Source organism: Novosphingobium sp. 11B (assembly GCF_054589055.1).
This window is the reverse complement of the sequence record NZ_BAAILP010000332.1, coordinates 84527-131784: the sequence shown is the minus strand read 5'-3', so window position 1 is coordinate 131784 and position 47258 is coordinate 84527. Positions and strand designations below refer to the sequence as shown.

Sequence of the window (47258 nt, the reverse complement as noted above, 5' to 3'; positions counted from 1 at the left end):
GGGGGGATAGGCTGGTCGCCGTGCGGAGGAAGCGGGTGACCGGCGCCATTTCCCCGGCGCCGATCACCCGCGACACTTCAGGTTCAGGCGCTCAGGCGACCGAACGCGCTCAGGCCCGCATAGCGCGCGGCCTTGCCCAGTTCTTCCTCGATGCGGATGAGCTGGTTGTACTTGGCAAGCCGGTCCGAACGGGCCAGCGAGCCGGTCTTGATCTGGCCGCAGTTGGTGGCGACGGCGAGGTCGGCGATGGTCGCGTCCTCGGTCTCGCCCGAACGGTGCGACATGACGGCGGTGTAGCCGTTGCGGTTGGCGATCGAGACGGCTTCGAGCGTCTCGGTCAGGGTGCCGATCTGGTTGACCTTGACGAGCAGCGAGTTCGCCAGGCCCTTCTCGATGCCCATGGTCAGGCGCGCCGGGTTGGTGACGAACAGGTCATCGCCCACCAGCTGCACCTTGTGGCCGATCTTGTCGGTCAGCGCCTTCCAGCCCTCGAAATCGTCCTCGCTCATGCCGTCCTCGATCGAGATGATCGGATAGGCTTCGGTGAGATCGGCGAGGTAGTCGGCGAAGGCCACCGGCGACAGGCTCAGGCCCTCGCCGCTGATCTCGTACTTGCCGTTCTTGAAGAACTCGGTCGAGGCGCAGTCGAGCGCGAGCTTGATGTCGGTGCCCGGCTTGAAGCCTGCCTTCTCGATCGAGGCCATGATGAAGTCCAGCGCATCGCGGGTGCTGGCAAGGTTCGGCGCGAAGCCGCCCTCGTCGCCCACGGCGGTGGCGAGGCCCTTCTCGTGCAGGCCCTTCTTGAGCGTGTGGAAGATTTCCGCTCCCCAGCGCGCGGCTTCCGCCAGCGACGAGGCGCCGACCGGCATGACCATGAATTCCTGGAAGTCGATCGGGTTGTCGGCATGCTCGCCGCCGTTGATGATGTTCATCATCGGCACCGGCAGGACATGCGCCGAAACGCCGCCGACGTAGGAGTAGAGCGGCAGGCCGCGCGCATTGGCGGCGGCCTTCGCGGCGGCCATGCTGACGCCGAGGATGGCGTTGGCACCGAGGCGCGCCTTGTTCGGCGTGCCGTCGAGTTCGATCATGGCAAGGTCGAGGTCTCGCTGGTCTTCGGCGTCGAGACCGACGAGCGCCTCGGCGATCTCACCGTTGACCGAATCCACGGCCTTGAGCACGCCCTTGCCGAGATAGCGGCTCTTGTCGCCGTCACGCAGTTCCACCGCTTCGTGCGCGCCGGTCGATGCGCCCGAGGGCACTGCCGCGCGGCCGAAGCTGCCGTCTTCCAGCAGGACGTCCACCTCCACGGTGGGGTTGCCGCGGCTGTCCAGGATTTCCCGTCCGTGAATGTCGATGATCGCGGTCATGTCTGCGGTTCTCCTCAAGCGGGCGCATTACGCGCCATCCGTCCGGAGGCGGTCTTAGCAGGGGAACTTCGCGTGACAAGTTGCGTTGCAGCAAGGAACGACAAGTTGTGTTACTCTGTCCGCACATGGCTTATGATGCCAATTCGCGCCAAGGATAGACAAGGAAGGATAATCGCATGGTCGAACCCACCATCTCCGCCGGAAACGGCACCGAAAGCGCCAAGAATCACTTCTCCAAGGCGGTCGAGGAAGCCAAGGCCGGTGCACAGGCTTTCGCCGGTGAAGTGTCGAGCGAATGCAAGACCCGCAGCGGTGAAGCCAAGGACAAGGCCAGCGCCTTCGCGGCCGATGCCAAGGTCAAGGCCGCCGGCTATGCCGAGGAAGGCAAGGCCAAGGCCAGTCAGGCGATCGTCGGCGTCTCCAAGCTGATCGACGACAATGCCGCCCTGATCGACGAGAAGGTCGGCGTGAAGTACGGCGATTACGCCCGCAGCGCATCGAAGTCGCTGGCCGACGCCGGAGCCAAGCTGGACGAGAAGTCGATCGAGGACATTGGCGAGGATGCCAAGACGTTCGTGCGCAACAGCCCGTGGCAGGCACTCGGCATCGCGGCCGCGACCGGCTTCGTGCTTTCCCGCCTGTTCAGGGGCAAGTGAAGGCGCTTCGGCGCCTGAGCTGACTTCCTGAGAGAATGCAGGACACCACACCCACCCTCACCCCTGCGGCCGAGGATTACGAGAATCTGTCGCTGGCGCAGGATCTGCGCCAGCTGGCAGATGAAGCGAAGGTTTTTGCGCAGGCTGAACTCGCGTTTCAAAAGTCGCGCGCTGCATATGTCGGGTCGGAAACACGCACTATCGTCATGCTGCTCGTGGTGGCAGCGGTGCTGGTTTTCTTCGCTGTCATGGCCTTCGTGGTCGGTACGGTGATTGCCCTGGGTCCGCTGCTCGGATTGTGGGGCGCGATGGCGGTTGTCACGCTGGTATTGCTTGCGCTTGCCGCATTCGGGGCCTGGAGTGCGCGCGCACGGCTGCGCCGGATGCTGCGTATCGCGGGCGGTTCTCAGGACGATTAATCTATTACGGGGGCTCGAATGGGCAAGCAGGCAGCGCAGGTTCTGGTGGACCGGGCCGCGCGCGACGCCGCGAAGGCGAAGTTCGACGGACATTACCAGGCTTTCAAGGCCGACATGGACGAGCGCGGGATCAGCGGCCGGATCGCTGACGAGGCGCTCGATCAGGCCAAGCTGATGTTCGACGAGGCCGTTGCCGTTGTCGAGGAGCATCCCGCCGCAATCGGCGGAACTTTGGCCGCGCTGGTGCTTTGGTTTTTGCGTAATCCCATTATCGACTTGGCGCAGCGCCTGTTGGACAGCGTGCGCGACCGGGTCTCTTGACCAAGGAAGGAACGCCAGGTGAGCAAGACCGAGTCGTCCACCCCGATCGATGTCAGCAAGGGTGCGAACGTCGTCGCCCTGCCCGCGCAGATCGCCGAGCCCAAGCCGTCTGACAAAGTCATCGCCTTCGTCAAGAAGCACCCGGTACTGACCGTCGCAGGCGGTGTCGCCGTTGGCGTCGCAGTGAGCGCCCTCCTGCCGCGCCGCGTCAGCAGGCGGATCGTCGCGCGCACGCTGGACCTCGCGGAGGCTGCCGGCACCGCCAGCGTCGTACTCGGCCGCAAGGCGGGCGACAAGGCGCACGACATCGGCATCGATGCGCGCAAGCAGGCCTCGAAGTTCGCGGACAGCGCCGAAAAGGCCAGCGATCTGGCCATTCTCAATCTCGAAAAGTACGGCCTGGCTGCAGTAGGCGCCGCAAGTGCCCTCGGCCGTGCGACTGCCCGCCGAGCCAGCAGGCTTGGCGATGCGGCTGCCGACACCGCCAACCGCCTTGGAGACGCGGCGGCTGTCCGCTCGACCAAGGTGCTGCACATGGCCGAAGACCTCAAGAAGCGTGTCAGATCGTAAACGGCTCGTGAATTTCAGCTAAAGACGCACCTTTTCGCTTACTGCGCGATCAAGGTGCGTCTTGTGCACTTGCTCCTTGACCTCTCCAAAATTATAGGCCGCTTATCTCCCAACCAGCAGGAAAGCGGCACTCTCCCATGCAGAAGCTTCACCTTGTAATGGGCGGCCGGGTCAAGGATCCGCGCAGCCTCGAATTCACCGACCTCAAGGCTCTCGACCTTGTCGGTGTCTATCCCGATTTCGCCGAGGCCCAGAATGCCTGGAAATCGGCAGCGCAGCGCACCGTCGACGATGCCGAGATGAAGTACGTGATCGTGCATCTTCATCGCCTGCTCGAGCCGGAACTGCCGGCAGCCTGAGCAGCGGAAACGAAAAAGGCCGGCGGAAACGCCGGCCTTTTTCTTTATCCTGAAGCGGAGAGGATCAGATGAATTCGATCTTCTGCACCAGGTAGAACTTGTCGCCCGAGGGGACGGTCACTTCGATCTCTTCCTCGACCTTGCGGCCGATCAGCGCCTTGCCGAGCGGCGAGTTGTAGCTGATGCGGCCGACCTTCGCGTCCGCTTCGTAAGGGCCGACGATCTGGTACTTCACCGGCTTCTCGTCATCGTCGAGAAGAGTGATGGTGGCGCCGAAGATGATCTTGTCGCCCGACAGCGTCGCGGGATCGATGATCTGCGCACGCGTGATTTTATCCTCGAGGTCGGCGATGGTCGCCTCGACCTGGCCTTGGCGCTCCTTGGCGGCGTGGTACTCGGCGTTTTCCGAAAGATCGCCGTGGGCACGCGCTTCCTCGATGGCGTCGACGATGAGCGGACGCTCATCGCGCAGCGCCTTGAGGTCCGCGGTCATCCGCTCGTAACCTTCCGCGAGCATCGGCAGCTTTTCGACACTTGCCATTCTAATTCATTTCCTCCTGCGGCCTTCCCCCAAAGGTCTTGCGACTAGTTTCCTGTCCCCGCCCTAGGCGGGCGGGGCCGATCTGCTGCGATGTGGGGGGAGGCGAGATCGATTTCAGCTATAGTAGTCCTGCAACGATCGCACTTCAAGTTTGCTCCCGCGAATTGTCGCGATCGCCTCCGCCGCAGCGACACTGGCCGCCGCCGTGGTGAAGATCGAAACCTTGCCGGTCAGCGCCGAGGCGCGGATCGACTGGGAGTCCACCAGGCTCTGCCAGCCTTCGGTGGTATTGAAGATCAGCGCGATCTCGCCATCGACGATCTTGTCGACGATGTGCGGACGGCCTTCGGCCACCTTATTGACCAAATCGACCTGCAGGCCCGCTTCGGCCAGATACTTCTGCGTGCCGCTGGTGGCTACAATGCGGAAACCCTGCTCGATCAGCGTCTTCACCGCAGGCAGGATCACCGGCTTGTCGCTGTCCTTGACCGAAACGAACACGGTGCCCTCGACCGGGAGCTTCATGCCGGCGCCAAGCTGCGCCTTGCCGAAGGCGCGAGCGAAATCGCTATCGATTCCCATCACTTCACCGGTGGACTTCATCTCGGGGCTGAGCACCGGATCGACGCCGGGGAAGCGGTTGAAGGGGAACACGGCTTCCTTGACCGCCATGTACGGCAGGTCGCGCTTGAACGGCGGGAAGGTGTCCAGCTTCTCACCCGCCATGACGCGCGCAGCGATCTTGGCGACCGGCTGGCCCAGCGCCTTGGCGACGAAGGGCACCGTGCGCGAGGCGCGCGGGTTGACCTCAATGAGGTAGACCTCGCCGTCCTTCACCGCGAACTGGATGTTCATCAGGCCCTTGACGTTAAGGCCGAACGCCAGCTTCTCGGCCTGACGCTCCATTTCGGCGATGATCTCGGGCGGCAGGCTGTAAGGCGGCAGGGTACAGGCGCTGTCGCCGGAGTGGATGCCCGCTTCCTCGATGTGCTGCATGACGCCTGCCACGACCACGCGCTCGCCGTCGCACAGGGCATCGACGTCGCACTCGATGGCGTCGCGCAGGTACTGGTCGATGAGGACCGGGCTGTCGCCCGAGACCTGCACGGCGGTGGTGATGTAGTCGTCGAGCTGCTGTTCGCTGTCGACGATCTCCATCGCGCGGCCGCCCAGCACGTAGCTTGGGCGCATCAGCACCGGGTAGCCGATGCGATTGGCGACGTTCACCGCCTCGTCGCGGCTGCGGGCAATGCCGTTGGCGGGCTGCTTGAGGCCGAGCTTGTCGACCAGAGCCGAGAACCGCTCGCGGTCTTCGGCAAGGTCGATCGCGTCGGGCGAGGTGCCGAGGATCGGAATGCCCTCGTCTTCCAGCGCCTGCGCCAGCTTGAGCGGAGTCTGGCCGCCGAACTGCACCAGCACGCCGACGAGTTCGCCGCTCTGCTGCTCGACGCGCAGGATTTCCAGCACGTCCTCGGCAGTCAGCGGCTCGAAGTAGAGACGGTCCGAGGTGTCGTAGTCGGTCGAAACCGTCTCGGGGTTGCAGTTGACCATGATGGTCTCGTAGCCGGCCTCGGACAGGGCGAAGCAGGCGTGGACGCAGCAGTAGTCGAACTCGATGCCCTGCCCGATGCGGTTCGGACCGCCGCCGAGGATCACGATCTTCTTGCGGTCGGACGGCATGGCCTCGTCCTCGGGCTCGCCGAAGATCGGGGCCTCGTAGGTCGAGTACATGTAGGGCGTCACCGCCTCGAACTCGGCGGCGCAGCTGTCGATGCGCTTGAAAACGGGGACGACGCCCAGCTTGCGGCGAAGCTGGCGCACTTCCTTCTCGCTGGTGGCACCGGCCATGGCGCGCAGCGCGTCATGCAGCAGGCCCGAGCGCTTGGCCTGGGTCTCGCCCAGACCGCCCGCGACGCCGACCGAACGCACCGCCAGCGTGGCGAGGCGCTTGTCGGAGAAGCCCATCGCCTTCAGCTTGCGCATGCCCGCCGCATCGTTGGGCAGACCTTCGGCGAGGATCTTGGTTTCCTCGGCGATGATTTCCTCGATGTGGCGCAGGAACCACTTGTCGTAGTGGGCGATCGCGTGGATCTCGTCCACGGTGAAGCCTTCGCGGAAGGCCTGCGCGGCGTGCAGCAGACGCTCCGGCGTGGCGCGCGAAAGAGCGGCGGTGATGACGTCACGGCCGGCGCCTTCCAGCGCGGGCACGCGGTTGAAGCCATCAAGGCCGGTTTCGAGGCCGCGCAGGGCCTTCTGCATCGATTCCTTGATGTTGCGGCCGATCGCCATGACTTCGCCGACCGACTTCATCGCGGTGGTGAGGTCGTTCTTGGCGCCCTTGAACTTCTCGAAGGCGAAGCGCGGGATCTTGGTGACGACGTAGTCGATGGTCGGCTCGAACGCGGCGGGCGTCGCGCCGGTGATCTCGTTCATGATCTCGTCGAGCGTGTAGCCGACCGCCAGCTTGGCGGCGACGCGCGCGATCGGGAAGCCGGTGGCCTTCGAGGCCAGCGCCGAGGAACGCGACACGCGCGGGTTCATCTCGATGACGATCAGGCGGCCGTCCTTGGGGTTCACCGCGAACTGGACGTTGGAACCGCCGGTCTCGACGCCGATCTCGCGCAGCACCTCGATCGAGGCGTTGCGCATGATCTGGTATTCCTTGTCGGTCAGCGTCAGCGCCGGGGCGACGGTGATCGAGTCGCCCGTGTGGACGCCCATCGGATCGACGTTCTCGATCGAGCAGATGATGATGCAGTTGTCATGGCGGTCGCGCACGACCTCCATCTCGTACTCTTTCCAGCCGAGCAGCGATTCCTCGATCAGCACTTCGGTGGTCGGCGAGGCATCGAGGCCCGAACGCACGATCGCCTCGAACTCGGCCTTGTTGTAGGCGATGCCGCCGCCGGTGCCGCCCATCGTGAAGCTGGGGCGGATGATCGAGGGCAGACCGGTGCGCTCAAGCACCGCGAAAGCCTCGTCCAAGGTATGCGCCACGCCCGAACGCGCCGAGTTGAGGCCGATCTTGTCCATCGCGTCGCGGAAGCGCTGGCGATCCTCGGCCTTGTCGATCGCGTCGGCATCGGCGCCGATCATCTGGACACCGTACTTCTCCAGCGTGCCGTCGTTGAACAGTGCCAGCGCGCAGTTGAGCGCGGTCTGGCCGCCCATCGTCGGGAGCACCGCATCGGGGCGCTCCTTCTCGATGATGCGCGCGACGACCTCGGGGGTGATCGGCTCCACGTAAGTGGCGTCGGCCATGTCCGGGTCGGTCATGATCGTGGCGGGGTTCGAGTTCACCAGGATCACCCGGTAACCGTCCTCCTTGAGCGCCTTGATCGCCTGGGTGCCCGAATAGTCGAACTCGCAGGCCTGACCAATGATGATGGGCCCCGCGCCGATTACGAGGATCGAGGAGATGTCGGTGCGCTTTGGCATGGGCTTTCCTGGGTGTCCTGTGTGTCTTGTAATGCGACCCGGTGGCTTATGCCACCAGATCACCGAAAGCCTTGTCCCAGTAGTCGGGATCGGCTTTCGCGTTCTGGATGATGGGGTTGGCGTCCTGCTCAGCGCGAATGACTTCGCGAAAGCGGTCGGCCTGGAACTGGTGCATCGAGCCGCCGTACTCGCCCTGGTTGGTGGACCAGGCGCCCGTCTCGATCATGCGATCGATGAAGGCCTTGCCGGCTTCCTTGGAGTGCTTGCGCACTTTCGGGCCGAACTTGCGGACGGCGACGGAGACCTTGTCCTCGAAGATGAGCTGAAGCTCGCCGTAAGGATAGAAGCGCGGCGCGACCGAGAGTTCGGCCGCCGGCCCGGCGACGTAGTAGGCGATCATGTGGTCGATCAGAGCGGACATTGCGCTAGTCATTTCAGGCACCTTCTTTGTTATGAGGTGCCTGGATGCATAGGCAATCCGCCGGGCCGGGTCGAAAGCTCCCTTGGCCGCACCGGCAATCATCGCCGATGCGTGGGACGGCGCGAACGCCGCCAAGGGAGCCTGACCCGCTGCGACCATCAGCCGAGCATACCCACGAACTTCTCGAACAGGTAGAAGCTGTCCTGCGGGCCGGGGCTCGCCTCGGGGTGGTACTGCACGCCGAAAGCGCGCTTGCCCTTGATCGCGATGCCGCAGTTGGTGCCGTCGAACAGCGAGACGTGGGTTTCCTCGACATTGTCCGGCAGGCAGGTGTTGTCCACCGCAAAGCCGTGGTTCATCGAGGTGATCTCGACCACGCCGTCGGCATGGCGCTTGACCGGATGGTTGGCGCCGCGATGGCCCTGGAACATCTTGGCTGTCTTCGCGCCCGCTGCGATGCCGAGCATCTGGTGACCGAGGCAGATGCCGAAGACCGGCATGTCACGCTCCAGCAGCGCCGCGATCACGGGCACGGCATAAGCGCCGGTCGCCGCCGGGTCGCCGGGGCCGTTCGAGAGGAACACGCCAGCGGGTTCGAGCGACAGGATGGTTTCCAGCGAAGCCTCGGCCGGAACCACGGTGACGCGCGCGCCAGCCTTCACGAGATTGCGGAAAATGTTGTCCTTGGCGCCGTAGTCGATCGCGACGACGTGCGGGCGGGTCTCGCCGTCGGCAGTGCCGTAGCCCTCACCGAGTGTCCAAGTCGAGCCTTCCCAGCCCTGCTGGATTTCGCGGCTGACCAGCTTGGCAAGGTCCATGCCTTCGAGGCCCGGCCATTCCTGCGCCCGCTTGATGAGCGCGGGAATGTCGAAGTTGCCTTCGGGGTCATGGGCGATGACGGCGTTGGGCGCACCGGCGCTGCGGATGCGGCGGGTGAGCGCGCGGGTGTCGACGCCCGAAAGGCCGACCTTGCCCTTGCTCGCCAGCCACTCGGCGTAGCCGCCTGCGGAACGGAAGTTCGAAGGCAGCGTCACGTCCTCACGGACGACGCAGCCGACGGCGCCATCGACCAGCGATTCGAGGTCTTCCTCGTTCACGCCGACATTGCCGATGTGGGGGAAAGTGAAAGTGACGATCTGGCCCGCATAGGACGGGTCGGTCATGACTTCCTGGTAGCCGGTCATCGCGGTGTTGAAGCAGACTTCACCCACGGACTCTCCGACATGACCGAAACCACGTCCCCAGACGACGTGTCCGTCGCTGAGAACCAGAACGCCCGTTGCCCCTTCGGGTTTGGGCGCAAGCGAAGATGCGGCGTCGGCCATGGTGGGTCGCTCCGTTGACGGCGTTTCTAACGTTGTGTGCTAAGACGCGGCCGCTAGAGAGGGTTGTGCACCGCGTCAAGGTGTGGGGGTGCAATTTGGGCGCACACGTGCAAATCGGCGCGCAGGTTGCTAGCTTTGCCACACGCACCACCCCGTTCACTCAGTTCATTTGCAGGAAAACCCATGCTTCGTGATTCGATCAAGGCCGCGCAGATCACCGCCATGAAGGCCGGTGAGAAGCAGCGCCTCGCCACTGTCCGCCTCATCCTTGCAAAGATCAAGGACCGCGACATCGAACTGCGCACCGCCGACACGCTTCCCGACGACGACGCGCTGGTGATCGACGTGCTGCAGAAGATGGTGAAGCAGCGCCGCGAATCGATCACCCTGTTCGAGCAGGGCGGCCGCCCCGAAAAGGCTGCCGACGAACAGGCCGAGTTGGAAGTGATCGAAACCTTCCTCCCCGCCCAGCTGTCCGAGGAAGAGACCATGGCCGCCATCGAGGCGATCAAGGCCGAAACCGGCGCCAGCGGCATGAAGGACATGGGCAAGGTCATGGGCGAACTGAAGGCCCGCCACGGCACGGTGCTCGACATGACCAAGGCGAGCGGCTGGGTAAAGGCGGCGCTGGCCTGATTTGCTGACAGGCGGCAGGTCTCGTGCTCACCCCCCAATGGCTCGACCAACTCCGGTCCCGCACCGCGCTTTCCGCGCTGATCGGCCGCTCCGTGCGGCTGCAGAAGGCGGGGCGCGAGCATCGGGCCTGCTGCCCTTTCCATAACGAGAACTCGCCCAGCTTCTACGTCAACGACGAGAAGGGGTTCTACCACTGCTTCGGCTGCGGCGCCCATGGCGACGCCATCCGCTGGATGACCGACCACCAGGGCCTCGCCTTCATGGACGCGGTCAAGGAACTGGCCGCAGAAGCCGGGATGGACGTCCCCGCGCCCGATCCCAAGATGGCGCGGGCGGCGGAAAAGCGCGACAGTCTCCACGATGTGATGGCCGCCGCACAGGAGTGGTTCAAGGCCAGCCTGTCCGGCGCCGAGGGCAGCGCGGCGCGCGCCTATCTCGCCACGCGCGGATTCGATGCGCATACCGTGCAGCGCTTCGGCTTCGGCTATGCGCCCGAGGGGCGGCAGGCGCTGAAGGAAGCCCTCTCCCGCTTCCCCGAAGCCATGCTGATCGAGGCAGGCCTGCGCATCGCCGTCGAGGAACGCGATCCCTACGACCGCTTCCGCGGCCGCCTGATGCTCCCCATTGAAGATGCGCGCGGCCGGGTCATCGCCTTCGGCGGGCGGATCCTCACCAAGGGCAAGACCGATGCGCCCAAGTACCTCAACTCTCCCGACACCCCGCTGTTCGACAAGGGCCGCACGCTCTACAACCTGCACCGCGCCGCGCCCGCCGCGCGCCAGTCGGGGCGGATCGTGGTGGTCGAGGGCTACATGGACGTCATCGCGCTGGCCGCCGCCGGTATCGCCAATGCCGTCGCGCCGCTGGGCACTGCGCTGACCGAGTACCAGATCGAGATGCTCTGGCGCCATGTCGAGACGCCGACCCTGTGCTTCGACGGCGACGCCGCCGGCCAGCGCGCGGCGATGCGCGCGATCACCCGCGCCCTGCCGCTGCTGCGCCCTGCCCACTCCCTGCGAATCGTCCGCCTGCCCGAGGGGCTGGACCCCGACGATCTCATCAAGCAGCGCGGCTCCCGCGCGATGGAGGACATTCTCGGCGAGGCGAAGTCCCTCGTCGAAGTGCTGTGGGAGGCCGAGCGCGATGCCGTCCCGCTCAATACGCCCGAGGACAAGGCCGGTCTCAAGGCCCGCCTGATGGCCCACGTCGAGACGATCCAGCACCCCGACATCGCCGGGCTTTACCGCCGCGAACTGCAGGACCGCTATTCCGAATTCGCCTTCCCGCGCCGGGAGAATCGCTGGCAACAGGGTGGAGGGCAAGGTGGCGGCGGAAATTTCCAGCCTCGCCAGAACCAGCGCGGAAGCGGCAAGTGGAACGGCAAGCCGAGCCCTGCCCCGTCCTCACCCGAATCGATCGAGCGCCTGAACACCCGATTCGCAGGCGCAGGCACCCGCGATGCGCTCTCCGCCGCGATCATCGCCGGGCTCATTCGCTGGCCCGCGCAACTTGCGCGCCACGCGGAAGCGCTCGCCCGCACCCCCGGTCTCGATCCGCGCTTCGAGACACTGGTGGACTGCTGCGGCGCCGCAGACGCGCTTGAAACCGAGGTTCTCGCCACCATATTGCGAGACAACGGCCTGGTGCAACCCAAGGCCGCCGAGTACGCAGGGCTTAGATTCGGCTTCCTGATTCCCGAAACGAGCGAGGAACAGGCGGCAGCCGAACTGGCCCAGGCGATCGACCTCCTCGTCGAGCGACCAGTACTCGAAGCGGCACTGGCAAAAGCAACGGCGCGGTTCGAATCAGAGCTTTCCGACTCGGCATTCGCCGAACAGCAGCGACTGCTGAAGAGAAAGCTGGAATTCGATAGCCGTCTCAGGCAAATGGCAACCAGACATGCGTCGTGATTGTATAATTATACAAGGTTTACGGACCCCAGGTTTATGCACTCACGACGGCACGGGATAACGGCGAACTGATGAGCAAGAACGACACCAACGGCGCGGACAACGAGGGTACGGACGCACCGCTGATCGACCTCAACGAAGGTTCGATCAAGAAGCTGATCGCGCGCGCCAAGCGCCGCGGTGTCATCACTTATGACGAACTGAACGAGGCGCTGCCTCAGGACATGTCCTCGGACCAGATCGAGGACATCACCTCGGCTCTGAACGAGATGGGCGTCAACATCGTCGACAACGACGAAGACGCCGATAATCAGGAAAACGACGACCGCGATTCGGAAGACGATAACGACGACAGCGAAGGCGATGAAGTCTCGCCGCGCGTCAACGTCGATCCCGCGAAGAAGAAGGAAACGGTCGAGCGCACCGACGACCCGGTGCGCATGTACCTGCGCGAGATGGGCGCGGTCGAGCTGCTCAGCCGCGAGGGCGAAATCGCCATCGCCAAGCGCATCGAAGCCGGTCGCGACATGATGATCCTGGGCCTGTGCGAGAGCCCGATCACTTTCCACGCCATTATCCAGTGGTCCGAAGCGCTCAACAACGGCGAGATGCAGTTGCGCGAGATCCTCGATCTCGACGCGATGCTTTCGAAGGAGCCCGCGCCCGAAGCCCTGAGCGAGGACGGCGAGAGCGAGGACGACGGCGAGATCAGCGAAAAGACCGCCGGTCCCTCGTTCAAGGACGACGATTCCGACGACGAGGACAACTCCGAGGAACTCGACGAGGACGGCAACCCGATTCCCAAGCGTCAGGCCGAGGAAGAGGAAGAGGACAACACCCTCTCGCTCGCGCAGATGGAAGCGGCCCTCAAGCCGGAAGCGCTTGAGAAGTTCCTGCTGATCACCGAACTGTTCCAGACTTTCGAGCGCCTGCAGCGCGATCGTCTGGAAGCGCTGGCGCTGGGCATCGATTTCCCGGCCGCCAAGGAAGACCAGTACCAGCAGCTTCGTGAAGACCTCACCGCGCAGGTGGAATCGGTCAAGTTCCACGCGACCAAGATCGAATATCTGGTCGACAACCTCTACGCCTTCAACCGTCGCCTGACGACGCTGGGCGGCCAGATGCTGCGTCTGGCTGAGCGTCACAAGGTGAAGCGCACCGACTTCCTCGAATCGTACGTCGGCCGCGAACTGGACGATACGTGGATCACGGACGTCGCCAAGAAGGACAAGAAGTGGGCTGCCTTCGCCGAGAACGAAGCCGACCCCGTCGAGCGTATCCGTCTGGAAGTCTCGGACATCGCCGCCGCCACCGGCATGGCGCTTCCCGAGTTCCGGCGCATCGTTAACATGGTCCAGAAGGCGGAGCGCGAAGCACGCATCGCCAAGAAAGAAATGGTCGAGGCGAACCTGCGCCTGGTGATCTCGATCGCCAAGAAGTACACCAACCGCGGCCTGCAGTTCCTGGATCTTATCCAGGAAGGCAACATCGGGTTGATGAAGGCGGTCGACAAGTTCGAATACCGCCGCGGCTACAAGTTCTCGACTTATGCGACCTGGTGGATCAGGCAGGCGATCACGCGCTCGATCGCGGATCAGGCCCGCACGATCCGCATCCCGGTCCACATGATCGAGACGATCAACAAGCTGGTGCGCACCAGCCGTCAGTTCCTCCACGAGCAGGGCCGTGAGCCTACGCCCGAGGAAATGGCCGAGCGTCTGTCGATGCCGCTCGAGAAGGTGCGCAAGGTGATGAAGATCGCCAAGGAGCCGATCTCCCTCGAAACGCCGATCGGCGACGAGGAGGATTCGCACCTCGGCGACTTCATCGAGGACAAGAACGCGATCATTCCGGTGGACGCGGCGATCCAGGCGAACCTCAAGGAGACGGTCACCCGGGTCCTTGCGAGCCTTACCCCGCGTGAGGAGCGCGTGCTGCGCATGCGCTTCGGCATCGGCATGAACACCGATCACACGCTGGAAGAAGTCGGCCAGCAGTTCTCGGTGACGCGCGAACGCATCCGCCAGATCGAGGCCAAGGCGCTGCGCAAGCTCAAGCACCCGAGCCGGTCGCGCAAGATGCGCTCGTTCCTGGACCAGTAAGAGAAAAGCCCCGCTTCGGCGGGGCTTTTTTCATGGGCGCTTCAAACTTGAGCGATGCGGTGACCACGCTCGTTCTCGCGTAAAACCTTGTCATCCCCGCGAAGGCGGGGACCCAACTGGTCCCCTTACAACAGGCACCGTCAGAAGATCGGCTCCCCCCTTCGCCGGAAGGACCGACTTTGTGACCATGTCAATCGCCTTGCCCGCGCAGTTGCTCGCGAAACTCCCGCGCCGCTGCCTCGAGCCTTTCCGCGCCGACGTCGAACACCCAGCGTTCCAGAACCGGCGCCGGAGCAAGGCCCATGGGGACCAGCCTGTGCCGGGTGGCAAGCGCGGCGGCAAGCCCAGCGATCATGTGCGCGGGCGCTCCGGCCGTCCCGTCCGCCGAGAGGCCGCTGTCGCGCATGCCCGGTGCGAAGGCGGCGCTGCGCACGCCGAGCGCCAGCGCGAAAGTGGCCGCCGAGCGCACCGCTTCGCGCAAGTGAAGCGGCGTCCACCCTTGCGGATGGCCCAGCCCGACCACCAGCAGCGCCTTGGCCGCAACCGTTTCGGGCGGCTGGGAAATCAGCAGGCATTCGCCCGGAGCACCGGTGAAATGGCCTTCGCGGCGCAGTTCGAGCAGCCGCCCGCCCAGCGCTGCGTCGAGGTGAGCCAGCCCGCCCGTGGGCGCGCCGGCCGGTTCCTCGCTGAACATCGCCGCGCACGAAAGGTCCACTTGCGCGCCCGCGCCGTCCCACGCCGCCACATCCACCGTCACGTCGAATGCCGAGCCGACGTTGTGTACGACGCCCCCGCTCCCGCTCATGCCGCCTCTCCCGCAGGACGGGCGGGGCGGAGAGGAAATGCGGGCCAGAGGTGCCAGTTGAGGATCATCGCGGTCTGCCTTGGTGAAGTTGCATCCCGGTGCTAGCCCGCCACCGAGGTCCGCATCAGACCGATAAGATCGTCGCAACTATTCGAAGAACCCGAAAACCCCGCTTCTGCCTCCGCGTCCGGCCTCCTATTGCCCGCCGCGCTCGCAGGCGCCTGAGCTGACAACCCGGAAACCTTCGGCGCGCGCCATGCAGGCATTGCTGAAAGTCTGGCGATGGCGACGCTTTTGCGCACAGACCGGCGCATATTCGCGCGTACAGATCGCGGGCTTTTCCGGGCGCGGGCGATGGGGGCGATCCGGTCCCGGCATCGTCTCCAGACACCCTGTGAGAACCAGCACCCCGGCGAGGCTCAATGCGCGCATGACGGTCAGCTTCATGGCAATCCCCTTTCTTCTGTCGGCCCTGCGTCCGGCCTTTTCGGGCCAGCCTATCGGGAGCCGGAACTTGCGCCCCTGAACAAACCCTTGCAAGCATCATGCGGCTGAAACATCCATATGCGCTGCACAATTGCCCGCATGGCTCCATTGGCGATCCGAACGCGGTGCCCACAAGACTCGCAATATTGCCAAGCCGCGACTAAGGGAGCCGCAAACGAATCCCTCGCAGGCAGGAAGCACCTCTCCCATGCGTATCGCGATCGCATCCGACCACGCCGCCGTCGACCTCAAGGCGACCTTGCGCGAATACCTCATCGAGGCCGGCCACGAAGTCGCCGACCTCGGCCCCGAAACCGCCGACCGGGTGGATTACCCCGATTACGGATACAAGCTGGCCTCGGTCGTCGCCGACGGCACCGTGCAGTTCGGCGTCGCGCTTTGCGGCTCGGGCATCGGCATCTCGATCGCCGTCAACCGCGATCCCGCCTGCCGCTGCGCGCTGGTGGGCGAGCCGCTTTCGGCCGCCCTCGCCCGCGAGCACAACGACGCCAACGTCATCGCCATGGGCGCACGCCTGACCGGCGAGGACATGGCCAAGGCCTGCCTCGACGCTTTCCTCTCCACCGAGTTCGGCGGCGGCCGCCATGCAGGCCGCGTCGAAAAGCTCTCCAATCCGTCCTTCTGAAGGAGCCAAGAACCATGACCGTAGAAACCGCCATCCGTTCACCCGGCTTCTTCACCGACACGATCGCCCAGAGCGACCCCGCCGTCGCCGCCGCGATCGGCCATGAACTGAAGCGCGAGCGCAAGCAGATCGAGCTGATCGCCTCGGAGAACATCGTCTCCAAGGCCGTGCTCGAGGCGCAGGGCTCGGTGCTGACCAACAAGTACGCCGAGGGTTATCCCGGCAAGCGCTACTACCAGGGCTGCGAGCCTTCGGACGAAGTCGAGACCCTCGCCATAGAGCGCGCCAAGCAGTTGTTCGACTGCGGCTTCGCCAACGTCCAGCCCCACTCGGGCGCGCAGGCCAACGGCGCAGTGCTGCTCGCGACCGTCAAGCCCGGCGACACCATCATGGGCATGAGCCTCGACGCCGGTGGCCACCTCACCCACGGCGCCCGCGCAGCGCTTTCGGGCAAGTGGTTCAAGGCCGTGCAGTATGGCGTGACCAAGGACACCCACCTCATTGACTACGATGAGGTCGAGGCCCTTGCCAAGGAACACCAGCCCAAGCTCATTATCGCGGGCGGCTCGGCCTATCCGCGCGTTATCGACTTCAAGCGCATGCGCGAGATCGCCGACAGCGTCGGCGCGCTGTTCCAGGTCGACATGGCGCACTTCGCCGGCCTCGTCGCGGCTGGTCTGCACCCCTCACCGTTCCCGCATGCGCACATCGCCACCACCACCACGCACAAGACGCTTCGCGGTCCGCGCGGCGGCATGATCCTGACCAACGACGAGGCGCTGGCCAAGAAGATCAACTCGGCGGTGTTCCCCGGCCTGCAGGGCGGCCCGCTGATGCACGTCGTCGCCGCCAAGGCGGTCGCCTTCGGTGAAGCGCTGCGTCCCGAGTTCAAGGACTACGCCGCGCGCGTGATCGAGAACGCGCAGGTTCTGGCAGCCACCCTCAAGGCGCGCGGTGCCGCGATCGTCTCGGGCGGCACCGACACCCACCTCGCGCTGATCGACCTCTCGCCGCTGGGCGTCACCGGCAAGGACGCCGACGAGGCGCTGGAGCGCGCAGGGATCACCTGCAACAAGAACGGCATCCCGTTCGACCCGCTGCCGCCAATGAAGACCAGCGGCATCCGCGTCGGTTCGCCCGCCGGCACGACCCGCGGTTTCGGCCCGGAGGAATTCCGCGAGATCGGCAACATGGTCGCCGACGTTCTCGACGGTCTTGCCAAGTGCGGCGAAGCAGGTGACGCTCAGGTGGAGCAGAACGTTCGCACGCGCGTTGAAGCGCTGTGTGATCGTTTCCCCATCTACGAGGACTAAGTCTATGACCGACCCGCAGCGCCCCCAGAACTCCGGCCACTTCGTCAGCGATGCCCGCGAGGAACTCGCCGGAATGCTCAAGGATGGCATGGCCCATCCCTCGACCAAGCCGGTTCTGATCTGGGGCGCTGCGGGCGCGGTTGCTGGCGCGTTCCTGCCCTTCGTCTCCATCGGCCTCGGGCTGGCGGCGGGCGCAGGCTACAAGTTCTACAAGCGCGTCCGTCCTGAATGAAAGTAACCCGCTGAATGCGCTGTCCTTTTTGCGCCCACGACGATTCCCAGGTCAAGGACAGCCGCCCGACCGAGGATGCCACCGCGATCCGTCGCCGCCGCCAGTGTTCCAGCTGTGGCGCCCGCTTCACAACGTTCGAGCGCGTGCAACTGCGCGAGATCGTGGTGGTCAAGAGCAACGATGCGGCCGGGCTCGAACGCCGCGAGCCGTTCGACCGCGCCAAGATCGAGCAGTCTGTCACCCTCGCCTGTCGCAAGCGCGGCATCGACCGGGAGAAGATCGAGCGGCTCGTCTCGGGCGTGCAGCGCCAGGTCGAGACGATCGGCGAGAACGAGGTGCCTTCGCGCGTCATCGGCGAACTCGTGATGGAAGGGCTGCGACAGCTCGACTCGGTCGCCTACATCCGCTTCGCCAGCGTCTACCGTGCCTTCAACGAGGCGAGGGATTTCGAGGAATTTGCAGGGACCGTGCGCGATGTCGGCGTCAATTGAAGTGAAGCAGCCGGTAATCGTACTGGTCCGCCCACAATTGGGCGAGAACATCGGCAAGGCCGCGCGCGCGATGCTCAACTTCGGGCTGACCGAGATGCGCCTCGTCTCCCCGCGCGACGGCTGGCCCAATCCGTCGGCAGGCCCGGCGGCGGCAGGTGCGGACGACGTGCTGGAGAAGGCGGAAGTCTTCGAGACGCTCGCCGAAGCCGTGCACGACTGCGCCAACGTCTACGCCACCACCGTGCGCAAGCGCGGCGTCACCAAGCCGGTCGTCACGCCCGAGGAAGCCGCGCGCGAAGTCTACGCGGCGACGGGCCGCTCGGCCTACGTGTTCGGGCCGGAGCGTTCGGGGCTGGAGACGGACGACGTTGCCCTCGCCCGCGCGATCCTGACGGTGCCGATCAACCCCGAGTTCGCCTCGCTCAACCTGGCGCAGGCAGTGATCCTGTGCGCCTACGAATGGTCGAAGGGCGCCGCATTGGCGCAGCCGACGGTTGAGGAACTGCTCCCCCCTGCCCCGCAGGACGAACTGGAAGGCATGATCCAGCAGTTCGAGAAAGTGCTGGAGCCGACCAAGTACTTCTACCCGGAAAGCCGCTCCGCCGCCACGCGCCGGACCTTGCGCAACATGCTTACCAAGCCGGGCTGGAACAGCCTCGAAGTGCGCACCATGCGCGGCGTGCTGAGCGCGCTGGGCGGCAACCGGCGGCCTAGGAATCCGGAAGAATAGCCTGGATTTCATTTGCGGGTTTATTGCTCCTGCGTAAAACGGCGGCTGCCTACAGTTTCGGGAATTTCTCAAACATGATCCGCATCATTACTGTCACCGCCCTGGCGCTTGCCACGCTGTCGCCCGCGATGGCCAAGGACAAGCAAGGCGAGCCGCTCAATCCCGACAAGAAAATATGCCGGTTCGAAGCACCCACGGGGACCATCATGCGCAAGCGCGTGTGCCATACCGCTGCGGAATGGAGTGCCATTGATTCGGCAGGTGCAAAACAGGCAGGGCAGATGATGGGGCGGGCCAACACCATGGGCAGCCCGCTCGGCACCGGTCAATAATCGCCCCAGACTTGGCTTGACTCCTGCGCCCGACCCTATAAGGGCGGCCCCTCACATGGCGCCTGCGTCTTCGCAGCACGTCCACTCGGCCCCGCACTCCCGGTGAAGCGGCGGCCGCATCCGGCATAATAGGCCTGATGGTGCGCCCCGGGGGAACCATGGATCGTGCAGCCACGATGGCCGCACGGCAAGCAGATTGAAGGACGACATTATGTCGAAGCGTCAAAGCTCGAAGTACAAACTCGACCGCCGCATGGGCGAGAACATCTGGGGCCGTCCCAAGAGCTCGGTCAACCGCCGCAGCTACGGCCCGGGCCAGCACGGCCAGCGCCGCAAGAGCAAGGTTTCGGACTACGGTCTGCAGCTGCGCGCCAAGCAGAAGCTCAAGGGCTACTACGGCGACGTGACCGAGAAGCAGTTCAAGCGCACCTACCAGGAAGCGTCCTCGATGAAGGGCGACACCAGCCAGAACCTGATCGGCCTGCTGGAGCAGCGCCTGGACATGGTCGTGTACCGCGCCAAGTTCGCGCCGACCATCTTCTCGGCCCGCCAGATCGTTTCGCACGGCCACATCCGCGTCAACGGCGTGAAGTGCAACATCGCCTCGCGTCGCGTGAAGGTCGGTGACATCATCACCCTGGGCAACAAGGCCAAGGAAATGGCTCTCGTTCTCGAAGCGCAGAACCTGCCCGAGCGCGAAGTGCCCGACTACGTCGCCCAGGACGGCACCGACAAGGTGACCTTCGTTCGCGTTCCGACGCTCGACGAAGTGCCCTATCCGGTGAAGATGGAACCGAATCTGGTCGTCGAGTTCTACTCGCGCTGATCCGGTTCTCCGGCAACGGAAACAAGAAAAGGCGGTCCTTCGGGGCCGCCTTTTTCTTATGTGTTTCGAACTGTTCAAACGACACGAAAAATTACACGATTTGCAGCACTTGTAAGGGAACTGCCGTCGAGATCGGGCATTAGCCTAGCATCATGACTCGCTACCGTTTCATCACTCCGCACCGCACCGGTAAATGGTACAATGATCTCAGGACAGCGCAGCGCCATGCCTGCGAGATCGGCGCCGGATTTCTCGACGAAATGACCGGCCGCTTCGTCGCCTATGTCGAGACGGTGCTGGAAACCATGCACGGCGAAGACGCACCGGGCATACCCGTCACTGCGTGACCGGGCTTCAGCTTAGCGGACGCTGATCCCCAGTTCGCCGAGAATCTGGCTTGCCTGCATGCGCGAGATGATCGCGCCACGGAACAGGGTAGCATCGACCAGACGCAGGCCACCCAAGTCAGCCCCACGCAGATCGGCGCCGTCGAACCGCGCCCCGGTCAAATCCGCATCGCGCAGGCTGCAGTCCAGCAATGCCGCTTGCCGGAAATCGCAGCGGCTCAGATCAGCCTGCGAAAAATCAACCTGCTGCAGCGTCGCGCCCCGGAACGAATGGCGAGGCAGGCGCGCGCTGACCAGCAGGGTCTCCTCGAAGACGGTGTCGAGAGACGCAGCATCCGACAAATCGGCACCCGTCAACTTGCACCGAGTTATCCTCGCCGAAGCCAGCGAAGCGCGTCGGAACGAAACGTTGTTGAAATCGCTGGCATGAAAACTGGCGCCGTCGAGGTCGCTCCCGGAAAAGTCGACGAAAGCGGCCCTGCAGGACTTCCAGGTCGTGCCGTCGAGCTTGGCCCTGCTCAAATCGGTCCGGCGCAGGCTGCAGGCCTCGAACGTCCAGCCCCACAGGTCAAGCCCGCTGAGTTGCGCCTCATCCAGATCGCAACCGACCAGATGGCGCACGGAATCGGGCAGCCGCTCGAAGTCGGCGCGCGTCAGTGTCCGGTCGCGAACGATGGTGCCGGTACTGTCGTCCATGCTCCGCTCCGACCGATCATTCCTTGCGGAAATAGTCCCGCCGGAAGTCGGCCGCGAACGCCGCAAAGCGTTGCTCTGCGATCGCGTCGCGCATGCCCTGCATCAGTTGCTGGTAGAACGAGAGATTGTGCTCGGTCAGCAGCATCGCGCCCAACATCTCGCCGGACTTGATGAGGTGGTGGATGTAGGCGCGGGTGTACGTACCGCAGGTCGGGCACTTGCAGCGCTCGTCGATCGGGCCGGTGTCTTCGGCGTGACGGGCGTTGCGCATGTTGAGCGGGCCGTTCCAGGTGAAGGCCTGCCCGTTGCGGCCCGAGCGGGTCGGCAGCACGCAGTCGAACATATCGACGCCGCGCTCCACCGCGCCGACGAGGTCATCGGGCTTGCCCACGCCCATCAGGTAGCGCGGACGGTCGGCGGGAAGCTGGCCGGGGGCGAATTCCAGCGTGGCGAACATCGCCTCCTGTCCCTCGCCCACGGCAAGGCCGCCGATCGCGTAGCCGTCGAAGCCGATCTCGGTCAGGGCATCGGCGCTGGTCTTGCGCAGGCCTTCGTCGAGCGCGCCTTGCTGGATGCCGAACAGGGCGGAACTTTCCGCATGCGCGCCACCGGTGTCGAAGGCGTCGCGGCTACGCTTCGCCCAGCGCATCGACATTTCCATAGAGCGGGCGATGACGTCGCGGGGCTGGTCGATCTTGGGGCACTCGTCGAAACACATGACGATGTCGGAGCCGAGCAGGCGCTGGATCTCCATCGACCGCTCGGGGCTTAGCATGTGGCGCGAGCCGTCAATGTGGCTGGCGAAAGTCACGCCTTCCTCGGTGATCTTGCGCAGATCCGACAGGCTCATCACCTGATAGCCGCCGCTGTCGGTCAGGATCGGGCGGTCCCAGTTCATGAACTTGTGCAGGCCACCGAGGCGCGCGACGCGCTCGGCGCCGGGGCGCAGCATCAGGTGATAGGTATTGCCGAGCAGGATATCGGCGCCGGTCGCGCGCACGTCCTGCGGCTTCATCGCCTTGACGGTGGCGGCGGTGCCGACCGGCATGAAAGCGGGCGTGCGGATTTCACCGCGACGCATCTGGATGGTGCCGGTACGGGCCTTGCCGTCTGTGGCGTGGATGGAAAACTGGAAACGAGGCTTCATGGCGCCGCCCTTAGAGCATTTTCAGGCGCGGTGGAAACATCCGATCGCCAACGATTTCGCCGCACCCTCTCGTCACCCGCGAGCGCAGCTAAGCGCTCGCGGGTGACGAGAGGAAGGAGGACGATCAGAACCCGTAGACCAGCGAGAAGCGCGAGATCGTGTCGGTCTTGAGCGATCCGCTGGGCGGACGAGTCTCATGCTCGATGGAGTAGGACAGCTTAGCTTTCAGCCCCCTCATCATGCCGGCCTCGATCGCGGTCATCGAGGTGAAGGTGTTGTTGTCCGACCCGATGTAGCTGCTGGCGTCCTGCGTCAGCTTGATAGTCGGGTTGATCGTCCAGTCGAAGTCGATCGAGGTCAGCACCGACCATGTCGTCTGGTTGACGTCGTCCACATAGTTGGTGGCGCGAAACGCCGGACCTGCTTCCAGCGCCAGCGTCATGGCGGGACGGTTGAGCACCCGGTAACCGAGACCGCCCGAGAGCGTGTAACGGTCAGCGAAGCCCTGAATGCGGTCACGCTCGTACTGCGTGCGACCATAGGTGAAGAAGCCGTCGTTCAGGGTGTAGCGCGGCTGGTAGCTGGCAGAATACTGTTCGCGGGTAACCGTATCGCGATCTTCCTGATAGTCGGCGTTGGCCTGGATGATGTGCTCCCACTTGATGCCCTTGCGGTTGAGCTTGAGGGCAGCGGTAAAACCGAAGTTCTCGGTGTTTCCGGTGGAGCGGAAGGCGCCGACCTCGATCTGTCCCTTCCACAGTTCGAGCACACCCGAGGCACGGATGCGGGCCAGTTCCGCCTCGGTCTTGGCGGCGATCTCCTTGGCGCGGCGGTCGTTGTAGGCCCGCTGCATGTCGCGGATCTCGTCCTTGTCGTAAGGCTGGGTCTGCTGCGCGAACTTGACCATCGCGGACACGGAGGCCCCGTCGTCGGTCTTCATCGCAGCTTCCAGCAGTGCGCGCACCGCCAGCGGCAGACGCGGCCGCTCCGCCCTCACGTAAGGCACGAACTCGGGATAATCCGGCAGGTCGAGCACCAGCGGCGGCGGCGGGAGCGGGACCAGAACGAGCGGCTCGTCGAACTGGTGCACTTGCGCATGGGCGGGAACGGCAAGCAGCATAACGGGAAGGCCGGAGAGGACCGGTCGGAGCATCGTCATGCTGCAAACGCTAACGCGTCACGTGCGCAAACGCCACCCGCTCTTGAAGATCCATGTGATGAATCCGACGCAAAGGACGAGGAACAGCAGCGTCAGGCCGAGCGACAGCGCGATCGGCACGTCGGAACTGCCGTAGAACGTCCAGCGCAGCCCGTTGACGAGGTAGACCACCGGGTTCGCCATCGCCACCTGACGCCAGGGCTCGGGCAGCATGTCGATCGAATAGAACGTGCCGCCGAGGAATGTCAGCGGGGTCAGGATGAGCAGCGGCACGATCGTCAGCTTCTCGAAGCTGTCCGCCCAGATGCCGAGGATGAAGCCGAACAGCGAGAAACTGGCGGAAACCAGCAGCACGAAGAAGAACGCATAGACCGGATGCGCGATCGAGTAGTCGACGAAGAAGCTGGCCGTCGCGAGGATGATCGCGGCAAGGATCAGCGACTTGGTCGCCGCCGCGCCGACGAAGCCGACGAGGGTTTCGGCGACGCCCACGGGCGCGGAGAGCAGCTCGTAGATCGCGCCTGTAAAACGCGGCATGTAGATGCCGAAGCTGGCGTTGGAGACGCTTTCGCCCAGGATCGTCAGCAGCAGAAGGCCCGGTACGATGAACGCGCCGTAATTGAGGCCGTCCACCCCGCTCTTCATCTGGCCGCCGATCGCGGCCCCGAAGACGACGAAATAGAGCGTGGTGGTCAGCACCGGCGCCAGGATCGACTGCATCGCCGTGCGGAAGGCGCGCATCAGTTCCTGCCTGTAGATGGTCCAGGCGGAGCGGGCGTTGAACAGGCTCATGCCGCAGTCTCCTGAACAGGCGCGTCGGGCCCTTCGAGCAGGTTCACGAAGATGTCCTCCAGGCTCGATTCGTGGATGTCGATCGCGGTGTAGTCGATCCCGGCGCGGGTCAGGGCCTTGGTCAGTTCGGCGACTTCGGCGGTGCCCGCAGACGCCCCCTCCCCGCCGCCGCCGCGATAGACGAGCGTGCGGCCGTCCTCGGAAAGCGTCACGGGGAATGCCGCGATCCCGGCGGGAACTTCGGCCAGCGGCTGCGCGAGCGAGATCAGCGCTTCGGTGCGGCCCAGGCGTTCCATCATCGCCGCCTTTTCGTCCACCATCAGGATTTCGCCCTTGCGGATGATGCCGACGCGGTCGGCCATTTCCTCGGCTTCCTCGATGTAGTGGGTGGTGAGAATCACCGTGGTGCCACGCTCACGCAGGAGGGCGATCTGCTTCCACATGTCGCGGCGCAGTTCGACGTCGACGCCTGCGGTGGGCTCGTCGAGGAACAGCAGTTCGGGTTCGTGCGCCAGCGCCTTGGCGATCAGCACGCGGCGCTTCATGCCGCCCGAGAGGTTGCGGATCTGCTCGTCGCGCTTTTCCCAGAGGCTGAGCGCCTTGAGGATGTCCTCGACCAGCGCCGGGTTGGGGGCGAGGCCGAAGAGCCCGCGCGAATGGTTGACCGAGCGCAGCACCGGCTCGAACATGTCGGTCGCCAGTTCCTGCGGCACAAGGCCAACACGCTTGCGCAGCGTGCGCCAGTGGCGGCCCATGTCCTCGCCGAACGCGGTGATCGTGCCCGAGGTCGGCCGGACCATCCCGCAGACCGCGCCGATCAGCGTGGTCTTGCCAGCGCCGTTCGGCCCGAGGAGGGCGAAAATCTCGCCTTTGTTGATGGTCAGATCGACGCCCTTGAGCGCCGTGAAACCGCCTGCGTAAGTCTTCGTCAGGCCGCTGATTTCGAGGATAGGCTGCATAGGCGCATGAATGGGGCTGAAACGATCCGGTTCCAAGCCCCCGCGCGCAGTATCTTTTGCAATGCGGCGTTGAGAAGATCAGCGCCGCCGATAGGGCTCGCACGCGATCCCGTCGTTATCGCCGTCGAGTTGCGGGTTGTAACCGGGCTGCCCGCGCCGCATGGGCGCGGCACCGGCGGCACGCGCCTCCGCGCAGCTGCGGAACGCCCCGGAAGGAACCGACCGCGCCACAACCGGGCGCGGCACGGTGGCGGATACCACGCGCGCTCCGGAATTTCGGGGGTTGGCGGCGCGATAGATCGCCGGGGCATCGAACTCGGAACCCCAGATGCCCGCGCGCTGCGCCTTGCTGTGATCGGCAAGCGCGGCATAGCTGGCAGGCGCGTTGTCGAGCGCAATCGCCAGCCCCTTTTCCAGCATCGCCGCCGCAAGATCCACCCCTCCTGCCCGGCAGCTTGCGACCGTTCGGCCGTAAACGTCGCGGTCGCGCGAGGAGCAGGTCAGTTGCCGGGCATCGACCATGGCGCGCAAGGCAGCGGCTGCGTCGGAGCCGCAACTCCAGTTGCTCCAGTTCACGCGGCAGGTCTGGCGATATTCGGGTGCATCGATGCCGAACAGACGCACCTCACGCCCGCCGACGAACAAGGAGTCGCCATCCACGGCCCGGCCTGCGCCCGCGAATTCCTCCGCCGATGCGGGAGACACCGCCGCGACCAGCAATGCCGGCAATATCCAGGATTTCATGTGGCCGCCCCCATGCGCCCGGACCTTCCCGGGCATTGGGGCCGACAGTGCGCCGCAAAGGCTTACAGCAATTTAACAGCCATCCGTAACCTTCCCGTAACCACGCAAGTCACGGAAGCAGCAGCGAGGAATCCCCGTAGCTGTAGAAGCGATAGCCGTTGGCGATGGCATGGGCGTAGACCGCCTGCATCTTCTCCAGCCCCATCAGCGCCGAAACCAGCATCATCAGGGTGGACTTGGGCAGGTGGAAGTTGGTCATCAACCCGTCAATCGCGCGGAAGCGGTAGCCCGGGGTGATGAAGATCGCGGTGTCGCCTTCGAACGGGCGGATCACGCCGTCTTCGCCGGTGGCGCTTTCGAGCAGGCGCAGCGAGGTGGTGCCTACCGCGATCACCCGGCCACCGGCGGCGCGCGCGGCATTGAGGCGGTCGGCGGTGGCCTGGTCGATGCGGCCGAACTCGGCGTGCATCTGGTGGTCCACGGTGTCGTCGGCCTTCACCGGCAGGAAGGTGCCTGCGCCGACGTGGAGCGTCAGTGTCTCGCGCGCCACGCCCGCCGCGTCCAGCGCCTCGACCAGTTCGGGGGTGAAGTGCAGCGCCGCCGTGGGTGCGGCGACAGCCCCCTTCTCGCGCGCGAACATGGTCTGGTAGTCGCTGGCGTCGGCCTCGTCCGTGGGGCGCTTGCCCGCGATGTAGGGCGGCAGCGGCATGCGGCCCGCACGTTCGAGGAGGACTTCCACGGGCTCGTCGCCCTCGAAGGCGAGGGTCCAGCTGCCGTCGGGCAAGCGGCTTTCCGCGATGGCGGTAACCTCCGCCGGGAAAGCGATGCGGTCGCCCTCGCGCAGGCGCTTGGCGTTGCGCACGAACGCCTGCCAGCGGCGAAGGTCGATACGCTTGTGGAGCGTGGCGCCGATGCGCGCTTCTCCGCGCGTGCCCTCAAGCTGGGCGGGGATGACGCGGGTGTCGTTGAAGACGAGGACATCGCCTGCGCGCATTTGAGCAGGCAGGTCGCGGACGTGATGGTCGGCGAAGGGAGTGTCGCCGTCCACCACCAGCATCTTCGCCGCATCGCGCGGACGCGCCGGACGCAGGGCGATGCTCTCGGGCGGAAGGTCGAAGTCGAAGAGGTCTACGCGCATGGCGGCGCGCTAGACCAGAGCGGGGCTGCGGGCAAGGCGTCGTCCCGGACTTGATCCGGGACCGGTGGCTGTCTTTAGGCGCCCCCGGCCACGGGTGCCCCGCCGGAAGAGGAGTTGTTCACAGCCAGCGGTCCCGGGCGAGCCCGGGACGACGCGATTGGCTCAGTTGGACTTGGAGTTGTTCAGGTCCGAAATCGAAGGCGCCTTCAGCGCAGGTGCCGCCGGAGCCACCGGCGCAGCCGGGGCCGGCTTGTTCTCCGACGCCAGCGAGGCCTGGACGATCTTCGTCGGGTCCTCGGGCGGCTCGCCGCGATGGATCGCATCGACGTACTGCATGCCCGAGATCACCCGGCCGAACACCGTGTACTTCTTGTCCAGCGCGAAGCGCGGATAGAACACGATGAAGAACTGGCTGTTGGCGCTGTTCGGGTCGTTGGTGCGCGCCATCGAAACGGTGCCGCGGAGGTGCGGCATCGTGTTGAATTCGGCCTGAAGGTCGGGAAGCTGCGAGCCGCCCTGCCCGGTGCCGGTCGGATCGCCCGTCTGCGCCATGAATCCGTCGATCACGCGGTGGAAGATCTGGCCGTTGTAGAAGCCCTGCGCCGCCAGCGTCTTGACCCGCTCGACATGGTGCGGAGCCCACTGCGGCATCATGCGAATGGCGACGCGGCCGCCGTCCGACAAGTCGAGCAGGAGCACGTTCTCGGGCTCATGCGTGATGTCGGTGTCGATCGTGGTCGGCAGGGGCGGAGGCGTCGGCGTGGCCGCTGCCTCGTCCTTTTTGTCCTTGTCCTTCGCGATGGCCGGGGCCGCGACGAGGGCGGCGCCGAGCATCAGCGCGGTCAGGGGAAGGCGAAACTTCATGTATCTGTCACCTGGGCAATGAACGGCCGAGCCGCGTAATCGGACGCGATAAAGCGCCCCCGCTGTCGGCACAATGAATGATTTCCACGCGGACCCGCCCATCCGCGCAAGCTCAGTAGTCCCCCAATAATCCGTTTTGCGCGATCCGCCCGACGACGTCCTCACGTACCGCCGGGCTGACGAACTTCACGATGTCGCCCCCGAACATCGCGATTTCCTTGACCAGCTTGGACGCGATCGGCTGCAGGCTGACGTCCGCCATCAGAAACACCGTCTCGATGGTGGAATTGAGCTGCTGGTTCATCCCGGCCATCTGGTATTCGTATTCGAAGTCCGCCACCGCGCGCAGGCCGCGCACGATCACGCTGGCGCCCTGCTTCTGGGCGAACTTCATCAGCAGCGCATTGAAGCCGACGACGCTGACGTTGTCGATCCCCATCGCCGCGACCTCGCGCTCGACCATGGCCATGCGCTCGTCCGGCGTGAACAGCGGGTTCTTCGACGGGTTGGTGGTGACGCCGATGATCAGCTTGTCGACCAGCTTGGCGCCGCGCCGGATGATGTCGGCATGGCCCAGCGTGATCGGGTCGAAAGTGCCGGGGTAGACGCCGATACGCTCAGCCGAAGCCATCAGTGATCCCTCTCGATGATATAGCGCGCGACGGCGCGAAGGAGGTCCGCTTCCCGGCCGTGCTGGGCCAGGTGGCCGATCGCCTGCTCGACCAGCATGCGCGCCTGTTCGCGCGCGCGTTCGGGGCCCAGCAGCGAGACGAAGGTTTCCTTGCCCGCCGCCGCGTCCTTGCCCACGGCCTTGCCCGCGAGAGCGGCGTCGCCCTCGTGGTCGATCAGATCGTCGGCGATCTGGAAGGCCAGCCCGATGTCGCGGGCATAGCCGCGCAGATGCGTGCGCCCCTCGGGCGGAATGCGGCCGAGGATCGCGCCCATCTCCACCGCCGCGCCGAGCAGCGCGCCGGTCTTGAGCTGTTGCAGGCGGGTGACGGTCTGCAGGTCGAACTCGCTGGTTTCGGCGACGAGGTCCATCATCTGCCCGCCCGCCATGCCCTGCGCGCCGCTGGCGTGGCCGAGCGTGCGGACGAGTTCGATGCGGGTAAAGGGATCGGGCGTGGTCGCCGGATCGGACAGGACCTCGAAAGCGAAGGCGTGCAGCGAATCGCCTGCAAGCACGGCAGTGGCTTCGTCGAATGCCAGATGAAGCGTCGGCTTGCCATGGCGCAGCGCATCATCGTCCATGCACGGCAGGTCATCGTGGATCAGCGAATAGACGTGGATCGATTCGATGGCGATACCGGCCCGGATCGCAGCTTCGCGCTGGACGCCGTACATCTCCGCGACGCTGGCGAGCAGCAGCGGACGCAGCCGCTTGCCCCCGCCGATCGCGGCATAGCGCATCGCCTCCACCAGCTTAGCGCGGGCATCGTCGGGAACGGCGAGCAGCGCGTCGAAGGCGCCGTCGATCTCCTCGGCGATCCGCGCGAGACCCTCGGCCAGCAGCGAATCAGGCGCGGCCACTTCGGTCACAGGTCGAAAGGCTGGGTGCCCGCCGCCGCGCCGTCCGGCCCGGCGACGATACGCTCGATCCGCGCCTGCGCAGCGTCGAGGCGCTTCTGGCAATGCTGGCGCAACTTCTCGCCCTTTTCGTAGAGCGAGATCGAATCTTCCAGTGGCACGTCGCCGCTTTCGAGCTGGCGCACGATGGTTTCCAGCGCGCGCAGTGCATCCTCGAAGCTGAGCGTGTCGATAGTCGAAGTTTCGGATTCCATGGGCAAGCAATGGCGCTCGGCGCAGTAACGGTCAAGGTGGCGGCAGTATTTACCGGTCGTAACGTCGTATGGAAGACCTTGGTGCTGCCAGCCCCCCTTCTAGACCCCCTTTAGGTGCCGTTGAGTGCCGTTATGTCCATACGCTCTGGCGCAGCCGGAAAGACGCGGCTAAGGGCTCCCCCATGAGCGGAATCACCCCTGACGTCGTCGAGGCGCATGGCCTCAATCCCGAAGAATACGAGCGCGTCCTGAATGCGCTGGGCCGCGAGCCGAACCTCGTGGAACTCGGCATTTTCTCGGTGATGTGGTCGGAGCACTGCTCGTACAAGTCGAGCCGCTTCCACCTCAAGAAGCTCCCGACGGAAGCGCCTTGGGTGATCTGCGGCCCCGGCGAGAACGCCGGCGTGATCGATATCGGCGACGGGCAGGCCGCCATCTTCAAGATGGAAAGCCACAACCACCCCAGTTATATCGAGCCTTATCAAGGCGCTGCGACCGGCGTGGGTGGCATCCTGCGCGACGTCTTCACGATGGGCGCGCGCCCGGTGGCGAACATGAACGCCCTGCGCTTCGGCCGTCCGGACCATCCGAAGATGAAGCACCTCGTCAAGGGCGTGGTCGCGGGCATCGGCGGCTACGGCAACTGCGTGGGCGTGCCCACGGTGGGCGGCGAGACCAACTTCCACAAGGCCTACGACGGCAACATCCTCGTCAACGCGATGACCGTCGGCGTCGCCGATACGAACAAGATCTTCTACTGCGCCGCCACCGGTCTCGGTAATCCGATCGTCTACGTCGGCTCCAAGACCGGCCGCGACGGCATCCACGGCGCCACCATGGCCTCGGCCGACTTCGGCGACGACATCGACGAAAAGCGCCCCACCGTGCAGGTCGGCGATCCCTTCGTCGAGAAGCTGCTGATCGAGGCGTGCCTCGAACTGATGGCGACCGACGCGATCGTCGCGATCCAGGACATGGGCGCGGCGGGTCTGACTTCCTCGTCGGTCGAGATGGCCAGCAAGGGCGGCGCGGGCATTCGCCTCAACATGAACAAGGTGCCCTGCCGCGAAGAGGCGATGACGCCTTACGAAATGATGCTGAGCGAAAGCCAGGAGCGCATGCTCATGGTGCTCCAGCCCGGCAAGGAAGCCATGGCCGAGGCCATCTTCAAGAAGTGGGAACTGGACTTCGCGGTCATCGGCGAAGTCACCGACACCGGCCACATGGTGCTGGAATTCGACGGCGAAGTGGTCTGCGACATCCCGCTCGGCCCCCTCGCCGACGATGCGCCGGAGTACGAGCGCCCCTACGTCTCGCCTGAGGAATACAAGGCCTGGGCGGCCGTCCCGGCGCTCGGCGAGGTGCCGGAAAGCACCGATCTCGGCGCCGACCTCATCAAGCTGATGGGCGGAGCGGACCTCGCTTCGCGCAAGTGGATTTGGGAGCAGTACGACAGCCAGGTCGGCGCGGACACGATGCAGAAGTCCGGCGGCGACGCAGCCGTAGTGCGCGTCCACGGCACGCAGAAGGCGCTGGCGATCAGCACCGACTGCTCGCCCCGCTACTGCTACGCCGACCCCTACGAGGGCGGCAAGCAGGCGGTCGCCGAGACCTACCGCAACATCAGCGCGGTCGGCGGGTTGCCGTTGGCGATTACCAACTGCCTCAACTTCGCGAACCCGCAGCGCCCCGAGATCATGGCACAGATCGTCGGCTGCCTGAACGGCATGGGCGATGCGTGCCGCGCGCTGGATTACCCGATCGTCTCGGGCAACGTCTCGCTCTACAACGAATCGAAGGCCACCGGCGGCGGCTCTGCGATCCTGCCGACCCCAGCGATCGGCGGCGTCGGCATCCTCGCCGACCATGACCAGATGGCGACAGTGGCGTTCAAGGCCGAGGACGAGGAAATCTTCCTGCTCGGCGGCGAAGGAACGCACCTTGGCCAGTCGCTGTGGCTCAAGGACATCGGCGGTCAGGAAGCTGGTGAGGCGCCGAAGGTCGACCTCAAGCTGGAAGCCCACAATGGCGGCCTCGTTCGCGGCTGGATCGGCGAAGGCAAGGTCACGGCGGTCCATGACGTCAGCGACGGCGGCCTGATCGTCGCGCTGGCCGAGATGGCGCTGGCAAGCGGCCTCGGCTGCACGCTGGACGCGGACCTCACCACCGCGCAGGCGTTCGGCGAGGACCAGTCGCGCTACGTCGTAACCGCGCCTGCGGGGACTGTCCTGCCGGAAGCGGTGAAGATTGGCACCGTCGGCGGCACTGCCGTTGCAGGCGTGGAGATCGCCGCGCTGCGTGAAGCCAACGAGGCATTCTTCAAGGACTGGATGGAGGGCTGAGAGCCCTTCCCCCGGCCCTTCGGGACAAAAGAAAACCCCGGCGCTCGAAGGAGCGGCCGGGGTTTTCTTTTGCTTCGCGTCTGGCCGATGGGGCTTCGACAAGCTCAGCCTGAGCGGGGACGGGAGGTTTGCCTTCGAACTCGCGCCACCTTGGAAACGGGGCGGTTTACACCAACCCCGCTCACCCTGAGCTTGTCGAAGGGTCGCCCCCCGTGTTTTCAGTACCTTACCAGCTCTTCTTCGGCTTCTTGTGGAACGGCTTGCCGCCGCCGCCACCCGCCGGACGGTCCTGGCGCGGACCGGTCGGGCGCGCGCGGTACGGGGCCGAGCCCTCGCCGCCGGGACCATCGGAACGCGGACCATTGCCGTGCGGACGGCGGCCACGACCCTGCGGGCCTTCGCGGTCGCGGCTGCGGTGACGGGCGGCGTCACGCGGCGCATCAGGCGCACGCTCGATGAGGATGGTGGCTTCGTACTCACCGTCTTCACGCGCGGTGCGGGCGACGGCGCGTTCGAACTGCTCGGCCTGCGCGGCAGGGATCTGGAAGTAGGTCTGGTCACCGTTGATGCGAATCTGGCCGACCGCATCGCGGGTGACATGGCCGCGGCGGCACAGCACCGGCAGGATCCAGCGCGCTTCGGCCCGCTCGTCGCGGCCCACGTTCATGCGGAACCACACGACGTCGTCGAAGCCCGGACGCTCGCGCTTCTGGCGGGATTCGGGCGAATTGCCGAGCAGTTCCTCGGGCTGCGGCATCGCGGCGCGGTGCGCGCGCACAAGCGCGGCAGCGACGTCCTCTGCGCTCAGCGTTTCCAGCACGACCTTCGCCAGTTCGCGGTCGTCGTCCTCGACTTCGACCGGCGCCAGCAGCTTTTCGAGCAGGCGGTCACGGTCCTGCGCACGGATCGCCTCGGGCGTCGGGGCCTCACCCCACTCGGCCTCGATGCGGGCGCCGCGCAGCATCATCTCGACGCGGCGGCGGCGCGGATACGGCACCAGCAGGACCGCCGTGCCCTTCTTGCCCGCGCGGCCGGTACGGCCCGAGCGGTGCTGCAGGGTCTCTGCATCGCGCGGAATCTCGACGTGGACGACGAGGCTGAGCGACGGCAGATCGATGCCGCGCGCGGCGACGTCGGTGGCGACGCAGACTTTGGCGCGGCGGTCACGCAGCGCCTGCAGCGCGTTGTTGCGCTCGTTCTGCGAATGCTCGCCCGAAAGCGCCACGGCCGAGAAGCCGCGCTCCACCAGGGTGGCATGCAGGTGCTTCACGTTGTCGCGCGTGGCACAGAACAGGATCGCGGTCTCGGCATCGTAGAAGCGCAGCAGGTTCACCACCGCATGCTCGATGTCGGAAGGCGCGACGGTGACAGCCTTGTAGGCGATGTCGCCATGGCCGCGGTTCTCGCCGACAGTGGAGATGCGCAGCGCGTTCTTCTGGTAACGCTGGGCCAGCGCCTCGATCGGGCGGGGCATGGTCGCCGAGAACAGCAGCGTGCGGCGGGTTTCCGGCGTCGCGTCGAGCAGTTCTTCCAGATCCTCGCGGAAGCCCATGTCGAGCATTTCGTCGGCTTCGTCGAGTACGACGGCGCGCAGGGCCGAGAGGTCGAGCTTGCCGCGCTCCAGATGGTCGCGCAGACGGCCCGGCGTGCCGACGACGATCGCCGCGCCGCGTTCCAGCTGCTTGCGCTCCTTCACCGGGTCCATGCCGCCGACGCAGGTGACGATGCGGGCGTGGGTCTTGGCATAAAGCCATTCCAGCTCGCGGCTGACCTGCTGCGCCAGTTCGCGGGTCGGCGCGATGGCGAGTGCCAGCGGCTTGACCGCGAAGGCGAGTTCGTCGTCGGCGAGCAGTTCGTCGGCCATGGCAAGGCCAAAGGCGACGGTCTTGCCCGAGCCGGTCTGCGCCGAGACGACGAGGTCGCGGCCATGCGCCTCCGATTCGGTCACGGCGGCCTGAACAGGGGTCAGGGTTTCATAGCCATGTCCGGTGAGGGCTTCGGCGAGAGGCGCGGGAATCTGCGGAAAAGTCATTATAGGGTCAACGGGTCCTGCCGCTTCGAGGCGGCTTTCAAAGAGCATAGGGAGGGCTGCGTGGCGGCCCTCGGGCTCACCTGTTGGGCGGCCCATAGACCAAACCGCGTGAATTTGCGCGCTCCAATTTCACTTTCGCGACGATTCGTGCCGATTGACGGGATCAGGACTGCTCTGCCCAAAGCGGACGCGATGCCGGTTTCGCATCGGCGCATTGCTCGGGCAACTGGTCGAAACTCGGCTCGAAACCGAGCAGAACGTACATGTCCCGCTCAAGATAAGGCGCGGCATCGCCTGCACTCATATCGACACGGGCACACTCTCCGAGACCCGGCAATCGCGTCCTAAAAATTCCTTTGCGCACAGTACTTAAGCGCATGAGATTCACCCCCTGGAGTTGTCAGCCCGGCCTGCGGAGCGCCCGGCTAACGATCCCTTTTACGGCGATCAAGTCACACGAGAAGCTGTCATAATCCTGCAAGATGCACAAGCGCGGGACGATGCGGCGGGCGTGCTTGTGATGATGTCGTGACTTGCCCATAACCGGACGCAGATGAACCGCCCCGCCGACGCCGTTTCGATCTCCGCCCTTGTCGCTGCCGACCCTGCACGCGCAGTGCCAGTCTTGCGCGCCAGAATCCTGCGCGAACCCCGTAATGCCGTGGCCTACCGGATGCTTGGGCGGGCGCTGCGGGCCCTGGGGCGCGACGAAGAGGCGATTATGGCCGAAGGAGACGCAATCCGCGCTTCGGCGCACGACCCGGACCTCGTCATCATTGCCCGGGCGTTGTTCGCCGGTGATCTGCCCGTGGCGGAAGCCGGCCTGCGACAAAGGCTTCGCGACCAGCCCACCGATGTGGCAGCGATCCGGATGATGGCGGAGTTGGCGGGCCGCATCGGCCGCTATCGCGACGCCGAGGCACTGTTACGCCGCGCCCTAGAACTGGCCCCCGGTTTCACGGCGGCACGCGCCAACCTCGCCATCGCGCTCTATCGGCAGAACCGTTTCGCAGAGGCCGTCGCCGTTCTCGACACAGTGCTCGCGCAAGGCGAAGCACAGGCGGGCGATCTGAACCTGCGTGCGGCGGCGCTGGGACGGATAGGCGACTATGCCGAAGCGCGGCGCATCTATGCGGACCTCACGGAAACGTTTCCGGATCACGCCAGGCTCTGGATGAGCTACGGCCACATTCTCAAGACGCTGGGCGAGCAGGCGCAAAGCGTTGCCGCCTACCGCCGCGCAATCGCCATCGAACCGGGGCTCGGGGAAGTCTGGTGGAGCCTGGCGAACCTCAAGACATGGCAGTTCAGCGACGCGGATCTCGCCGCTATGGAAGCCGCGCTGGAGGACGAGACGCTCTCTGACGACGACCGCCTGCACCTGCACTTTGCACTTGGCAAGGCGCTGGACGATCGCAATGTGGCGGACCTCGCCTTCAAGCACTACGAGACGGGTAATCGTGTGCGCCGCGAACAGCTCGATTTCGATCCGGAGGTCGTGCGCGAACAGGTGAATGCCGTGATCGCAGCGGTAACCCCCACACTGCTTGCCCGGATCGAGGGGGCAGGCCATCCCTGCCCCGACCCGATCTTCATCCTCGGCCTGCCGCGCGCAGGCTCCACGCTCATCGAACAGATTCTGTCGAGCCATTCCCGGGTGGAAGGCACCATGGAACTCCCAGACATTCCAGCCATGGCCATGCGGGAAGCACAGGCCTATGGCAGCAGCGCACGGGAATGGCCGGAAGCGCTCGCCGCGATGCCCCCTTCCCGCCTTGCCGAACTGGGCGCCGAGTTCATCGAGCGCACCCGCATCCAGCGCAAGACAGACAAGCCGTTCTACATCGACAAACTTCCCAACAACTGGGCTTATGCAGGCTTCATCGCCGCAATCCTCCCCAATGCCAGGATCATCGACGCTCGCCGCGCTCCGCTGGACTGCTGCTTCTCGAATTTCCGGCAGCATTTCGCGAAAGGGCAGGCGTTCTCTTACGATCTGGAGCACATCGGACGCTACTATGCCGAATATGTCCGCGCCATGGCACATTACGACGTGATCATGCCCGGACGGATCCATCGGGTAATTCATGAGCGCTTGCTGGACGATCCCGAAGCGGAAGTACGCGCCCTTCTCGCTTATCTCGCTCTCGATTTCGAGGAAGGGTGCCTTCAGTTCCATCGCAACGACAGGGCAGTTCGAACCGCGTCGAGCGAGCAGGTGCGCCGCCCCCTCAATCGCGATGGCGTGGACCAGTGGCGCCCCTACGACGCCTGGCTCGGCCCGCTGCGCCGGGCACTTGGCGATCTGCCGGAGACGTATGCGACACGGTGAAGCGGCTCTGTAAATTGTGGCGAAAATGTCATACATTGCACTGCACAATTAGCGTTCGATAGCTGACCTATTGTCAAATCTCATGAATTGTGGCCGCTTCCCGATCAGGCAATTACAGGGGGAAGCGGGTGAATTCATCACGTTTTGGTTGTCGTCGCAGCGCTGTCATCGCGCTGCTCGGGTCGTCCGCGATTGCTGCAGCGCAACCTGCGTTGGCGCAAAGCGCTCCAGCCGCCGGTGAGGATGGCGTCATCCTCGTCACCGCGCAAAAGCGAACCGAAAATCTCCAGGACGTGCCGATCGCCATCACCGCGCTGGGCGGCGAGAAATTGCGCGAGTTGCAGGTCAAGGAACTGCAGGACGCGGTCAAGAACATCCCCTCGGTCACGATCCAGACCACTCAGCCCGGCTTCAGCCAGGTTTACTTCCGCGGTGTGGCCTCGGGGGAGAACGCCAATCACTCCGGTCCGCTGCCGACCGTGGGCACCTACCTCGACGAGATGCCGATCACGACCATCCAGGGTGCGCTCGATATCCATGCCTACGACATCGCGCGCGTGGAGGCGCTGGCAGGGCCGCAAGGCACCCTCTACGGCGCAAGCTCGATGGCGGGGACGATCAAGATCGTGACCAACAAGCCCGACTACTCGGGCACCTACGGCGCGGCCGACATGGAACTGAACTCCGTCGCCCACGGCGATGTCGGCGGCGTGGCGCAGGGGTTCCTGAACTTCAGGCTGTCCGACCGCTCGGCCCTGCGCGTTGTCGGCTGGTATCGGCATGACGGCGGCTATATCGACAACATCGCCGGCAGCCGGACATACCCGGTCTCGGGCATAACCCAGACCAACGCAGACCTCGTCGAGAAGAATTACAACGACGTCGACACTTACGGCGCCCGCATGGCGCTGGGCATCGAACTGGACGACGACTGGACGATCACCCCGACGCTGATGGGGCAGGTCCAGAAGGTCAACGGCAGCTTCGCGCAGGAACGCTCGAGCGCGGTCAGCAAGAAGCTCCAGACCGTCCAGTACAACCCCGAAAGCAGCAAGGACGAATGGTATCAGGCCGCCCTCACCATCGAGGGCAAGATCGGCAACTGGGACCTCGTCGCCACGGGCGGCATCCTCAACCGCAAGGACCGCACGGAGTCCGACTATTCGGACTACTCTTACTTTTACGATGCGCTCTATGGCTCGGGCGAGTTCCTCTACGACAATGCGGGCGATCTCGTCAGCCCGAACCAGTACATCAAGGGGCGTGACAAATACCGCCGCCAATTCGGCGAACTGCGTATCTCTTCGCCGCAGGATAGCCGCCTGCGCCTGATGGCAGGGCTCTTCGCCCAGCGCCAGGTCCATGAAATTACGCAGAACTACATCATCGACGGCATCGCCGACGCCATCACCGTGCCCGGCACCGAAAGCGATATCTGGCTCACCCGCCAGAAACGCGTGGACCGCGACTATGCCGCTTTCGGCGAACTGAGTTTCGACATCACCGACCAGCTTACCGCGACAGGCGGCCTGCGGGTCTACAAGTACAAGAACTCGCTCGTAGGGTTCTTCGGCTACAGCGCCGGCTATTCGCCGCGCACCGGCGTCGCTGCCTGCTTCGAAGAGGCGAAGGTCGCCGGTTCGCCATGCACCAACCTCGATGCCAAGACGTCGGACACCGGATCTATCTACAAGGCCAACCTGACCTACAAGCTGACGCCTGACTGGCTGGTCTATGCCACCTGGTCGCGCGGCTTCCGCCCTGGCGGGATCAATCGTCGCGGCGGTCAGCCACCTTATGCGCCGGACACGCTGGACAACTACGAATTCGGCTGGAAGAGCCAGATCGGCGCGTTCCATTTCAACTATGCGATGTTCCGCGAAGACTGGAGCAACATCCAGCTATCATTCCTTGGTGAAAACGGGCTGACGCTTATCCGCAACGCGGGTCAGGCACGGATTTACGGCGTCGAATTCGACATGGGCTACCGCAAGGGCGGGCTGACGCTCAATGCCTCGGGCAGCTACAACGATGCCAAGATCACCAAGGATTTCTGCCTCATCGCCAATGCCACGTTCGATTGCTCGATTCCCGACGGGAACACCCGCCTGGCTCAAGCCGGAACGCATCTGCCGATCACCGCGCGCTTCAAGGGCAATGCCCTGGCTCGCTACGAATTCCCGATCGGCGAATGGACCGGTCATATCCAGGGCGCAGTCAATTACATCGGCAAGCGACGCAGCGATCTGCGCAATGCAGAGAACGCCATCAAGGGCGAATTCGCCGCCTACACCACCGCAGACTTCAGTATCGGTATAAAGAATGATATCTGGCGCTTTGATATTTATGCAAACAACATGTTCGACAGCAACGGGGTGATCAACAGCTCCGTCCAATGCCTTGAAACCACCTGTGGCGATCCCTTGGGGCAGACCGGTACGGGCGGCGTGTTCTACGACTATGTGATCCGGCCACGCGTGATCGGGCTGAAGATCGGACGGGACTTCTGATCGCTTGGACGTCGCAGGAGACGATACCGGTCCGCCCGCGGGAGTGAGCACCGCCAGCGATGGCACCGGCCTCGGCAAGGAGCATCTCGGGCTCCTTGCCGCGATGGCTCTGGTCATGGGCAACATGATCGGTTCCGGCGTCTTTCTCCTGCCGGCCAGTCTCGCCCCGCTTGGCTGGAACGCGGTCGCTGGATGGATCGTGACGACCGCAGGCGTCCTGGTCCTAGCTTACGTACTCACCGGATTGACCAAGGCCGAACCCGGCGCGGGAAGTCCAGCCGGCTTCGTGTCCGTCGCATTCGGTCAGATGACGGGTTTCTTCGTCAGCTGGATCTACCTCGTCTCTATCTGGACTGCGGTTGCGACGATCGCCGTAGCCGCAGTCAGTTATATGTCGAGCGTACTTCCAGCCCTGTCAGCCGCCCCATTCGGACCTGCGTTGGCGGCAATCGTCCTCTTGTGGCTGACCGCTCTCATCAACTTGCGCGGCTTGCGGTCGGCCGGCGGTTTTCAGATCGCGACCCTAGCCATCAAGATCGTGCCGCTGCTCGTCGTGATCGTCATAGCGGCAAGGCTGCTGTTCAACGGTGAAGCCCAGGTCATGCCGCTCGATGCCGTGCCGATCACACCGGGATCCATAAATGCGTCGGCGACGCTCACCTTGTGGGCTTTACTGGGGTTCGAATCCGCCAGCATCGTCGCGGCGCGGGTACGCAATCCGCAAGTGAACATTGCCCGCGCCACGCTATGGGGAACGGGACTAACCGGATTGCTGTACCTTATCGTCTGCTCCGCCATCGCGATGCTCTTGCCGATGAGCATCGCGGCCGCGTCCCCTGCGCCGTTCGCCACGTTCGTCGCGCGCTACTGGAACGGATCGGCGGCCGCCATGGTCACGCTCTTCGCCGTGGTCAGCTGCGTCGGAGCCCTGAATGGCTGGACCCTGCTCGAAGCCGAACTGTCACGCGACATGGCAGTTCGGGGACTACTTCCCCGGTGGTTTGCCTCCACCGATGGCGAGGGAACGCCCCGCCGCGCGCTTGTGGTATCGACCGGAATCACGACGCTTTTCGTGATCATGAACGGATTGCGCTCCATGCGCGGCCTGTTCGAATACCTGCTGCTGCTGTCCACTTCGGCGACCCTCTGGCTTTACCTCGCCTGCGCACTGGCCGCGTGGAAACTGCGGGTCTGTCGTCCGTTCGCCGCTCTGGGCACGCTCTACGCGCTGTGGGCCTTGTGGGGCGCAGGCATCGGCGCGAGCGGGATGAGCTTCATCCTCATGGCCTTGGGCCTGCCGATCTGGCTCTGGACCCGCCGCGAAACCTAAAGCAGCGCATCGAGCCACTTTTCGACGAGCCCTTCTGCGTCGTCAGGCGTAAACGGCGCCTTGCCCAGGCTAAGTTCCAACCATAGGCCATCGATCAGCGCAGTCAGGGCGATCGCAGGCAATCGGGCACCGCCCATGGCGGGATTCACTGCGAGGATAAGCTCCTCGATACCCGTCCTGAACTGACCGTATATCTGCTGATGTAGCTGGCCGATCCCGTCATTCACCGGGGTCATGCTCCAGAACGCAAGCCATGTCGCGAGCAGGGCCGGATCGGCGATCGGCGGCCGAAAACTGGCCGACAGATAGGCCAGAAGTCGAGCGCGGGGCTCCTCGCCCGCGGCGGCCACCGCATCCGCCAGCGCTTGCTCTACGCGGCCGCCGGTCCAACGATAGGCCTGTGCGATCGCATCGGTCACGCCTGCGAAGTAATGGCGCAGCAACCCCGGCGAGACACCCGCCTCGGCGCAGATCGCCCTTACCGACGTCCCGGCTACGCCATGTCGTGCAAGGCACCTGGCGGTAGCCTCCACCAGGCTCTGGCGGCGTTCGTCGGGATGCTCCCGCGTGAAGGATTGATGCTGGGCCATATGCTTGTTATACGATCGTATAGCAAGGAGCCCGCCATGGCAACGCAAGTCGCCGACGCCCCCATGACCGATCCGCTGGAAGGCTGGAGCCTGCCCGCGTGGACTTACTCCGACGCCGAATTCTTCGAGGCGGAAAAGGAGCGCGTGTTCGCGCCCAGTTGGCAGATCGTCTGCCACGAAAGCGACATCCCCAACCCCGGCGACTGGCACACGCTCGACTATATCGGCGAGAGCGTGGTCGTGGTGCGCGGCAGGGACGATGCCCTGAGAGCCTTCACCAACGTGTGCCGACACCGCGGTTCGCGCATCGTCGATGGTTCGAACGGCTGCGCGAAGAAGTTGGTGTGCCCCTACCACGCCTGGACTTACGACCTCGACGGTCGCCTGACCGGCGTGCCCGATAGCGCCAGTTATCCTGCGTTCGACAGAGCCGAACACGGGCTTGCTCCAGTCGAGATCGATGTCTGGAGTGGCTTCGTCTTCGTGCGGCTGGTCAATGACGGCGGCCCATCGGTGGCCCGGATGATGGCGCCTTATGAGCAGATGGTGGCACCCTATCGCTTCCGCGAGTTGAAGGCGCTCGGCCGCGTGACCCTGCGCCCTCGCGATGTGAACTGGAAGAACATAGGCGACAACTATTCCGACGGGCTGCACATCCCGGTCGCCCATCCGGGCCTCACACGGCTGTTCGGCCGCAGCTATGGCGTAGAGGCTGAGGCAAACGTCGATCGCATGTGGGGCGACCTGATGGACATGCCCTCCGCCAACTGGTCGGAGCGGATGTACCAGCGCCTGCTCCCGCCAGTGCCGCACCTGCCGCCGGAACGGCAGCGCCACTGGCTCTATTTCAAGCTGTGGCCGAACGTCGCGTTCGACATCTATCCCGATCAGGTCGATTTCATGCAATGGCTTCCGGTCAGCCCGACCACCAGCATTATCCGCGAGATCAGCTATGTCCTCGATGATCACCGGCGCGAAATGAAGGCGGCGCGCTACCTCAACTGGCGCATCAATCGCGAGGTGAACGCAGAGGATACCGCGCTCATCACCCGCGTGCAGGCGGGCATGGCGTCGCGCAGTTTCTCGATCGGGCCGCTCTCCGACAAGGAGGTCTGCCTGCGCCACTTCTGCAAGCGTATGCGGGAGATCATTCCCGCTGCCCGCTTCGAACATTCCCCCGCCCCCGGCTGGAGCAGGACCGCATGACCGACCGTTACGACGCACTCATCATCGGCGGCGGCCACAACGGCCTGACCTGCGCCTTCTATCTCGCCCGCGCAGGGCTAAAGGTGCGCATTCTGGAGCGGCGGGACATCGTCGGCGGGACGGCGGTGACGGAGGAGTTCCACCCCGGTTTTCGCAACTCGGTCGCCAGCTACACGGTCAGCCTGCTGCAGCCCAAGGTCATCGCCGACATGCGCCTTGCCGACCACGGCTACCACGTGATCGAGCGGCCAATCAGCAATCTCCTGCCGCAGGAGGATGGCGGCTACCTCAAGCTCGGCGGCGGACTGGAGCGCACACAGACGGAGTTCCGCCGTTTCTCCGCGCACGACGCCGATGTTCTCCCGGCCTATTACGATGCCCTTGAAGGCGTCGCCGAGGTGCTGCGCGACCTCGCTCTCAGGACCCCGCCCGAGGCAGGCGGTGGTTGGCGCGCGCTGGTCGATGCGGCCCTGCAGGGGCGCAAGCTGGCTGGCCTGTCCATGGAAGCCCAGCGCGACGTGCTCGACCTGTTCACCAAGTCGGCCCGCAGCCTGCTGGACGGCTGGTTCGAGAGCGAGGCCGTGAAGGCCGCGTTTGGCTTCGACGCGGTGGTCGGCAACTATGCCTCGCCTGACACGCCCGGCAGCGCCTACGTCCTGCTGCACCATGTCTTCGGCGAGGTGAACGGGAAGAAGGGCGCCTGGGGTCACTCCGTCGGTGGCATGGGCGCGATCACGCAGATCATGGCCAAGGTTTGCCGCGACCTCGGTGTCGAAATCAGTCTGGAAGCGCCGGTCTCGCAGGTCCTGGTCGATGGCGGCAAAGTTGCAGGTGTGCGCCTCGAAAGCGGCGAGGAGATCGCCGCACCCCGCGTGATCGCCAATGTCGGGCCGAAGCTGCTCTACGACCGGATGATCGCGCCCACCGACCTCGATGCCGACTTCCGGAGGCGGATGAAGGGCTTCAAGGCGGGAAGCGGCACGTTCCGGATGAACGTGGCGCTTTCGGAACTGCCCAGATTTACGTGCCTTCCCGAGCCCGGCGAGCATCATCAGTCCGGCATCATCATCGCCCCGACCCTCGATTACATGGACCGCGCCTTCATCGACGCCAAGCAGTTCGGCTGGTCGCGCAAGCCTATCGTCGAGATGCTGATCCCCTCTACCGTGGACGACAGCCTCGCCCCTCAGGGCCAGCATGTCGCCAGCCTGTTCTGCCAGCAATTCGCGCCCGAACTACCCGATGGACGCGACTGGGACATGGAGGAGGACAAGGCCGCCGATGCCATTATCGACACGGTGGAGGCGCATGCACCGGGCTTCCGCGCCTCGATCCTGGGACGACAGGTGCTCAGTCCCAAGGGGCTGGAGCGCAAGTTCGGGCTGGTCGGCGGAGACATCATGCACGGGAATCTGACGCTCGACCAGATGTGGTCGGCGCGGCCGGTGCTGGGGCACGGCGCATATCGGGGGCCGATCAAGGGGCTCTACATGTGCGGTGCGGGAACGCATCCCGGCGGCGGGGTGACCGGCGCGCCGGGGCATAATTGCGCGCATGAGGTCATTGCCGACAGTCGCGGAATGGCGCTGGGTTTCGGCGGGATGTACCGGCGTTTTCGTTGAGCTTCAGCCGATCACCGCGCGGATCGCGGCGACAGCGGGGCGCGGAGTCAGGTCGGCGTTGAACAGGCCGAAGTTGTTCATCTCGCCGGGTCCGGCCCAGCAAAACAGTTCGTAAAGGCTGATCGCGCGGATGAAGGGCTGGGCGAGCGCAGCCTCAACATCGGAGGCGAGCAGGCTGGCCTGCTGGTCCAGCGAAACCGGCGGAGAAGTAACGTTTTTCGCGCTTCCACCCGTGGTTCTGCCCCATTCGGTGATCACGCCTTGTGTATGGCGACCTGCCTCTATCTTCTTGCCGAAGCCCTTCAGGCGGTCCGCTACCACGGTTGTGGGGCTGGGGTAGATATGGGCGTTGCCGTAAGTCGTGAAAGGCCCCTGGTCTGCCTGCATGAAGTCGTTGCTGGCGATGAGGGGAATCGTTTTCAGTCTTGATTCTGCTTTAAATTCTGCCGAGAAGTCTTTGATATACGAAATAAATGCCGGAGCATTTCCGGTTCTAAATCCTAGACGCGGATCGCGAACGCCGTTGTAGGTTACAGGATTCAGATCGGGCTCGTTCGGGAATTCGATGGCCCAGATCGCACCGGGAGCCTGAGCGGCGAAAGCCTTGAGATCGGCGATCGACTTTGCGATTTCCCGGCCGGAGAGGGTGAAGCAGAACGTCACGCCCGCCCGCGCGAGACCGATGTACGTGTTCCATCCGGGCGTCCCGCTGTAGGGCTCCCGGCATCGCATTCGCCGCAGGCCGCCGAGTTTATCCAGCGCAGGCAATATGTTGCGCACTTTGTAGAGCGAGGCCGTATCCTGCGGACGCCCTTGCACCATCACCCTGTCCAGCCGCGAGGGCGCCGCGCGGACGGTTGCCGGGACCAGCGGCAGGACCGCCAGCCCGGCAGCCATTTGTCTGCGTGAAAACATTGCTGCGACCATGCGGACCTCCCGGCTAGATAACGGCACTCAACGTCACCTAAAGATACCCTAACGCACCTCGACCATCGGACTACTTCGCTACCGCACCAGCCTTCATCACGTGAACGACCTGCTCCAGCACACGCACATCGGACAGCGGATCACCTTCCACCGCGATCATATCGGCGAACTTGCCCGGCGCGATCGAGCCCAGTTCCTTCTCATGCCCGATCAGCGCGGCGGCATCGATCGTAGCGGCCCGGATCGCCTGCGCCGGGGTCATCCCGTAGCGGACCATGTACGCGAACTGCCGCGCATTCAGCCCATGCGGATAGACACCCGCGTCGGTGCCAAAGCCTAGCTTCACACCCCGCTTCACTGCCTTGGCGAAACCGTCGCGCTGCTGCTGCGTCGTCTCGCGGTTCTTGCGCAAGTACTCCTGCGGCCAGCCTTCACGAGTGCCCTGCTCGTCGATCCAGTCGCCGTCGTAGATGTCCATGACCAGCCAGACGCCCGCCTTCTTCGCCATGGCGAGGCCCTCATCGTCGATCAGGCTGGCGTGTTCGATGCTGTGTACGCCGGAGCGGATCGCCGCCTTGATGCCCGCCGCGCCGTGGGCATGGGCGGTCGCGTAGCTGCCGTGCGCCTTCGCGACGTCCACGACGGCGCGCATCTCGTCGTCGCTCAATTCGATCTGCCCCGGCTCGGTGCCGATCGCGAGGACCGCGCCGGTGGCGATCATCTTGATGAAGTCGGCGCCGTGATCGAACAGGTACTGCGCCTTCTCGCGCGCTTCACCGGCATTGTGAACGACGCCGAGGCGCATGTCGGCGGGAAGCTGGTCGTTGGGCACCACGCCGTTGAGTTCGCCGCCACCGCCGGGCGAGGTGATGTAGGCGCCCGCGACGAACATGCGCGGCCCCGGCACCAGCCCCTGCGCGATGGCATCACGCAAGGCCACGTCAGTCAGCCCGCGATAGGTGCCGACATCGCGCACCGTGGTGAAGCCCGCCTCCAGCGTCACTTTCGCGTTGTGCGCGCCGATCAGCGCCGTCAGTTGCGGCGAAGTCTTGAGCGGCGCGGCGACGTCGGCGCTCTGCCCGGTATCGGCAAGATGTGTGTGGAGATCGATCAGCCCCGGCAGCACCGTATAGGCCGACCAGTCGAGCGTTTCGGCACCCGGCGGCGGCACGGCGCAAGGCTCGACCCTCGCCACCCGCTCGCCCTCGACCAGCACGCATTGCCCGGTGCTGGCAGTGCCGCTCTCCACGTCGAGCAAGCGCCCTGCCCTGACATAGACCGACGCCGCGCTCCCCGGAGCAGCCAGCCCCGCAAGAGCCAGAGCCGCAGCGAGCGCCGCCGCCCTCACTTGCCTGCGAGGTCCGTCAGCAAGGTGGTGTAGTAGACCACGCCCGGCGCGATGTTCAGCAGGCCGATGCGCTCGTTGAGGCCATGGGCGAATTCGTCGGAGTCCCGGATCATCGAGGCGCTGGCGCCATAGCTCGGCACGCCGAGCGCGCGATACCACATCGAGTCCGAAGCGCCCGACGACTGTGAAGGGATGATCGGCACCGGCCCCCACGCCGCCTTCACCGCCTTGCCCACTGCCGTCACGAAGTCCGGCCGCACCGGCGATGCGGGCGCCTCGACCGAATCGTCGCCGGTCACGTCGGTGAACTTCGTTGCGGGCATGGCCACGGCCTTCTCCAGTTCCGCCATGATCTCGGGCCGGGTGTGGCCGGGGAAGATACGGCAGTTGATGTTGGCCGTCGCGCTCTGCGGCAGCGCGTTCTGGGCATGGCCGCCCGAGATCATCGTCGGCACGCAAGTCGTCGACACGCGCCCGACCGTCGCGGGATTGGCGCGCAGCACCTGCAACGCTGCCGGATCGTTCGGATTGGCAACGAAGGCCTTCATTGCCGCCGCGAGCTTGGGGTCGGGCTCGATCTTCGCGGCGCCGGTCCAGTACTGGCGCGTCACGTCGTTGAGTTCGGGCTTGAAGCGATAGGCGCCGATCCGCTCCATCGCCTGCGCCAGTTGCACGATCGCGTTATCGGGCCGGGGCGCGGAGCTGTGACCGCCGGGGTTCGTCACCTCGACCTTGTAGTCCACGTAAGTCTTCTCGGCCCCCTGCCAGCTCCAGTAGAGCGGCTTGCCCGCCTCCGACAGCGTGCCCGAGGAGCCGTCGACGTTGAGCACCAGTTCCGCGCCCTTCAGCCGCTCGGCGATGACCTTGGAGGTATCCATGGTCGTCTCCTCGTCGCCCGAATAGGCGATGACGATGCTGCGTTTCGGCCGGAACCCTTCGCGCCGCAGTTCGATCACCGAGGACAGCGCCAGCGCCGCCTCGAACTTGGTGTCGCTGGCGCCGCGCCCGAAGAGATAGCCGTTCTCCACCACCGGGGTGAAGGGATCGCGCACCCAATCCTCCGGTTTCGCCTCGACCACGTCCATGTGCGCGGAAATGACGAGGGGCTTGAGGCCGGGGTCGCTGCCCTTCCACGTCGCGATCAGGTAGGCGGTGTCGCCGAGCGGCACGATCTCGATGTCGCTGGCGGTCCACCCGGCTTTCAGCAGCGCATCGCGGAACAGCGCCGCGACTTCGCCGGTCTTGTTGCCCGGCCCCTGCACCGAGCGAAGAGCGATGGCGCGCTTCGACAGGTCGAGCACTTGCGCTTCCGCCTCGGGATGGCCTTTCGCCTGCGCGGTACTCGATGCGAGCAGGCTGGCGCCGAGGGAAAGCAGGACCGGGATCGAAAAGCGCATCGTGATGAAGCCCCTGAATGTCGTGTCTTTCACGTCCTCGCCGACGAAGAATCGCTGCGAACGCGA

At 65.0% G+C, this 47258-nt stretch carries 45 protein-coding genes; 22 read left to right on the top strand and 23 right to left on the bottom strand.

Going from position 1 to position 47258, the window contains the following annotated elements; translation table 11 throughout:
- Positions 1-83 precede the first annotated feature (83 nt).
- On the bottom strand, positions 84-1370 hold the full coding sequence (gene eno / locus ACYPYD_RS27830) for a phosphopyruvate hydratase (protein WP_271183281.1): 1287 nt from the start codon (positions 1368-1370) through the stop codon (positions 84-86).
- 176 nt (positions 1371-1546) lie between these two features.
- On the opposite strand from eno, the gene ACYPYD_RS27825 reads away from it, so the two are divergent.
- The 5 genes from ACYPYD_RS27825 (at position 1547) to ACYPYD_RS27805 (ending at position 3695) form a co-directional block, all read left to right on the top strand.
- Positions 1547-2026 (top strand): DUF883 C-terminal domain-containing protein, encoded by a 480-nt coding sequence (locus ACYPYD_RS27825; RefSeq protein ID WP_008828701.1) that lies wholly within the window; start codon positions 1547-1549, stop codon positions 2024-2026.
- A gap of 35 nt (positions 2027-2061) precedes the next feature.
- Positions 2062-2445 carry a phage holin family protein gene (locus ACYPYD_RS27820; protein ID WP_459667013.1) on the top strand — a complete coding sequence of 128 codons (384 nt, stop codon included), beginning with the start codon at positions 2062-2064 and terminating at the stop codon, positions 2443-2445.
- An 18-nt stretch (positions 2446-2463) separates the two neighbouring features.
- Positions 2464-2766, top strand: a complete 303-nt coding sequence (locus ACYPYD_RS27815) for a hypothetical protein (RefSeq protein WP_285019855.1) — start codon at positions 2464-2466, stop codon at positions 2764-2766.
- Between the two features lie 18 nt (positions 2767-2784).
- A complete protein-coding gene (locus ACYPYD_RS27810) occupies positions 2785-3336 on the top strand; it encodes a hypothetical protein (RefSeq protein WP_459667010.1) in 552 nt (183 codons plus the stop codon).
- A 137-nt stretch (positions 3337-3473) separates the two neighbouring features.
- Positions 3474-3695 (top strand): DUF4170 domain-containing protein, encoded by a 222-nt coding sequence (locus ACYPYD_RS27805; protein ID WP_008828705.1) that lies wholly within the window; start codon positions 3474-3476, stop codon positions 3693-3695.
- A 64-nt stretch (positions 3696-3759) separates the two neighbouring features.
- On the opposite strand, the gene greA is transcribed toward ACYPYD_RS27805, so the two are convergent.
- The 4 genes from greA to carA all read right to left on the bottom strand — a co-directional run bounded on the left by greA (position 3760) and on the right by carA (position 9420).
- Positions 3760-4236, bottom strand: a complete 477-nt coding sequence (gene greA / locus ACYPYD_RS27800; RefSeq protein ID WP_008828706.1) for a transcription elongation factor GreA — start codon at positions 4234-4236, stop codon at positions 3760-3762.
- 114 nt (positions 4237-4350) lie between these two features.
- Complete coding sequence (gene carB, locus ACYPYD_RS27795) at positions 4351-7674, bottom strand: carbamoyl-phosphate synthase large subunit (RefSeq protein WP_459667008.1); 3324 nt, start codon at positions 7672-7674, stop codon at positions 4351-4353.
- Positions 7675-7720: 46 nt separating this feature from the next.
- Complete coding sequence (locus ACYPYD_RS27790; RefSeq protein ID WP_008828708.1) at positions 7721-8095, bottom strand: hypothetical protein; 375 nt, start codon at positions 8093-8095, stop codon at positions 7721-7723.
- A gap of 158 nt (positions 8096-8253) precedes the next feature.
- Positions 8254-9420, bottom strand: coding sequence for a glutamine-hydrolyzing carbamoyl-phosphate synthase small subunit (carA, locus tag ACYPYD_RS27785; protein WP_036523042.1), 1167 nt, complete (start codon positions 9418-9420; stop codon positions 8254-8256).
- Positions 9421-9603: 183 nt separating this feature from the next.
- Between carA and ACYPYD_RS27780 the strand changes: the two genes are divergently transcribed.
- The 3 genes from ACYPYD_RS27780 to rpoD all read left to right on the top strand — a co-directional run bounded on the left by ACYPYD_RS27780 (position 9604) and on the right by rpoD (position 14068).
- Positions 9604-10056, top strand: coding sequence for a GatB/YqeY domain-containing protein (locus ACYPYD_RS27780; RefSeq protein WP_008828710.1), 453 nt, complete (start codon positions 9604-9606; stop codon positions 10054-10056).
- 23 nt (positions 10057-10079) lie between these two features.
- Entirely contained in the window at positions 10080-11966 is a 1887-nt protein-coding gene (dnaG, locus tag ACYPYD_RS27775; RefSeq protein ID WP_459667006.1) for a DNA primase, read from the top strand.
- A gap of 71 nt (positions 11967-12037) precedes the next feature.
- Positions 12038-14068: an RNA polymerase sigma factor RpoD gene (rpoD, locus tag ACYPYD_RS27770; protein ID WP_459667004.1), complete on the top strand. Its 2031-nt coding sequence runs from the start codon at positions 12038-12040 to the stop codon at positions 14066-14068.
- Between the two features lie 190 nt (positions 14069-14258).
- On the opposite strand, the gene ACYPYD_RS27765 is transcribed toward rpoD, so the two are convergent.
- Both ACYPYD_RS27765 and ACYPYD_RS27760 read right to left on the bottom strand, forming a co-directional pair.
- Positions 14259-14873: a M17 family peptidase N-terminal domain-containing protein gene (locus ACYPYD_RS27765; RefSeq protein WP_459667002.1), complete on the bottom strand. Its 615-nt coding sequence runs from the start codon at positions 14871-14873 to the stop codon at positions 14259-14261.
- A 195-nt stretch (positions 14874-15068) separates the two neighbouring features.
- Complete coding sequence (locus ACYPYD_RS27760) at positions 15069-15320, bottom strand: Kazal-type serine protease inhibitor family protein (protein WP_008831230.1); 252 nt, start codon at positions 15318-15320, stop codon at positions 15069-15071.
- A 247-nt stretch (positions 15321-15567) separates the two neighbouring features.
- Here ACYPYD_RS27760 and rpiB point away from each other — a divergent pair, with 247 nt between their 5' ends.
- From rpiB to ACYPYD_RS27720, 8 genes are all read left to right on the top strand, one after another.
- On the top strand, positions 15568-16005 hold the full coding sequence (gene rpiB, locus ACYPYD_RS27755; protein WP_008831229.1) for a ribose 5-phosphate isomerase B: 438 nt from the start codon (positions 15568-15570) through the stop codon (positions 16003-16005).
- Between the two features lie 14 nt (positions 16006-16019).
- Positions 16020-17318 (top strand): serine hydroxymethyltransferase, encoded by a 1299-nt coding sequence (gene glyA, locus ACYPYD_RS27750; RefSeq protein WP_069707703.1) that lies wholly within the window; start codon positions 16020-16022, stop codon positions 17316-17318.
- A gap of 4 nt (positions 17319-17322) precedes the next feature.
- Positions 17323-17550 (top strand): hypothetical protein, encoded by a 228-nt coding sequence (locus ACYPYD_RS27745; RefSeq protein ID WP_008831227.1) that lies wholly within the window; start codon positions 17323-17325, stop codon positions 17548-17550.
- Between the two features lie 14 nt (positions 17551-17564).
- On the top strand, positions 17565-18041 hold the full coding sequence (gene nrdR, locus ACYPYD_RS27740; RefSeq protein WP_008831226.1) for a transcriptional regulator NrdR: 477 nt from the start codon (positions 17565-17567) through the stop codon (positions 18039-18041).
- The gene (locus ACYPYD_RS27735) at positions 18025-18771 is read left to right on the top strand and encodes an RNA methyltransferase (protein WP_459666999.1); all 747 of its coding nucleotides are present in this window, start codon (positions 18025-18027) and stop codon (positions 18769-18771) included. The genes nrdR and ACYPYD_RS27735 overlap by 17 nt, the downstream gene beginning before the upstream one ends.
- A gap of 74 nt (positions 18772-18845) precedes the next feature.
- The gene (locus ACYPYD_RS27730; RefSeq protein ID WP_036523028.1) at positions 18846-19103 is read left to right on the top strand and encodes a hypothetical protein; all 258 of its coding nucleotides are present in this window, start codon (positions 18846-18848) and stop codon (positions 19101-19103) included.
- A gap of 211 nt (positions 19104-19314) precedes the next feature.
- Complete coding sequence (rpsD, locus tag ACYPYD_RS27725) at positions 19315-19929, top strand: 30S ribosomal protein S4 (RefSeq protein ID WP_008831223.1); 615 nt, start codon at positions 19315-19317, stop codon at positions 19927-19929.
- Between the two features lie 152 nt (positions 19930-20081).
- Entirely contained in the window at positions 20082-20276 is a 195-nt protein-coding gene (locus ACYPYD_RS27720) for a hypothetical protein (protein WP_008831222.1), read from the top strand.
- 12 nt (positions 20277-20288) lie between these two features.
- Here ACYPYD_RS27720 and ACYPYD_RS27715 read toward each other — a convergent pair whose 3' ends face one another.
- From ACYPYD_RS27715 to ACYPYD_RS27665, 11 genes are all read right to left on the bottom strand, one after another.
- Positions 20289-20972: a pentapeptide repeat-containing protein gene (locus ACYPYD_RS27715; RefSeq protein WP_036523026.1), complete on the bottom strand. Its 684-nt coding sequence runs from the start codon at positions 20970-20972 to the stop codon at positions 20289-20291.
- Between the two features lie 16 nt (positions 20973-20988).
- Positions 20989-22119: a tRNA guanosine(34) transglycosylase Tgt gene (tgt, locus tag ACYPYD_RS27710; RefSeq protein WP_008830315.1), complete on the bottom strand. Its 1131-nt coding sequence runs from the start codon at positions 22117-22119 to the stop codon at positions 20989-20991.
- A 124-nt stretch (positions 22120-22243) separates the two neighbouring features.
- Positions 22244-23278, bottom strand: a complete 1035-nt coding sequence (locus ACYPYD_RS27705; RefSeq protein WP_037519434.1) for a DUF481 domain-containing protein — start codon at positions 23276-23278, stop codon at positions 22244-22246.
- A gap of 18 nt (positions 23279-23296) precedes the next feature.
- Positions 23297-24070: an ABC transporter permease gene (locus ACYPYD_RS27700; protein WP_008830313.1), complete on the bottom strand. Its 774-nt coding sequence runs from the start codon at positions 24068-24070 to the stop codon at positions 23297-23299.
- Complete coding sequence (locus tag ACYPYD_RS27695; protein ID WP_036523021.1) at positions 24067-25029, bottom strand: ABC transporter ATP-binding protein; 963 nt, start codon at positions 25027-25029, stop codon at positions 24067-24069. The genes ACYPYD_RS27700 and ACYPYD_RS27695 overlap by 4 nt, the downstream gene beginning before the upstream one ends.
- A 78-nt stretch (positions 25030-25107) precedes the next feature.
- A complete protein-coding gene (locus tag ACYPYD_RS27690) occupies positions 25108-25773 on the bottom strand; it encodes a thermonuclease family protein (protein ID WP_459666997.1) in 666 nt (221 codons plus the stop codon).
- Positions 25774-25882: 109 nt separating this feature from the next.
- Complete coding sequence (gene queA, locus ACYPYD_RS27685; RefSeq protein ID WP_459666995.1) at positions 25883-26911, bottom strand: tRNA preQ1(34) S-adenosylmethionine ribosyltransferase-isomerase QueA; 1029 nt, start codon at positions 26909-26911, stop codon at positions 25883-25885.
- A gap of 162 nt (positions 26912-27073) precedes the next feature.
- Positions 27074-27775, bottom strand: a complete 702-nt coding sequence (locus tag ACYPYD_RS27680; protein ID WP_069707702.1) for a peptidylprolyl isomerase — start codon at positions 27773-27775, stop codon at positions 27074-27076.
- Between the two features lie 112 nt (positions 27776-27887).
- The gene (coaD, locus tag ACYPYD_RS27675; protein ID WP_008830308.1) at positions 27888-28406 is read right to left on the bottom strand and encodes a pantetheine-phosphate adenylyltransferase; all 519 of its coding nucleotides are present in this window, start codon (positions 28404-28406) and stop codon (positions 27888-27890) included.
- Complete coding sequence (locus ACYPYD_RS27670; RefSeq protein ID WP_459666993.1) at positions 28406-29314, bottom strand: polyprenyl synthetase family protein; 909 nt, start codon at positions 29312-29314, stop codon at positions 28406-28408. Before ACYPYD_RS27670 ends, coaD begins: the two co-directional genes overlap by 1 nt.
- Positions 29311-29556 (bottom strand): exodeoxyribonuclease VII small subunit, encoded by a 246-nt coding sequence (locus ACYPYD_RS27665; protein ID WP_008830306.1) that lies wholly within the window; start codon positions 29554-29556, stop codon positions 29311-29313. The genes ACYPYD_RS27670 and ACYPYD_RS27665 overlap by 4 nt, the downstream gene beginning before the upstream one ends.
- Before the next feature lie 182 nt (positions 29557-29738).
- Here ACYPYD_RS27665 and purL point away from each other — a divergent pair, with 182 nt between their 5' ends.
- Positions 29739-31898, top strand: a complete 2160-nt coding sequence (purL, locus tag ACYPYD_RS27660) for a phosphoribosylformylglycinamidine synthase subunit PurL (RefSeq protein ID WP_459666990.1) — start codon at positions 29739-29741, stop codon at positions 31896-31898.
- A 226-nt stretch (positions 31899-32124) separates the two neighbouring features.
- On the opposite strand, the gene ACYPYD_RS27655 is transcribed toward purL, so the two are convergent.
- On the bottom strand, positions 32125-33930 hold the full coding sequence (locus ACYPYD_RS27655) for a DEAD/DEAH box helicase (protein WP_008830304.1): 1806 nt from the start codon (positions 33928-33930) through the stop codon (positions 32125-32127).
- Between the two features lie 553 nt (positions 33931-34483).
- On the opposite strand from ACYPYD_RS27655, the gene ACYPYD_RS27650 reads away from it, so the two are divergent.
- The 3 genes from ACYPYD_RS27650 (at position 34484) to ACYPYD_RS27640 (ending at position 40102) form a co-directional block, all read left to right on the top strand.
- Positions 34484-36262 (top strand): tetratricopeptide repeat-containing sulfotransferase family protein, encoded by a 1779-nt coding sequence (locus ACYPYD_RS27650; protein ID WP_459666987.1) that lies wholly within the window; start codon positions 34484-34486, stop codon positions 36260-36262.
- A 212-nt stretch (positions 36263-36474) separates the two neighbouring features.
- The gene (locus tag ACYPYD_RS27645) at positions 36475-38772 is read left to right on the top strand and encodes a TonB-dependent receptor (RefSeq protein ID WP_459666985.1); all 2298 of its coding nucleotides are present in this window, start codon (positions 36475-36477) and stop codon (positions 38770-38772) included.
- 43 nt (positions 38773-38815) lie between these two features.
- Complete coding sequence (locus tag ACYPYD_RS27640) at positions 38816-40102, top strand: amino acid permease (protein WP_051586699.1); 1287 nt, start codon at positions 38816-38818, stop codon at positions 40100-40102.
- On the opposite strand, the gene ACYPYD_RS27635 is transcribed toward ACYPYD_RS27640, so the two are convergent.
- A complete protein-coding gene (locus ACYPYD_RS27635; protein ID WP_459666983.1) occupies positions 40099-40692 on the bottom strand; it encodes a TetR family transcriptional regulator C-terminal domain-containing protein in 594 nt (197 codons plus the stop codon). The two genes, ACYPYD_RS27640 and ACYPYD_RS27635, sit on opposite strands and share 4 nt — an antisense overlap.
- A 36-nt stretch (positions 40693-40728) precedes the next feature.
- Between ACYPYD_RS27635 and ACYPYD_RS27630 the strand changes: the two genes are divergently transcribed.
- Positions 40729-41898, top strand: a complete 1170-nt coding sequence (locus ACYPYD_RS27630) for an aromatic ring-hydroxylating oxygenase subunit alpha (RefSeq protein ID WP_459666980.1) — start codon at positions 40729-40731, stop codon at positions 41896-41898.
- The gene (locus tag ACYPYD_RS27625; protein ID WP_459666978.1) at positions 41895-43520 is read left to right on the top strand and encodes a phytoene desaturase family protein; all 1626 of its coding nucleotides are present in this window, start codon (positions 41895-41897) and stop codon (positions 43518-43520) included. Before ACYPYD_RS27630 ends, ACYPYD_RS27625 begins: the two co-directional genes overlap by 4 nt.
- 3 nt (positions 43521-43523) lie before the next feature.
- Here the strand turns inward: ACYPYD_RS27625 and ACYPYD_RS27620 are convergent, their stop codons facing one another.
- The 3 genes from ACYPYD_RS27620 to ACYPYD_RS27610 all read right to left on the bottom strand — a co-directional run bounded on the left by ACYPYD_RS27620 (position 43524) and on the right by ACYPYD_RS27610 (position 47192).
- Positions 43524-44447 (bottom strand): calcium-binding protein, encoded by a 924-nt coding sequence (locus ACYPYD_RS27620; RefSeq protein WP_459666976.1) that lies wholly within the window; start codon positions 44445-44447, stop codon positions 43524-43526.
- A gap of 70 nt (positions 44448-44517) precedes the next feature.
- On the bottom strand, positions 44518-45795 hold the full coding sequence (locus ACYPYD_RS27615; protein WP_459666974.1) for a Xaa-Pro dipeptidase: 1278 nt from the start codon (positions 45793-45795) through the stop codon (positions 44518-44520).
- Positions 45792-47192, bottom strand: a complete 1401-nt coding sequence (locus tag ACYPYD_RS27610; protein WP_459667047.1) for a M20/M25/M40 family metallo-hydrolase — start codon at positions 47190-47192, stop codon at positions 45792-45794. The genes ACYPYD_RS27615 and ACYPYD_RS27610 overlap by 4 nt, the downstream gene beginning before the upstream one ends.
- Positions 47193-47258 lie beyond the last annotated feature (66 nt).

Excerpts from the sequence above, each read along its gene's own strand:
- ACYPYD_RS27815 (WP_285019855.1), top strand. The coding sequence starts at position 2,464 with ATGGGCAAGCAGGCAGCGCAGGTTCTGGTGGACCGGGCCGCGCGCGAC.
- eno (WP_271183281.1), bottom strand. The coding sequence starts at position 1,370 with ATGACCGCGATCATCGACATTCACGGACGGGAAATCCTGGACAGCCGC.
- ACYPYD_RS27655 (WP_008830304.1), bottom strand. The coding sequence starts at position 33,930 with ATGACTTTTCCGCAGATTCCCGCGCCTCTCGCCGAAGCCCTCACCGGA.
- tgt (WP_008830315.1), bottom strand. The coding sequence starts at position 22,119 with ATGAAGCCTCGTTTCCAGTTTTCCATCCACGCCACAGACGGCAAGGCC.
- nrdR (WP_008831226.1), top strand. The coding sequence starts at position 17,565 with ATGCGCTGTCCTTTTTGCGCCCACGACGATTCCCAGGTCAAGGACAGC.
- ACYPYD_RS27665 (WP_008830306.1), bottom strand. The coding sequence starts at position 29,556 with ATGGAATCCGAAACTTCGACTATCGACACGCTCAGCTTCGAGGATGCA.
- ACYPYD_RS27735 (WP_459666999.1), top strand. The coding sequence starts at position 18,025 with ATGTCGGCGTCAATTGAAGTGAAGCAGCCGGTAATCGTACTGGTCCGC.
- ACYPYD_RS27825 (WP_008828701.1), top strand. The coding sequence starts at position 1,547 with ATGGTCGAACCCACCATCTCCGCCGGAAACGGCACCGAAAGCGCCAAG.
- ACYPYD_RS27650 (WP_459666987.1), top strand. The coding sequence starts at position 34,484 with ATGAACCGCCCCGCCGACGCCGTTTCGATCTCCGCCCTTGTCGCTGCC.
- greA (WP_008828706.1), bottom strand. The coding sequence starts at position 4,236 with ATGGCAAGTGTCGAAAAGCTGCCGATGCTCGCGGAAGGTTACGAGCGG.
- ACYPYD_RS27625 (WP_459666978.1), top strand. The coding sequence starts at position 41,895 with ATGACCGACCGTTACGACGCACTCATCATCGGCGGCGGCCACAACGGC.
- ACYPYD_RS27805 (WP_008828705.1), top strand. The coding sequence starts at position 3,474 with ATGCAGAAGCTTCACCTTGTAATGGGCGGCCGGGTCAAGGATCCGCGC.
- ACYPYD_RS27610 (WP_459667047.1), bottom strand. The coding sequence starts at position 47,192 with ATGCGCTTTTCGATCCCGGTCCTGCTTTCCCTCGGCGCCAGCCTGCTC.
- ACYPYD_RS27720 (WP_008831222.1), top strand. The coding sequence starts at position 20,082 with ATGACTCGCTACCGTTTCATCACTCCGCACCGCACCGGTAAATGGTAC.
- carA (WP_036523042.1), bottom strand. The coding sequence starts at position 9,420 with ATGGCCGACGCCGCATCTTCGCTTGCGCCCAAACCCGAAGGGGCAACG.
- ACYPYD_RS27680 (WP_069707702.1), bottom strand. The coding sequence starts at position 27,775 with ATGAAGTTTCGCCTTCCCCTGACCGCGCTGATGCTCGGCGCCGCCCTC.
- ACYPYD_RS27705 (WP_037519434.1), bottom strand. The coding sequence starts at position 23,278 with ATGACGATGCTCCGACCGGTCCTCTCCGGCCTTCCCGTTATGCTGCTT.
- purL (WP_459666990.1), top strand. The coding sequence starts at position 29,739 with ATGAGCGGAATCACCCCTGACGTCGTCGAGGCGCATGGCCTCAATCCC.
- rpoD (WP_459667004.1), top strand. The coding sequence starts at position 12,038 with ATGAGCAAGAACGACACCAACGGCGCGGACAACGAGGGTACGGACGCA.
- glyA (WP_069707703.1), top strand. The coding sequence starts at position 16,020 with ATGACCGTAGAAACCGCCATCCGTTCACCCGGCTTCTTCACCGACACG.
- carB (WP_459667008.1), bottom strand. The coding sequence starts at position 7,674 with ATGCCAAAGCGCACCGACATCTCCTCGATCCTCGTAATCGGCGCGGGG.
- ACYPYD_RS27690 (WP_459666997.1), bottom strand. The coding sequence starts at position 25,773 with ATGAAATCCTGGATATTGCCGGCATTGCTGGTCGCGGCGGTGTCTCCC.
- rpsD (WP_008831223.1), top strand. The coding sequence starts at position 19,315 with ATGTCGAAGCGTCAAAGCTCGAAGTACAAACTCGACCGCCGCATGGGC.
- ACYPYD_RS27620 (WP_459666976.1), bottom strand. The coding sequence starts at position 44,447 with ATGGTCGCAGCAATGTTTTCACGCAGACAAATGGCTGCCGGGCTGGCG.
- ACYPYD_RS27715 (WP_036523026.1), bottom strand. The coding sequence starts at position 20,972 with ATGGACGACAGTACCGGCACCATCGTTCGCGACCGGACACTGACGCGC.
- ACYPYD_RS27635 (WP_459666983.1), bottom strand. The coding sequence starts at position 40,692 with ATGGCCCAGCATCAATCCTTCACGCGGGAGCATCCCGACGAACGCCGC.
- ACYPYD_RS27760 (WP_008831230.1), bottom strand. The coding sequence starts at position 15,320 with ATGAAGCTGACCGTCATGCGCGCATTGAGCCTCGCCGGGGTGCTGGTT.
- ACYPYD_RS27820 (WP_459667013.1), top strand. The coding sequence starts at position 2,062 with ATGCAGGACACCACACCCACCCTCACCCCTGCGGCCGAGGATTACGAG.
- queA (WP_459666995.1), bottom strand. The coding sequence starts at position 26,911 with ATGCGCGTAGACCTCTTCGACTTCGACCTTCCGCCCGAGAGCATCGCC.
- ACYPYD_RS27780 (WP_008828710.1), top strand. The coding sequence starts at position 9,604 with ATGCTTCGTGATTCGATCAAGGCCGCGCAGATCACCGCCATGAAGGCC.
- ACYPYD_RS27700 (WP_008830313.1), bottom strand. The coding sequence starts at position 24,070 with ATGAGCCTGTTCAACGCCCGCTCCGCCTGGACCATCTACAGGCAGGAA.
- ACYPYD_RS27745 (WP_008831227.1), top strand. The coding sequence starts at position 17,323 with ATGACCGACCCGCAGCGCCCCCAGAACTCCGGCCACTTCGTCAGCGAT.
- ACYPYD_RS27695 (WP_036523021.1), bottom strand. The coding sequence starts at position 25,029 with ATGCAGCCTATCCTCGAAATCAGCGGCCTGACGAAGACTTACGCAGGC.
- ACYPYD_RS27730 (WP_036523028.1), top strand. The coding sequence starts at position 18,846 with ATGATCCGCATCATTACTGTCACCGCCCTGGCGCTTGCCACGCTGTCG.
- ACYPYD_RS27790 (WP_008828708.1), bottom strand. The coding sequence starts at position 8,095 with ATGTCCGCTCTGATCGACCACATGATCGCCTACTACGTCGCCGGGCCG.
- coaD (WP_008830308.1), bottom strand. The coding sequence starts at position 28,406 with ATGGCTTCGGCTGAGCGTATCGGCGTCTACCCCGGCACTTTCGACCCG.
- rpiB (WP_008831229.1), top strand. The coding sequence starts at position 15,568 with ATGCGTATCGCGATCGCATCCGACCACGCCGCCGTCGACCTCAAGGCG.
- ACYPYD_RS27630 (WP_459666980.1), top strand. The coding sequence starts at position 40,729 with ATGGCAACGCAAGTCGCCGACGCCCCCATGACCGATCCGCTGGAAGGC.
- ACYPYD_RS27765 (WP_459667002.1), bottom strand. The coding sequence starts at position 14,873 with ATGAGCGGGAGCGGGGGCGTCGTACACAACGTCGGCTCGGCATTCGAC.